General features: G+C 59.8%; 34 protein-coding genes and 1 pseudogene (1 of these 35 only partly in view). 15 read left to right on the top strand and 20 right to left on the bottom strand.

The annotated features are described in order from the left end of the window. Positions 1-132: 132 nt before the first annotated feature. Complete coding sequence (locus ACIPL2_RS26445; protein ID WP_401361322.1) at positions 133-1,809, bottom strand: MFS transporter; 1,677 nt, start codon at positions 1,807-1,809, stop codon at positions 133-135. 322 nt (positions 1,810-2,131) lie between these two features. Between ACIPL2_RS26445 and ACIPL2_RS26440 the strand changes: the two genes are divergently transcribed. The 7 genes from ACIPL2_RS26440 to ACIPL2_RS26410 all read left to right on the top strand — a co-directional run bounded on the left by ACIPL2_RS26440 (position 2,132) and on the right by ACIPL2_RS26410 (position 11,885). Continuing rightward, the gene (locus ACIPL2_RS26440) at positions 2,132-2,908 is read left to right on the top strand and encodes an ABC transporter substrate-binding protein (protein ID WP_401361320.1); all 777 of its coding nucleotides are present in this window, start codon (positions 2,132-2,134) and stop codon (positions 2,906-2,908) included. Between the two features lie 57 nt (positions 2,909-2,965). Then, complete coding sequence (locus ACIPL2_RS26435; RefSeq protein ID WP_401361318.1) at positions 2,966-3,655, top strand: ABC transporter permease; 690 nt, start codon at positions 2,966-2,968, stop codon at positions 3,653-3,655. A gap of 13 nt (positions 3,656-3,668) precedes the next feature. Then, the gene (locus ACIPL2_RS26430; RefSeq protein ID WP_401361316.1) at positions 3,669-4,367 is read left to right on the top strand and encodes an ABC transporter permease; all 699 of its coding nucleotides are present in this window, start codon (positions 3,669-3,671) and stop codon (positions 4,365-4,367) included. A gap of 8 nt (positions 4,368-4,375) precedes the next feature. Next, positions 4,376-5,488 (top strand): succinylglutamate desuccinylase/aspartoacylase family protein, encoded by a 1,113-nt coding sequence (locus ACIPL2_RS26425; RefSeq protein WP_401361314.1) that lies wholly within the window; start codon positions 4,376-4,378, stop codon positions 5,486-5,488. 18 nt (positions 5,489-5,506) lie between these two features. Beyond that, the gene (locus ACIPL2_RS26420; RefSeq protein ID WP_401361312.1) at positions 5,507-6,271 is read left to right on the top strand and encodes an ABC transporter ATP-binding protein; all 765 of its coding nucleotides are present in this window, start codon (positions 5,507-5,509) and stop codon (positions 6,269-6,271) included. 302 nt (positions 6,272-6,573) lie between these two features. After that, positions 6,574-7,482 (top strand): MurR/RpiR family transcriptional regulator, encoded by a 909-nt coding sequence (locus ACIPL2_RS26415; protein WP_401361310.1) that lies wholly within the window; start codon positions 6,574-6,576, stop codon positions 7,480-7,482. A gap of 290 nt (positions 7,483-7,772) precedes the next feature. Continuing rightward, a complete protein-coding gene (locus tag ACIPL2_RS26410; RefSeq protein ID WP_401361308.1) occupies positions 7,773-11,885 on the top strand; it encodes a molybdopterin-dependent oxidoreductase in 4,113 nt (1,370 codons plus the stop codon). Positions 11,886-12,161: 276 nt separating this feature from the next. On the opposite strand, the gene ACIPL2_RS26405 is transcribed toward ACIPL2_RS26410, so the two are convergent. Then, a complete protein-coding gene (locus tag ACIPL2_RS26405; RefSeq protein WP_059405425.1) occupies positions 12,162-12,398 on the bottom strand; it encodes a hypothetical protein in 237 nt (78 codons plus the stop codon). Positions 12,399-12,594: 196 nt separating this feature from the next. Here ACIPL2_RS26405 and ACIPL2_RS26400 point away from each other — a divergent pair, with 196 nt between their 5' ends. Then, positions 12,595-14,358 (top strand): L-lactate permease, encoded by a 1,764-nt coding sequence (locus ACIPL2_RS26400; protein WP_401361306.1) that lies wholly within the window; start codon positions 12,595-12,597, stop codon positions 14,356-14,358. A gap of 215 nt (positions 14,359-14,573) precedes the next feature. Then, positions 14,574-15,248: an NADPH-dependent F420 reductase gene (locus tag ACIPL2_RS26395; RefSeq protein WP_401361304.1), complete on the top strand. Its 675-nt coding sequence runs from the start codon at positions 14,574-14,576 to the stop codon at positions 15,246-15,248. On the opposite strand, the gene ACIPL2_RS26390 is transcribed toward ACIPL2_RS26395, so the two are convergent. The 4 genes from ACIPL2_RS26390 to ACIPL2_RS26375 form a co-directional block, all read right to left on the bottom strand. Further along, positions 15,226-16,851 (bottom strand): DHA2 family efflux MFS transporter permease subunit, encoded by a 1,626-nt coding sequence (locus ACIPL2_RS26390; RefSeq protein WP_401361302.1) that lies wholly within the window; start codon positions 16,849-16,851, stop codon positions 15,226-15,228. The genes ACIPL2_RS26395 and ACIPL2_RS26390 overlap by 23 nt on opposite strands. Beyond that, positions 16,848-17,945 (bottom strand): HlyD family secretion protein, encoded by a 1,098-nt coding sequence (locus tag ACIPL2_RS26385; RefSeq protein ID WP_401361300.1) that lies wholly within the window; start codon positions 17,943-17,945, stop codon positions 16,848-16,850. Before ACIPL2_RS26385 ends, ACIPL2_RS26390 begins: the two co-directional genes overlap by 4 nt. Before the next feature lie 97 nt (positions 17,946-18,042). Then, positions 18,043-18,456 carry a cupin domain-containing protein gene (locus ACIPL2_RS26380; RefSeq protein ID WP_059403083.1) on the bottom strand — a complete coding sequence of 138 codons (414 nt, stop codon included), beginning with the start codon at positions 18,454-18,456 and terminating at the stop codon, positions 18,043-18,045. Between the two features lie 42 nt (positions 18,457-18,498). Continuing rightward, positions 18,499-19,251, bottom strand: a complete 753-nt coding sequence (locus ACIPL2_RS26375) for an SDR family oxidoreductase (RefSeq protein WP_401361298.1) — start codon at positions 19,249-19,251, stop codon at positions 18,499-18,501. Positions 19,252-19,501: 250 nt separating this feature from the next. On the opposite strand from ACIPL2_RS26375, the gene ACIPL2_RS26370 reads away from it, so the two are divergent. The 3 genes from ACIPL2_RS26370 to ACIPL2_RS26360 all read left to right on the top strand — a co-directional run bounded on the left by ACIPL2_RS26370 (position 19,502) and on the right by ACIPL2_RS26360 (position 23,118). Next, positions 19,502-21,085 carry a winged helix-turn-helix domain-containing tetratricopeptide repeat protein gene (locus ACIPL2_RS26370; RefSeq protein WP_401361296.1) on the top strand — a complete coding sequence of 528 codons (1,584 nt, stop codon included), beginning with the start codon at positions 19,502-19,504 and terminating at the stop codon, positions 21,083-21,085. A 187-nt stretch (positions 21,086-21,272) separates the two neighbouring features. Next, positions 21,273-21,548 carry a hypothetical protein gene (locus ACIPL2_RS26365; protein ID WP_401361294.1) on the top strand — a complete coding sequence of 92 codons (276 nt, stop codon included), beginning with the start codon at positions 21,273-21,275 and terminating at the stop codon, positions 21,546-21,548. 403 nt (positions 21,549-21,951) lie between these two features. After that, entirely contained in the window at positions 21,952-23,118 is a 1,167-nt protein-coding gene (locus ACIPL2_RS26360; RefSeq protein WP_401361330.1) for an MFS transporter, read from the top strand. An 11-nt stretch (positions 23,119-23,129) separates the two neighbouring features. Here ACIPL2_RS26360 and ACIPL2_RS26355 read toward each other — a convergent pair. From ACIPL2_RS26355 to ACIPL2_RS26340, 4 genes and pseudogenes are all read right to left on the bottom strand, one after another. After that, a pseudogene (locus tag ACIPL2_RS26355) lies at positions 23,130-23,234 on the bottom strand (cation transporter); the annotation flags it as partial. A gap of 78 nt (positions 23,235-23,312) precedes the next feature. Beyond that, complete coding sequence (locus ACIPL2_RS26350) at positions 23,313-24,104, bottom strand: enoyl-CoA hydratase/isomerase family protein (RefSeq protein ID WP_401361292.1); 792 nt, start codon at positions 24,102-24,104, stop codon at positions 23,313-23,315. Positions 24,105-24,207: 103 nt separating this feature from the next. Continuing rightward, entirely contained in the window at positions 24,208-25,665 is a 1,458-nt protein-coding gene (locus tag ACIPL2_RS26345; protein ID WP_401361290.1) for a coniferyl aldehyde dehydrogenase, read from the bottom strand. Positions 25,666-25,773: 108 nt separating this feature from the next. Next, positions 25,774-28,149 (bottom strand): crotonase/enoyl-CoA hydratase family protein, encoded by a 2,376-nt coding sequence (locus ACIPL2_RS26340; protein WP_401361288.1) that lies wholly within the window; start codon positions 28,147-28,149, stop codon positions 25,774-25,776. 139 nt (positions 28,150-28,288) lie between these two features. Here ACIPL2_RS26340 and ACIPL2_RS26335 point away from each other — a divergent pair, with 139 nt between their 5' ends. Further along, a complete protein-coding gene (locus tag ACIPL2_RS26335) occupies positions 28,289-29,206 on the top strand; it encodes a LysR substrate-binding domain-containing protein (protein ID WP_401361286.1) in 918 nt (305 codons plus the stop codon). A gap of 43 nt (positions 29,207-29,249) precedes the next feature. Here the strand turns inward: ACIPL2_RS26335 and ACIPL2_RS26330 are convergent, their stop codons facing one another. Beyond that, entirely contained in the window at positions 29,250-30,209 is a 960-nt protein-coding gene (locus ACIPL2_RS26330; protein ID WP_401361284.1) for an AraC family transcriptional regulator, read from the bottom strand. A 177-nt stretch (positions 30,210-30,386) separates the two neighbouring features. Here ACIPL2_RS26330 and ACIPL2_RS26325 point away from each other — a divergent pair, with 177 nt between their 5' ends. Next, entirely contained in the window at positions 30,387-31,973 is a 1,587-nt protein-coding gene (locus ACIPL2_RS26325; protein WP_401361282.1) for a GMC family oxidoreductase, read from the top strand. A gap of 144 nt (positions 31,974-32,117) precedes the next feature. On the opposite strand, the gene ACIPL2_RS26320 is transcribed toward ACIPL2_RS26325, so the two are convergent. Together ACIPL2_RS26320 and ACIPL2_RS26315 are read right to left on the bottom strand one after the other, a co-directional pair. Next, the gene (locus tag ACIPL2_RS26320; protein WP_401361280.1) at positions 32,118-32,564 is read right to left on the bottom strand and encodes a hypothetical protein; all 447 of its coding nucleotides are present in this window, start codon (positions 32,562-32,564) and stop codon (positions 32,118-32,120) included. Between the two features lie 199 nt (positions 32,565-32,763). After that, on the bottom strand, positions 32,764-33,723 hold the full coding sequence (locus ACIPL2_RS26315; RefSeq protein WP_401361278.1) for a LysR family transcriptional regulator: 960 nt from the start codon (positions 33,721-33,723) through the stop codon (positions 32,764-32,766). Between the two features lie 153 nt (positions 33,724-33,876). On the opposite strand from ACIPL2_RS26315, the gene ACIPL2_RS26310 reads away from it, so the two are divergent. Continuing rightward, positions 33,877-35,913, top strand: a complete 2,037-nt coding sequence (locus tag ACIPL2_RS26310; protein WP_401361276.1) for an alkyl/aryl-sulfatase — start codon at positions 33,877-33,879, stop codon at positions 35,911-35,913. A gap of 290 nt (positions 35,914-36,203) precedes the next feature. Here ACIPL2_RS26310 and ACIPL2_RS26305 read toward each other — a convergent pair whose 3' ends face one another. The 7 genes from ACIPL2_RS26305 to ACIPL2_RS26275 all read right to left on the bottom strand — a co-directional run. Continuing rightward, entirely contained in the window at positions 36,204-37,520 is a 1,317-nt protein-coding gene (locus ACIPL2_RS26305) for an MFS transporter (RefSeq protein ID WP_401361274.1), read from the bottom strand. A 173-nt stretch (positions 37,521-37,693) separates the two neighbouring features. Continuing rightward, the gene (locus ACIPL2_RS26300) at positions 37,694-38,752 is read right to left on the bottom strand and encodes an Ldh family oxidoreductase (protein WP_401361272.1); all 1,059 of its coding nucleotides are present in this window, start codon (positions 38,750-38,752) and stop codon (positions 37,694-37,696) included. Positions 38,753-38,958: 206 nt separating this feature from the next. After that, positions 38,959-39,420, bottom strand: coding sequence for a MarR family winged helix-turn-helix transcriptional regulator (locus tag ACIPL2_RS26295; protein ID WP_401361270.1), 462 nt, complete (start codon positions 39,418-39,420; stop codon positions 38,959-38,961). Between the two features lie 169 nt (positions 39,421-39,589). Continuing rightward, positions 39,590-40,042, bottom strand: a complete 453-nt coding sequence (locus tag ACIPL2_RS26290) for an Ohr family peroxiredoxin (protein ID WP_401361268.1) — start codon at positions 40,040-40,042, stop codon at positions 39,590-39,592. 77 nt (positions 40,043-40,119) lie between these two features. Continuing rightward, complete coding sequence (locus ACIPL2_RS26285; RefSeq protein WP_401361266.1) at positions 40,120-40,572, bottom strand: Ohr family peroxiredoxin; 453 nt, start codon at positions 40,570-40,572, stop codon at positions 40,120-40,122. Positions 40,573-41,001: 429 nt separating this feature from the next. Further along, a complete protein-coding gene (locus tag ACIPL2_RS26280) occupies positions 41,002-42,204 on the bottom strand; it encodes an epoxide hydrolase family protein (RefSeq protein ID WP_401361264.1) in 1,203 nt (400 codons plus the stop codon). A 322-nt stretch (positions 42,205-42,526) separates the two neighbouring features. Then, a protein-coding gene (locus ACIPL2_RS26275) for an Ohr family peroxiredoxin (protein ID WP_401361262.1) crosses the window boundary here: on the bottom strand, positions 42,527-42,807 show its 3' portion. The gene runs 172 nt beyond the window's last position; the window shows 281 of its 453 coding nt (coding positions 173-453); its start codon lies beyond the right edge, outside the window; its stop codon occupies positions 42,527-42,529.

The raw sequence follows: 42,807 nt of genomic DNA, 5'->3' as shown, positions 1-42,807 counted from the left end.
CTTTTTCATGGCCTCGCCCTCGCTGTCGTTGGCTTCTATAAGAATGCCACCGTGGCGCACAGACGCCTCGGCTTGGGCGAGTCCATCCAATTACAAGGGTAGGCGTATTGCCCGAAGGACCGCGCCCAGGATTTACGTGTGATGAATCTCCCGATCCTTGGTTTCCGGCAGGAAGAACGTACCCAGAATGGCCGTCATCACCGCGATGACAATCGGGTACCACAAACCGTAATAGATATCCCCGGTGGCCGCGACCATGGCGAAGGCCACCGTCGGCAGGAAGCCGCCGAACCAGCCGTTGCCGATGTGGTACGGCAGCGACATCGAGGTGTAGCGGATGCGCGCCGGGAACAGTTCCACCAGCCACGCGGCGATCGGGCCGTAAACCATCGTCACGTAGATCACCAGGATGGTCAGGAACAGCAGCACCATTGGGTAATTGGTCTTGGCTGGGTCGGCCTTTTCAGGGTAGCCGGCTTCCTTGAGCCCGGCGCCGAGGGTGGCGGCGAAGGCGTCGTTGCGCGTCTTGAAGTCGGCGGCCGGCATGCCGGTGCCCTCGAAGCTCGGGATCACTTTGTCGCCGATGCGTACCTGCGCAACGGTGCCCGGTTCGGCCTTCACGTTTTTGTAGGGGATGGCTTTTTTCGCCAGCACGGTTTTCGCGAGGTCGCAGGAACTGGTGAATTTGGCCTTGCCCACCGGGTCGAACTGGAACGAGCACTGATCAGGATCGGCGATCACCGTGACCGGGTTCTTCTCCTGCGCGATGAACACGTCGGGGTTACCGTATTGGGTCAACGCATGGAAGATCGGGAAGTAGGTCACCGCCGCGAGGATGCAGCCGGCCATGATGATGCCCTTGCGGCCAATGCGGTCGGACAGGCTGCCGAAGATGACGAAGAACGGCGTGCCGATCAGCAGCGAACCGGCGATCAAAAGGTTGGCGGTCTGCGGGTCGATCTTCAGCGTTTGCAGCAGGAAAAACAGCGCATAGAACTGCCCGGTGTACCAGACCACGGCTTGGCCGGCGGTACCGCCGAGCAGGGCCATGATCACTATTTTCAGGTTGTCCCAGCGGGCGAAGGATTCAGTCAGCGGCGCCTTCGACGACTTGCCCTCAGCCTTCATTTTCAGGAACACCGGCGACTCGCTGAGTTGCAGGCGGATGTACACCGACACGATCAGCAGCAAGATCGACAGCAGGAACGGAATCCGCCAGCCCCACGCCTCGAAGGCCTCGGTGCCGAGGGCCGTACGGCAGGCGAGGATCACCAGCAGCGAGAGGAACAGGCCGAGGGTCGCGGTGGTCTGGATCCACGAGGTGAAGTAGCCGCGCTTGCCTTTCGGCGCATGCTCGGCCACGTAAGTCGCCGCGCCGCCGTACTCACCGCCCAGGGCCAGGCCTTGCAACAGCCGCAGGGTGATCAGGATGACGGGTGCCGCCACGCCGATGGTCGCGTAACCGGGCAGAAAGCCCACCACCGCCGTGGAAACACCCATGATCACGATGGTGATGAGGAAGGTGTGCTTGCGCCCGATCATGTCACCCAAGCGGCCGAACACAATGGCGCCGAAGGGCCTTACGGCAAAGCCCGCGGCGAACGCCAGCAGCGCGAAGATGAACGACGTTGTCTCGTTGACCCCGGCGAAGAAGTGCTTGGCAATGATCGCCGCGAGGGAGCCGTAAAGGTAGAAGTCGTACCACTCGAACACAGTGCCCAGGGACGAGGCGAAAATGACCTTGCGCTCCTCCTTGGTGATCCCGTGGTGGGGCGCGCTGCCCGTGGTTGTGCTGTCGATTGTGGCCATGAGTCTTCTCCGTCGTGCGCTTGTTATAGGCCGGAGTACCTCACTCGCTTTTGCCGCACCCAGGCCCTTGGGCTAATGTCACCGGATCGCGGATTGCGCGAAGAATGGGAACAGGCTGCCCGCCTCGCATCGCCGCAAGTTACCTAGAAGCATAATCACCTTCGCGCAGATATCCACTCGCCCCCCGCTAAACCCCGGACTGTCCCGTTGTCCGGGTTTTCTCACGCCTCGTTTTGATATCTTTTTTTTCACTGTGTTGATTTATGAAATAATACGTGTCATTTATAGCCACACAAAAACACGCCCCCAGGGAGTCAACAATATGAACAAGACAGAACTTCTAGGTGCTCTGGCACTGTGCGCCGCCAGTTGGCTGGCCCACGCTGACGAAGACAGCCTGCGTATCGGTATCGAAGCGGCCTACCCGCCCTTCTCCTTCAAGACGCCGGAGGGCAACGTCAGTGGTTTCGACTACGACATCGGCAACGCCCTGTGCGAAGAGATGAAGGTCAAGTGCGAGTGGGTCATCCAGGAATTCGACGGCATGATCCCCTCGCTGAAAGTGCGCAAGATCGATGCGGTGTTGTCGTCAATGTCGATCACCGAAGACCGGATGAAGTCGGTCGACTTCAGCAAAAAGTACTACCACACCCCCGGCAAGTTCGCGATGAAGGCCGGCAACGTGATCAACGACCCGACGGTTGATCTCAAGGGCAAGAAAGTCGGCGTGCAACGCTCCTCGACTTACGACCGTTTCGCCACCGAACAGCTTGAGAAAGCCGGGGTCATGGTGGTGCGTTACGGCTCACAGAATGAGGCCTTTCTCGATCTGGCCTCGGGTCGCCTGGACGCCACGCTCGCCGACATCGTCAACACCGATGAAAGCTTTATCAAAACTCCGGCAGGCCAGGGTTTCGCCCTGGTCGGGCCGGACATCAACGACCCGAAATACTTCGGCCGGGGCGCCGGGATCGCCGTGCGCAAAGGCGACAGCGTGAACGTTGCGCGCTTGAGCGCCGCGATTGATGCGATCCGCGCCAATGGCAAGTACCAGCAAGTGATGGGCAAGTATTTCGCCTTCGATATCTACGGCGAATAAACGCCTGCCTGCCCCCCTGGCGCCGCCCGTTGCGGCGCTCGTTTGAGGAACTTCATCATGCTTCACGGCTACGGATCGAGCATTCTCGATGGCGCCTGGCTGACCATTAATCTCGCCTTGACCTCCATGGCCATGGCGATTGCCCTCGGCCTGATCGGCGCGGCCTTTCGCTTGTCGCCGCTCAAATGGCTGGCCATGCTCGGCGAAGGCTACACCACGCTGATTCGCGGTATTCCCGACCTGGTGTTGATCCTGCTGATTTTTTACGGCGGCCAGGATCTGGTGAACCGCATGGCCCTGGCACTCGGTTACACCCGCTACATCGACATCAATCCTTTCATCGCTGGCGTCTGCACCATGGGCTTCATTTTTGGCGCCTACCTCTCGGAGACTTTTCGCGGCGCGTTTATGGCGATCCCCAAAGGTCAGGCCGAGGCCGGCGCGGCGTATGGCATGAGTGGCACGCAAGTGTTCTGGCGGATTCTGGTGCCGCAGATGATTCGCTTCGCCATTCCCGGGTTCACCAACAACTGGCTGGTGCTGACTAAATCCACCGCGCTGATTTCGGTGATCGGCTTGCAGGACATGATGTTCAAGGCCAAGAACGCAGCGGATGCGACCCATGAGCCGTTCACGTTTTTCCTCGCCGTGGCGGCGCTGTATCTGATGCTGACCAGCCTGTCGTTGCTGGTGCTGCGCTATCTGGAAAAACACTACTCGGTCGGCATCAAAGCCGCCGAACTGTGATTGGGAGCCACCCATGATTCTCGACTACAACCTGATCTGGGAAAACCTGCCGCTGTACTTCAATGGCGCCGTGTTGACCCTCAAAGTCCTGCTGATTTCCCTGGCGTTTGGCCTGGTGCTGGCGATCCCCTTGGCGCTGATGCGCGTGTCCCGCTCAGCGTTGATCAACTTCCCGGCGTGGCTCTACACCTACGTGATTCGCGGCACGCCGATGCTGGTGCAATTGTTCCTGATCTATTACGGCCTGGCGCAGTTCGCGGCGGTGCGGGAAAGCGCGCTCTGGCCGTACCTCTCCAGCGCCACCTTTTGCGCCTGCCTGGCCTTTGCGATCAACACCAGTGCCTACAGCGCAGAGCTGCTGGCCGGCAGTTTGAAAGCCACCGCCCATGGCGAAATCGAAGCGGCCAGGGCGATGGGCATGTCGCGCTTCACGTTGTACCGGCGGATTCTGCTGCCCTCGGCGTTGCGTCGGGCATTGCCGCAGTACAGCAACGAAGTGCTGATGATGCTGCAAACCACCAGTTTGGCGTCGATCGTCACGCTGGTGGACATCACCGGCGCCGCGCGTACGGTCAGTGCGCGGTTCTACCTGCCGTTCGAGGCGTTCATCACCGCCGGCCTCATCTACCTGGCCCTGACCTTCATCCTGGTGCGTCTGTTCAAGCTGGCCGAGCGCCGCTGGCTGGCGTACCTGGCACCGCGCAAGCACTAAGGAATTTTATGAAGCACATTCAATACCTCTTGCCGTGGAGTGCCTCGGGCACTGAACGACACCTGTCGCTGTTTCGTTTTGGCAGCGGGCCGCGCAAGGCCTACATCCAGGCCTCCTTGCACGCCGATGAACTGCCGGGCATGCGCGTCGCCGTCGAACTCAAGCGCCGTCTGCGCGAACTGGAAAAACAAGGTCGCCTGACCGGCGTAATCGAACTGGTACCGATGGCCAATCCGATCGGCATCGGGCAGATGTTCCAGGCTACCCATCAGGGTCGCTTCGAGTTCTCCAGCGGCAAGAATTTCAATCGCGATTTTCCGGAACTGGCCGATGCCCTGACACCGCTGCTGGAAGGACAATTGGGCAACGATGCCGAGGCCAACATTGCACTGATCCGCCACGCCATGCGCGATGTCCTCAAGGAGATGCCGGCACCGGCATCCGAGCTTGATGGCTTGCGTTGTTTGCTGATGCAACACGCCTGCGACGCCGATGTGGTGCTGGACCTGCACTGCGATTTCGAATCGATCATGCTGCTTTACGCCATGCCGCAAAACTGGCCGCGCTTGCGCTCACTGGCCGCCCGCCTGGACGCGGGTGTTGCCCTGCTGGCCGAGGCTGCGGGAGGCAGCGCTTTCGATGAAGCCTGCGCGATCCCGTGGTTGCAGCTCGCCGAGCGTTTCCCGCAGGCCAACATTCCGCTGGCCTGCGTGGCGACCACCATCGAACTGCGCGGCATGGCCGACACCGAACGCGGGCTCTGCGTCGACAGCGCAGAAGCGATCCTCGGCTATCTCGCAGAGCTTGGTTTGATCAGCGGTGACTGGCCTGCTGCGCCTGCGAATGGCTGTGAAGCAACGCCCTTCGCCGGTGCCCAGTACGCCTACGCACCGCACCCTGGCGTGGTGAGTTTTCTGCAACCGCTGGGCGCGAGGGTCAAGGTCGGCGACCCGCTGTTCGAAGTGATTGACCCGCTGACCGACCGCCACAGCGTGGTGTGCGCCAGCACCGACGGCATCCTGTATGCCCGCGAACGCCTGCGTTTTGCCCAGCCCGGTTTGTGGCTGGCCAAAGTCGCCGGCAGTACCCCGATTCGCCAAGGCCGCTTGCTCAGCGACTGATTCCAGAGAGTTGAAACCATGTACAAACTTGAAATCCAGGACCTGCACAAACGCTACGGCAGCCACGAAGTGCTCAAGGGCGTGTCCCTTGAGGCGAAGGCCGGTGACGTGATCAGCATCATCGGCTCCAGCGGCTCGGGCAAAAGCACCTTCCTGCGCTGCATCAACCTTTTGGAACAGCCCAACGCGGGCAACATCGTGCTCAATGGCGAGCCACTGAAACTGGTGAGCAACAAGCTCGGCGGGCTCAAGGCTGCCGAACCCAGGCAGCTTCAACGCATGCGTTCGCGGCTGTCGATGGTGTTTCAACATTTCAATTTGTGGTCGCACATGAGCGCCCTGGAAAACGTCATGGAAGCGCCGGTGCATGTGCTGGGCATGAACAAGAAAGAGGCCCGGGAAAAGGCTGAGCATTACTTGAACAAAGTCGGTGTGGCGCATCGCAAGGATGCGTTTCCAGCCCATATGTCCGGTGGCGAACAGCAGCGTGTGGCGATTGCTCGCGCGCTGGCGATGGAACCGGAGGTGATGCTGTTCGATGAACCGACCTCGGCCCTCGACCCGGAACTGGTCGGTGAAGTGCTCAAAGTCATGCAGGACCTGGCGCTCGAAGGCCGCACCATGGTGGTCGTGACCCACGAAATGGGCTTTGCCCGCGAGGTTTCGAACCAACTGGTGTTTCTGCACAAGGGACGGGTGGAAGAGCGTGGCGATCCGCGCGAGGTGCTGGTCAACCCGCAGTCCGAGCGCCTCCAGCAGTTTCTGGCCGGAAGCCTGAAATAACCCAACCCGCCGCGACACAGACTTTGTAGCAGCTGTCGAGCCTGCGAGGCTGCGTTCGGCTGCGAAGCAGTCGTAAATCCTGAGCACGCGGTTTTCCTGATAGACCGCGCTGCCTGATTTCACGACTGCTGCGCAGCCGAACGCAGCCTCGCAAGCTCGACAGCTGCTACAGAGCCGAACGCAGCCTCGCAGGCTCGACAGCTGCTACAGAGTTAGTGTTATGGCGGAATTTGCTTAACCGAGGGGCGGCTTCGGATACACTCCCGCCAGCGTTTTTAACCTCAGGAATAGTTGAGCCGGATATGCCGACCCCCTCGAAAAACACCACGGTCTATGCCGCACCGGTGATGCGCAAACTGGCGGAGATCGTCACCGAATTGCCGCCGTCGCTGCGCAAGGTGGCGGACTTTATCCTGCGTCATCCACTGCGGGCCGCGACGCTGACCATTGAAGAAATGGCCCACGAAACGTCGACCTCGCCTGCCGCCGTCAACCGCCTGGCCAAGGCCCTGAACCTGGGTGGCTACACCGGCATGAAGTCCGAACTGGTCGCGACCTTGCAGCAAATGGTGTCGCCGGTCGACAAACTGCGCAACGAACTGGCGCATCGTCCCGGCGGTGCGTTTGGCCTGCATGAGCAAATCCAGAGCGCCACCAGCAACCTCGCTACCGCGGCGACCAACAACCACGAAGACACCTTCGAAGCCTTCGTCACGCGCCTGACCACCGCGCGTAAAATCTACATCCTCGGCTTTGGCAACAGCGTCTACTTCGCCGGCCTCGCCGCGTCGACGCTGATGCCCTTCTGTGCCGATGCCACCGCCATCAGCATGGAGGGCGGCAACGAAAACGCCGCGTACCGGCTGGCTGCGATCACCGACCAGGACGTGTTGCTGGCGATCTCCCTGCCGCGTTATTCCCTCGACACCCTGCAACTCGCCCGCTTCGCCAACGAGCGCGGCGCCTCGGTGCTGGCCATCACCGATTCACCCGCCTCACCGCTCACCAGCATCGCCGAACACACGCTGTTCGCGCCCGCCGATCATCCGGTGATGACCAGCTCCAACATCGCCGTGCTCGCCTTGATCGAAGGGTTGGTCGCCGGCGTGATGGCGCGCAACAAAGAAGCGGTGAAGCTGGCGACTGAACTGACCGAAAGCGTGATGGCGTATCTGCACATACCGACCAGCAGTAAATCGTCGAAAAAGTGAGGTCGCGCTCATTGAGCACGCTCGCCTTCGACTGGTGCACAGGACTGTCGATCGCTATATAAAAGTGCAAGAAACCGTGTCCACCCGGACCTCTTTCTTTCCTGCAACCCCCGATACAGACGGGCCAGAAGCTTTCTGGCCCGCTGTTTGCATTCACCTGATACGCAGTCAACGCTGATTGCACTTATACGACAAAGGCGCCGTGTAACCCCCGTTTCCAACGGAGGGTCACATGGCGCCTTTTTTGTTTCTGGACCGGTCAGGTGCTGGCAGAGATTCGAGGGGCGAGGATGGCAAACCAAACCGTGCGTAGCGTATGTCCCTTTTGTGGTGTGGGCTGCGGCATCGTCATGCAGGTTGAAAACAACCGGGTGGTCAAGGTCACCGGTGACAAGACCCATCCGGCCAACTTCGGTCGACTCTGCACCAAAGGCACGACCTGCGGGCAATCCATCGCCGAGTCCGGCCGGATGGAAACCGCCTACCTGCGCCCGGAGCGTAATCGAGACCCGTCGCGTATCGCCATCGACCACGCGATCAGTGAAACCGCCAGAAGACTGCGCGAGATCCTCGACGCCCACGGCCCCGATGCCCTGTCGTTCTACGTGTCCGGGCAGATGTCGCTGGAAGCCCAGTACCTGGTCAACAAGCTGGCCAAAGGCTTTGTCCGTACCCACAACATCGAATCCAATTCGCGTCTGTGCATGGCCAGCGCGGGCAGCGGTTATAAGCTCTCGCTGGGTTCCGATGGGCCGCCCGGTTCTTATCAGGACTTCGATCACGCGGAGCTGTTCTTCGTCATCGGCGCGAACATGGCCGACTGTCACCCGATTCTGTTCCTGCGCATGATGGATCGGGTCAAGGCCGGGGCGAAGCTGATCGTGGTCGATCCACGGCGTAGCGCCACGGCGGACAAAGCCAACCTGTTTATGCCGATCAAACCCGGCACTGACCTGGCCCTGCTCAATGGCTTGCTGCACCTGCTGGTAAAAAACGGCCACACTGACCCGGACTTCATCGCCTCGTTCACCGAAGGCTGGGAAGCCATGCCTGAGTTCCTTGAGGATTACGCACCGGAGAACGTCGCCGCCATCACCGGCATTCCCGAGGCGGACATTCGCCAGGCGGCTGAATGGATCGGCGAGGCCGCCGAGTGGATGAGTTGCTGGACCATGGGCCTGAATCAAAGCACCCACGGCACCTGGAACACCAATGCCCTGTGCAACCTGCACCTGGCCACCGGCGCTATTTGCCGGCCGGGCAGCGGGCCGTTTTCCCTGACCGGGCAACCGAATGCCATGGGCGGACGCGAAATGGGCTACATGGGCCCGGGTCTGCCGGGGCAGCGCTCGGTGCTGGTCGAAGCCGATCGGCTGTTCATCGAAGACCTGTGGGACATTCCGCACGATAGCCTGCCTCGCGACGTCGGTGGTGGCACCGTGGCGATGTTCGAGCAAATGTGCGCCGGCCAGATAAAAGCCTGCTGGATCATCTGCACCAACCCGGTCGCGAGCGTCCCCAACCGTCAGAAAGTCATTGAAGGCTTGCAGACCGCTGAGCTGGTCATTACCCAGGACGCGTTCCTCGACACCGAGACCAACCGCTACGCCGACATCCTCCTGCCGGGTGCACTCTGGGCCGAGGCTGAAGGGGTGATGATCAATTCCGAGCGCAACCTGACGCTGATGCAAAAAGCCGTGGAGCCACCCGGCGAGACGCTGCCCGACTGGCAGATCATCGCCAGGGTCGCGTGCGAAATGGGCTTTGAACAGGCGTTCACCTACGCCTCTTCTGCCGAGGTGTTTGAAGAGATCAAGCGCGCCTGGAACCCCAAGACTGGCTATGACATTCGCGGTGCAAGTTATGCGCGGCTGCGCGAAAAACCGCTGCAATGGCCTTGTGCGTCGGATGACGCCGAGCCTCGTAATCCGATTCGCTACCTGAACAATGGCGTGAGCCAGACGCTCAAAATCGACGCCGATGGCAGCCAACCGGCGATCGTGTTTGCAACCGAGCGCGGCAAGGGCATATTCCTCGCCCGTCCGCACATGCCGCCAGCGGAAATGCCGGACGAGGCATTCCCCTTCGTCCTCAACACCGGTCGTTTGCAGCACCAATGGCACACCCTGACCAAGACCGGCAAGGTCGCGACCCTGAACAAACTCAATCCGGGGCCGTTCGTTGAGATCCATCCGGAAGACGCCGCCAGCTTCGGCATCAAAGACAAGGATCATGTCGAGGTGCGCTCGCTGCGTGGCCGCGCCGTGTTGCCGGCCGTGGTGACCGACCGGGTGCGCCAGGGCAATTGTTTTGCGCCCTTTCACTGGAACGATGTGTTTGGCGAAAACCTGGCGATCAATGCCGTCACCAACGATGCCGTCGACCCGATTTCGCTGCAGCCTGAATTCAAATTCTGCGCGGTCGCGTTGCAACGGGTTGATTTGATCGAGCATGCCTTTCTCGATGTGCCTGCGCCCGCCGCCATCGACCTCCTCCCTCCTTCGCCTTCTAAAGAGGAACTTCCCATGTCGTGCATCGAGGCATTCGCCGATCTCGCCGGCATTCGCAATCTGCCGCCGCCGCATTTGAACGAGAATGAGCGCACCTACCTCGCCGGTTTTCTCAGTGGCTTGCAATCCACGGCAGGTCGCCAGGCTGGCGGCGTGCCTGCCCTGCCGCCGAATGCGCCCATGACCGAGGGCACCCGGCTATGGCTTGACGGTGTGTTGGGCGGGTTGTTCAGCCGGGTCGAATCAGCTACTCCACGACTCGACACCAGCGCTGACTCGTCGCCCCTGCCGACTGCACCCGCAGTGACATTGTTGTGGGCTTCGCAAACAGGGAATGCCGAAGCGTTGGCCGAGCGTTTTGCCTCGCGTTTGCGCGACAGCGGCATAGCCGTAGAATTGAGCGCGATGTCAGACTTCCCAGCGAGCAAACTGGCCAGCACCCGCCACCTGGCCGTGATCAGCAGCACCTTCGGTGACGGCGACCCACCGGACAATGGCGAAGGCTTTTGGAACACCTTGAGCACTGCCGAGACACGTCTGGAGTCGCTGCGCTTTGCGGTGCTGGCGCTGGGCGATCCCAACTACGACCAGTTCTGCCAGCACGGTAAAAAACTCGATCAGCGTCTACAGGAGTTGGGCGCCACCCGGCTGCTGGAACGCGTCGACTGCGACACCGAATTCGAGGAACGCGCGGACACTTGGCTGGCCCAATTCCAGCAAACGCTGACTCCCGCGCAGCCGGTAACGGTCGAGCCCACCCCGAGTGTTGCCCCTGGCCCTATTGCGACACCCGGCAAGACCAACCCGTTTGCTTCACGGCTGCTGGTCAACCGTCACCTGAACAAGCAAAGCGCCAACAAAGAAACCCGCCAGTTTTCCTTGGCGCTGGCGGACTCCGGACTGAGTTACGAGGCCGGCGATGCCTTGGGCGTCTGGCCGCGCAATTGCCCGGAGCTGGTGGGTGAATTGCTCAATCTGACCGGGTTGGGTGCCGACACGACCGTGAACATCGACACGCTCGGTGAAGTCCCACTGCACCAGGCACTGACCGAGCACTTTGAAATCGCCCGGCCGAACAGCGACACCCTGGCGTTCATCGCCGAACGCAGCCGCAACCCGGCATTGAAACACCTGCTGGGCAGCGAGCGCAAGGCCGAATTGAAAGACTGGCTGTGGGGCCGGCAACTGGCGGACGTGCTGCAGGCGTTTCCCGTCGACTGTTCCGCCAGTGAACTGCTGGGCACCCTCAAGCGCCTGCAACCGAGGCTCTATTCCATCGCCTCCAGCCCCAAGGCGCATCCTGAGGAAGTCCATCTCACCGTTGCCGCCGTGCGCTATGGCAAACGCAAGGGCGTGTCCTCGACCTTCCTCGCCGATCGCGTCGAAAACGCTGAAGTCCCGGTCTTCGTCCAGCCATCCAAGCACTTCCGCGCGCCCGCCGATGGCAACCTGCCGATGATCATGATCGGCCCTGGCACGGGCGTGGCGCCGTTTCGGGCGTTTCTGCAAGAACGACGGGCGCGCGGCGACAAGGGCCAGAACTGGCTGTTCTTCGGCGAGCAGCACGCCGCGACCGACTTCTACTACCGCGAGGAACTGCAAGGCCTGCAGCGCGACGGCCTGCTGACCCAACTCAGCCTGGCTTTTTCCCGCGATCAGGCAGAGAAGATTTACGTGCAGGACCGAATCCGCGAACAAGGTGCCGAACTGTGGCGCTGGCTACAGGAAGGCGCGCAGTTGTACATCTGTGGCGATGCCAGCCGCATGGCCAAGGATGTCGACCTGGCCCTGCGCCAGGTCGCGCAAAGCCAGGGTGGGCTGAGCCCGGAACACGCCGCTGATTACTGGCGCCAGTTGAGCGAGCAGAAACGCTATTTGCGTGATGTCTACTGACGGCCCGGGGTCTGGCGGCGCGCCCTTGTAGCAGCTGCCGAAGGCTGCGTTCGGCTGCGCAGCAGTCGTGAAGTCAGACTACGCGGAGTATCAGGAAAATCGCATGCGCAGGGTTTACGACTGCTGCGCAGCCGAACGCAGCCTTCGGCAGCTGCTACAGGGATCGTGGTGGGTGCAGTCTGCTCCGAACAGTCAACCCGGTTGCCAGGCATTTGCCCCGGACTTGGGCCGGATCGAGCATTGACGCCTCAGGGCACCGATACCATCAGCCACGTCTCACAGGGTTCGCTGGCTATTGCCGATACCCTTGGCGATATCGATGCCCCAATCCAGCGCCGCTTCCATGTCCAGCAGGTGCGGCTTGGGATCGTGATTCTCAGAGATGACGGAACCGTCCGGCCAGTAAACACCGATGAACATTTTCAGCGAGCCGTCCCTCAATATCTCGGCCTTGACTTCAATCTTGCATCCGTTCGACAGCGTTTCCTTGTGGTCCAAATGGCGCTCAGTCATTGCTGCATTCCTCCCGTCGTTGATACCCGAGTAGACGCAAACCCCTGGATGCAATGTTAGCTCAGTGAAGCCTTCCAACCGCCTTCATTCACCGAAGATGAGCCCTGCCCTGACAGCGGCGTAATGCCACCTATACTACAAGCCACCTACCCCCCACGGGGCCTGCACTCCCAACAATAAGAAGCAGAGGTGGAACATGGTCTGGCAGCAAATCTACGATCCGTTCGGTAACCCGGTGCTTTCCACCATCATGGCGGCAGTGCCGGTCGTGGTGATGCTGGCCTCATTGGCGTTTTTCCACATCAAGGCGCATCTGGCGGCATTGCTCGCCCTGGCCTCGGCCCTGCTGATCGCCATCTTCGCCTTCGGCATGCCGGCGAACATGGCGGGCTCGGCGGCGCTCTACGGCGCGGCCAACGGGCTGCTGCCGATTGGCTGGATCGTGCTCAACATCATCTTCCTGCATCGCCTGACCACCGAAAACGGTTCGTTCAAGGTGCTGCAGGATTCCCTGGCGCGCATTACCGACGACCGACGTCTGCAATTGCTGCTGATTGCGTTCTGCTTCGGTGCCTTCTTCGAAGGCGCGGCCGGTTTCGGCACGCCGGTGGCGGTGACCGGGGCGATTCTGATCGGGTTGGGCTTTTCGCCGCTGGCCGCGTCGGGCCTGGCGTTGATCGCCAACACCGCGCCCGTGGCGTTCGGCGCTTTGGGCACGCCCATCATTACCCTGGCCAAGGTGACCGGTCTGGATGAAATGGAGCTGTCGATGATGGTCGGTCGGCAATTGCCGTTCTTCTCGGTGATCGTGCCGTTCTGGCTGATCTGGGCCTTCGCCGGCTGGCGCAAGATGCTGGAAATCTGGCCGGCGATCCTGGTCGCCGGGGTCAGTTTTGCGGTGCCGCAGTTCCTCGTGTCCAACTACCACGGCCCGATGCTGGTGGACGTGATCGCCGCGCTGATTTCGATGGCCTGCCTGACGGGCTTCCTCAAGGTCTGGAAGCCGGCCACCGTGCACACCTCCGCCGCGCTGTCCGGGCGGGTCGACAACTCCAAAATCGACGCCGAGCATGATGAAAAACCCGTCGCCAGTGCCGCCTTTGCCTCCGATGCCAAGCCTGCGGTGATGCGTGCGTGGATGCCGTGGATCATCCTCACCGTCTTCGTTTTCGCATGGGGTACCCAGGGTTTCAAAAACATGTTCGACACCCGCCCGGCGATCGATCCGGCGACCCAATCGGCCAAGCTCGACCCACAAGGCAAGCCGATGCGCGAAGCGAACCCGATCTTCGCCCCGGTCGTGACCTTCACCACGATTCACCAGCAGATCGAAAAAGTCCCGCCGGTGGTGCCAGCGCCAAAAACCGAGGAAGCGGTCTACAAGTTCACCTGGTTCACCAGCACCGGCAGCGGCATCCTGCTCTCGGCGATTCTGGGCGGGTTGCTGATGGGTTATTCCATTCCGCAACTGATCCATCAATACCTGCGAACGCTGTGGGTGGTGCGCTATTCACTGATCACCATCACCGCGATGCTCGCCCTCGGTTTCCTCACCCGGTATTCGGGACTGGACGCCACCATGGGCCTGGCCTTCGCCGCGACGGGGATTTTCTACCCCATGTTCGGCACCCTCCTCGGCTGGCTCGGCGTTGCCCTGACCGGCTCGGACACGGCCTCCAACGTGCTGTTCGGTGGCTTGCAGCGGGTTACCGCCGAGCAACTGGGGATCAGTCCGGTGCTGATGGCCGCCGCCAACAGTTCCGGCGGGGTGATGGGCAAGATGGTCGACGCCCAGTCGATCGTGGTGGCGTCCACCGCTACGCGCTGGTATGGGCATGAAGGGGAAATCCTGCGCTACGTGTTCTTCCACTCGATCATCCTGGCGATTCTGGTCGGTGGGCTGGTGACGTTGCAGGCCTATGTGGCGCCATTCAGTCACATGGTGGTTGGCGGGCATTGATCGATTGGTGTGCCCCATGTCCGGGTTCAGCACCCGGGCATGGTGGAATGCTGTTCACTCTGTAAACCACCGCCCCCTGTAGGAGCGAGCTTGCTCGCGAAGGTCGTTAACGATGACGCGTTTCAGCAGGATAAACACTGCGCATTCATGACCTTCGCGAGCAAGCTCGCTCCTACAGGGGGCGGGCCCTGTTTTCCAACTCGGGAGCGCAGCGCATGTCCAGAATTCTCGTCCTGATGTTCGCCGGCCTGGTCCTGTGCACCAGCCAGGTTATGGCGGACGGCCTTAAAATCGGCGTGATCGGCGCCGGTAATGTCGGCGGTACGCTTGGCACGCTATGGGCAAAGGCCGGGCACTCGGTGATGTTTTCGTCACGCCACCCCGAGGAACTGACGGACCTGGTCAAGGCTGCCGGTCCCAATGCTCAGGCGGGCTCGGTCAACGAGGCCGCGGCCTGGGGCGATGTGATCGTGTTGAGTGTGCCCTACGGCGCAATGCCGGTGCTGTCCGAACAGCTCAAGGGCAAGCTGGACGGCAAAGTGCTGTTCAGCACCAGCAACCCCTTCAGCGGCCGCGACGGAGACGTCGGGCGCAAGGCAGTGGAGCTGGGCGTCGCCTTGGCAGACCAGCAGTATCTGCCCGGTGTGCACCTGGTGCGGGCGTTCAACGCCATAGGCTACGCCTCAATGAAAAGCGAATCGGGCAAAGGCAAGGCGATTCCTACCTTCGCCGACGACGCCCAGGCCCGCGACCTCGGTGCCCGTCTGGTGCGCGACGCCGGGTTTGTACCGGTGCTGCTCCCGTTGGCGCGAGCCAATGAAGGTTTGCCGGGCGGCCCTCTCAGCGGCGTGACGAGCGAGGCCGAGCTCAAGAAAAAGTCGGGGCTTTAGTGAGGACTTTCATTCGTTCCTCGTTCCCGTGGGCGATGAGGATCGCCGCACGTGCTTTCGCGCGTCGCGCCAAGCCAATCTTGATCCCGACCAATAGCGGTGCGGCGAATACAAACAACAGGGCAACCGCAAAAAACGCAGTATCGAACGCAATCACCGTGGCCTGCCCTGACACCGCCTTGCTCAGCAGGCTCGTCGCGGCCCGGCTAGCGGCCACAGCGTCCATGCCCTTCCCCGCCAGCATCGCCGTGGTGGTCGTCAGCCGTTCGATCAGCGCGCTGCCTCCCGGGGTGACGTTGGCGCCGAGGACTGCACTATTGATGACGATGTGATGGTCGATCAGTGTCTGGAGCCCAGCGACGCCGATCAAGCCACCTAACTGGCGTCCCGTATTGAACAGGCCGATGCCGCAGGCAAGATTGCGACTGTTGAGGTGGGTGAAGGCGATCAGCGTGATCGACAGAAACAGAAAACCAAGACCCAAACCACGCAGCAGGATGCCCGCCATCATGTCGTCGGCGCCGCTTTCGCTGGTGGAACCGGACAACATCCACATCGCCCCCATGATCAGCAGGATGCCAAAAGGCACAGTGGCCACCGGCGGAACGTGACGGACTTTGAACAGAAAAGCGGCAATGAGCAGCGAGCCGATAAAAAAGCCGCCACTGGGCAACAGGAGCAGCCCGGCATCGGTCGGCGTGAACGCGAGTACCGACAAGGCGAATGCCGGTATCAAGTACGCGCTGCCAAACAAAGCGGCACCGGCGACGAAACTGACGCAAAAGGCAAAGGTGAAATCGCTTGATTTGAACACCGTGAAATCGAACAGGCCCTGACCTTTCACCCACACCTGCTGACCGATAAATGCCAGCAGCGCGGCGGCGCCGATCATCGTCAGCGACAGGATGACAGGCTCCTCGAACCAGTCCCAGCGGCTGCCTTGGCTGAGCACATAGGTGAAACAGAACAGGGTCGAAGCAATCAGTGCGAAACCCAGCCAATCAAAAGAACGTTGTCGCACCCTGACGGCCATGGGGTGGTCGACGATGAGCAAGAGCCCGATCGCCGCCAAGGCCAGCGGCACCACACTGAGGAAAATCCAGGTCCAGGATTGGCTGTCGATCAACCATCCTTGCAGGGCTGGGGCGAGCGTCCCCGGCGCGACCACCGAACCCATGGCAAACAGGGCTTGCAGGATCGGCTGAAGCGCGCGCGGATAGGCGCGGAAAATCATCGCCTGGCCCGAGACCAGCAGCGCGCCGCCCGCGAAGCCTTGAAGGATGCGAAGCGCGATCAGCAACTCCAGCCGGGCGGTGATGGCGGCCATACAGCACGCCAGGCCCATGACCAAGGTGGCGCCGATGATCACATTGCGGGCAGAAAAGCGCTGCATCAGCCAGGGAGCCGTCATGAACCCGATCAGCTTGAGCGCGATATAGCCGACATCCAGCCACGCGAACTCGTCAGGCGTGGCATAGGTGTCACCGATGATGTCGCTCCGTCCGAGTGCCAAAACGGTACTGGCGATCGCTTCCGTCAGCGTAGCCAGCACGATGCCCAGCATGAGCAGGATGTCGTTGGTGGCGCGGGCTGTCGTGCTCATGTGCCGTCCCCGTGCGTCACCTCCACCCGCGCGGACAAGCCTGGCACGATGCGCCCCGGCAGTGGATTGTCAGCCATCAGGATCTTCACCGGGACGCGCTGCACGACGCGTACAAAGTTGCCGGTGGCGTTGTCGGGCGGTAACAAGCTGAACGCCGAGCCACTGCCCGGTGCAAAGCTGTCGACCACGCCATCCAGTGCGGCGTCGGGGTAGCCATCGACCGTGATGCGCACGCGCTGACCGGGGCGAAGGTGTTCGAGCTGAGTTTCCTTGAAGTTCGCCACCACCCACACAGCGTTGACCGGCACGATATCGAGCAGGGCAACACCCGGCGTCACGTAACGCCCGAGACGAATCTGGCGGTTACCGATGACGCCCTCCACCGGTGCGCGCACCACGGTGTGGTCGAGGTCGATCTGGGCCAGATCCCGCGCGGCCTCTGCCTGGGACACGGCGGCAACGGCCGCCTCTCTTTCAGCCATAAACACGGCGATGTGTTGCTGCTGCGCCTCGACCGTTGCCGAGGCGGCCGATACCGACGCCACCGCTCTGGATTGCGCGGTGCCGGTCTCATCGACCAGGGCCTGGCTCACCGCATTGCTGACGATCAGTTTGCGGCTGCGGTCATGGGTCTTGGTCGCCAGAGTCATGTCGGCCGTGGCCGAGCGTCTTTGCGCTTCGGCCTGTCGAATCAACGCACGCTGCAGCTGGATCTGCGCATCGACATGGATCAGGCGCGCCTGAGCAGCGCTGACATTGGCCATGGCTTGCGCCAGTTTGGCGCGATAGTCGCGATCATCGATACGGAACAGTACGTCACCCGCGTGCACGCTCTGGTTGTCCTCGACCTCCAGCGCCGTGACATAGCCGGCGACCTTGGCGGCGAGCGAGGTCACATCACCGCGGACATAGGCGTTGTCGGTCGAGGTCACACCGCTCGACAGCGCAATGGCTGCCCAAGCCGCGACCACCATCACGGCACCGACGCACAGCAACAGCCCGACAGTCTTGCGTTTGCTTCGCCCCTGCACGACGCCAGGCGCCCCGGAATTTGCGCTGGCGGCCATGGCGGCCTTGTCCTGGAGCGAGTTCATTGTTTCATGTCCTGTTCAGTGCCGATAACAACAGAGGCCACTGGGCGACAGAGGTCTGCCGCCCAGCTGTCGCCCGTTCATGAGCGCGTTGATCGGCTTACTTTTTGATGGGGGTGACGAGCACCGTTTCGTCGGTGTCGAGGACGAACACCGCCAACAGGCGTGCCGGTTGGGTGTCGCTGGCGTTGGCGCTGACCAAGTGCACGGAACCCGGCTCCTCTACAAAGTTTTCGCCGACGTTGTAGATCTTTTCCGGCTCGCCTTTGACTTTGATACGAAACGAGCCTTCCAGGACCGTTGCATAGATAAAGGCGGTTTTCGGATGGGTGTGGGACGGCGACGCGGCGCCCGGCCCATACTCGACGAGCACGCCCCGCATGCTCTTGCCTGGGATGTTGGGAATGGGGCGGTCGAATACGACCGTCACCTTGCCGGCGGGCGGTTCAGCGGCCGATGCGGCGCTGATCGAGAGCGCTGCAAAGACCGCGGCGAGCAGGATTCGAGTAACCATGGGATTGCTCCTTGATGTGTAGGGAGTTGAGGGCGCGATCTATTACCGGGCCTTCGACTGAGCGAGCCAGTCTTCGAAGTGGATCGCGCCCACGCGCGCGTTCTTGCCGGCGGTCAGCGATTGATCGTCAAGCACGGCGCCGAAGTAGCGCGCGTTCACGTCCGGCACGACCTTGCGGTTGTCCTGGGTGATCCGCAGAAAGCGCCTGGCCAGTTCGTCGAGCGGGAGGGCTTCCGGGCCGCCGACTTCAACCGTGCCATTGACCGGTGCTGCCAGCACGACATCGGCCAGCGCCGCCACCACGTCGTCGGACGCTATCGGCTGGATCAGCGCCGGCGAAACACGAAACTCTTCGCCGACCGCGAATGACTGGACGATGCCGTCGACAAACTCGAAGAACTGCGTGGCCCGCAGGAGCGTGTAGGGAATGCCGGAGGCCTTGATCAGGTTTTCCTGCGCGATCTTGGCCCGGAAATACCCGCTGTCGGGCAGCCGTTCGCTGCCGACAATCGACAGCGCAACGTGATGGCCAACGCCAGCAGCCGCTTCGGCAGCCAGCAGGTTGCGGCTGGAGGTTTCGAAGAAATCGAGCACAGCCTGGTCTTCCCACGACGGCGCGTTCGCCACGTCGACCACCACGTCTGTGCCATCCATCGCCTCGGCCAGGCCTTCGCGGGTGATGCTGTTCACGCCCGTGCTGGGGCTGGCGGCGAGCACGTCATGGCCGCGCGCACGAAGGGTATTCACAAGTTTCGATCCAATAAGGCCGGAGCCTCCAATGACGACGATTTTCATGGCTTTCCTCCACTTGTCGACGGCAACGATTGCGTCGGTGTCGGTAGAGAGTGCCTGCGCGCAGGAGGCAAGTCCTTGCGCCGGGCTTGGGTTTAGCTTGGATTTACGTCCAAGGACGGTGTTGTTCGTCCAGCCGCCCTTGGCGCGGACGGTGCAGCGGGTTTCGAGCTGCCGTATGATCTGCGTCAGGTTCTAATCGCCAACCGCCTGGGACACGGAGTTGAGGGCGCTTCGACAGGAGATGCTTGCGTTGCAGTTCGCGTTTGAAGACTTCTTGCTCGATCAGGATCGCCGGGAGCTGACCTTGCGCGGGTACGTCGTGGCCGTCGGCCCGCAGGTCTTCGATTTGTTGCTGCTGTTCGTCAGCAATCCCGATCGCGTCGTCAGCAAGGACGACTTGCTCCAGGCGGTATGGAGCGGCCGGATCGTCTCGGAATCGACGATTACCAGTCACATCAATGCGGTGCGCAAGGCCATCGGCGATAGCGGCGAGGAACAGCGCCTGGTACGCACCATCGCCCGCAAAGGTTACCGCTTCGTCGGGCAAGTCACCGTCGACACTGGCGGGCAAACGCCACCCCCTGACATCGACGAACCCGTGGCTTCCAGACAAACGCCCGCCTCTACGCTGACGCTCCCGGAGAAACCCTCGATTAGCGTATTGCCCTTCCACAACCTGAGTGGCGATCCGGAACAGGACTATTTCGCCGACGGCGTCGTAGAAGACATCATCGCCGCCCTGTCGCGGATCCGCTGGCTGTTCGTCATCGCGCGCAATTCGAGCTTTACCTTCAAGGGCCGGGGGATGGACGCCAAAGGCGTCGGTCTGGAGCTGGGGGTTCGCTACGTGCTCGAAGGCAGTGTGCGCAAGTGCGGTAACAAGGTCCGCATCACCGGTCAGCTCATCGACGCGACAAGCGGGACGCATCTCTGGGCCGAGCGATTCGAAGGCCTGCTCGATGACATTTTCGAGCTGCAGGATCAAATCACCGAAAGCGTCGTCGGCGCCATCGCACCGCAACTCGAACGGGCAGAAATCGAGCGGGCCAAACGCAAACCCACGGAAAGCCTGGACGCCTACGACTACTACCTGCGCGCCATGGCAAAACTGCACACCGGCACACGGGAAGCCATCGAAGACGCGTTGCCGATGTTCTACAAGGCCATCGATCTCGATCCGGAATTTGCCTCGGCTTATGGCATGGCCGCCTGGTGCCATTTCTGGCGCAAGCTCAATGGCTGGATGACCGACCGGGCTGCCGAGACAGCCGAGGGCACACGGCTGGCGCGTCTGGCGGTAACGCTGGGCCGCGATGATGCCGTCGCGTTGACGCGCGGTGGGCATGCGCTCAGTCATTTAACCGGAGATGTCGACGGTGGCATTGCATTGCTCGACCGGGCACGGCTGCTCAACCCCAACCTCGCACCCGCCTGGTTTCTGGGCGGTATTCTGCGCGCGCTGCACGGTGAAACAGACGCCGCCATCGAAAACCTGAACCATGCCGTTCGCTTGAGTCCGCTGGATCCGGAAATGTTCAGGATGCAGGTCGGGATGGCGCTCGCGCATTTCCTCGCCGGGCACTTCGATACCGCTGCAGGCTGGGCGGAAAAGGCGCTGGGCAACCTGCCCAGCCTGCTGGCCGCGGCGGCTCTGGTGGCGGCCAGTCATGCGCTCAGCGGGCGCATGGATAAGGCCAGGTGGGCGATGCAGCGCTTGCAGGCACTGGACCCTTCCTTGCGCCTCTGCAACCTCAAAGACTGGATGCCGATCCAGCGGCCCGAGGATTTCGCCCGGTTCGCCGATGGATTGCGCCTGGCCGGGTTGCCGGAGTAATCACGCGATCAGGATCGACGCCTGACAAAATATGGATTCCAGCCTGTCGCGACAGGCAGCCATCGACCAAAAGCTACCAGTGGATGGAGCGATGGAAAATGAGAGCTAAGCTTCCTTCTACTGTCGGGCATTTTGAGCAGACCGGGATTTGCACCGCGCCCTTCACAACAGCCTCTGAGGGAAGCCAATGAAACACTTCGCCATGCTCATCGCGATCTCTTTGCTGACCACTGCCTGCCAGAGCACCAACGATAACGGCATCACCCGGCTCGATAATTGTGTCTGCTATAAATCGTCCGAAGGCCAATCCTTGCAATCCTCGCAAATCGCATGGAAGGACCCCGAAACGCTGCAGAAACAATTCTCACATTGCGTGTGCCGAGCCTTGGTTGACCTGAAGAAGGCCAAAGATCCCAGTCAATATTTCGAGCCTGGAACCCAAATAAGAACGGAACTGAAATAAATCAGGTGCTGTGGCCTGACAGAGTCAGGCGACGTACTCAGTGCGTTTTCACCCAGCCGCGGTCGTTCGCCAAGGTCTGCTTTCGACCAATTCTGTAGACCTCTTCAGCACTTTTCGACCTGGAATCTCAGCCTGAAAGGCTCTTGTGTTCCCGCCTGATGTCGCTCAACTGTTTTGTTTTTGGAGTCGGTTCGGATAGGGTGAAACCGTCGTTACATTTTATGAGCATCTATGAGCGCAACTGGCCGAGGTAGCGGCGATGCGGTTGCGGGGGGCAAGGTGATTTTAGATGCCTATGCCAAACAGGTATTCGAGGCTCATGATGAAAATCACTGACAAGTCCGGTGGCATTTCGGTTACTGCGCCAATCAAGAAGGCATCAACCGGCAACGTTTGGCGCACCATGCCTGGCGGTATCTGGGCGCTGGGCTTCGTCTCGATGCTGATGGACATCTCCTCAGAAATGATCCATGCGTTGTTGCCGCTCTATATGGTCACCGTACTGGGGACCTCGGTTTTGGCGGTGGGTTTTATAGAAGGCATAGCCGAGGCTACGGCCTCCATCACCAAGGTATTCTCCGGCGCCCTCAGTGACCGATTGGGCAAGCGCAAACTGCTCGCAGCGTTGGGCTATGGGTTGGGTGCACTGTCCAAACCGATCTTTCCTTTGGCAGGTTCGCTGGACTGGCTGATCGGGGCTCGCTTTATCGACCGCATTGGCAAAGGCATTCGCGGCGCCCCGCGCGACGCGTTGGTGGCCGACATTACGCCACCCGCGATACGGGGGGCAGCTTTTGGCCTGCGGCAAACTCTGGATACCGTTGGTGCCTTCCTGGGACCGTTGCTGGCGATCGGATTGATGTGGCTAACCGCGAACCACTTCCAGACTGTGTTCTGGGTGGCCGTCATCCCGGCCTTCCTTGCCGTCGCGGTGCTGCTGGTGTTCGTTCATGAACCCAAACAAGTGGAAGGGACGCACCGGGTGCGTGCACCTTTGAGCCGGCGGGAATTAGCCCGACTGGGCGCTGGCTACTGGTGGGTGGTGGGTGTCGCGGCGGTGTTCACCCTGGCGCGTTTCAGCGAAGCCTTTCTGATTCTGCGCGGTCAGGCCGTCGGGCTGGCGCCGATGTGGGCGCCAGCGGTACTTGTCCTGATGGGGGTGGCCTACTCACTGTCGGCCTATCCCGCCGGGGCTTTGTCCGATCGTGTCAGCCGCGTGGCAGTGCTCGGCGCAGGTCTGATTTTGCTGGTTGCTGCCGACCTGACGCTGGCGTTTGCACCGGGCATCGGTGGCCTGGCTGTCGGCGTCGTTCTATGGGGGCTGCACATGGGGTTTACCCAAGGAATATTCGCCGCCTTGATCGCCGACTGCGCGCCGGCTGAACTGCGCGGGACGGCATTTGGCATGTTCAATCTGTTGACCGGGTTGGCCTTGCTGCTGGCCAGTGTGATCGCTGGGGCGATGTGGGATGCGGTAGGCTACCAAGCCACCTTCTTGGTGGGAGGGAGCTTTGCTGTTCTGACGTTACTGGGATTGTGGGTGATCAAGGCGAGAGTTCAGATTCGATAACAAGAGTAAAAGAGGCGCATCACAGATTCAGCGCCAATTCCCAGGGAGACCATTCCGAGAATCAGCGCCGATGCGAACCCACCCAAGTCTCCAACCTTTCCAGTACCGAAACTGTGGCTGATTGGCAGCTGTATGACTTGGATTGACCCAAGCTGACAATGACGACCGGCTGAATCCACAGCCTGAAGTGCTGTTCAATTGCCCCTGAATACCGGCTTGCGCTTTTCGAAAAAGGCACGCGCACCTTCAGCCTGATCGTTACTCGCCGCGCAGTGCAGGAAAGCCTGGCGCTCTTCACGCAGTCCTTCGTGCAGCGTCCTCTCGTCGGCGCCTACGATACAGCGCAGTACACCGTCCACGGCCAGCGGCGCCTTCTCAGCCAGTTCCTGCGCCAGCGCCATCGCTGCTGTCTTGAGTTCGGCGACTGGATGAATGGAACGCACCAGCCCCATGCGCAAGGCCTCGTGACCGTCAATCCTGCGGGCACGCAACACCATATCGAGCGCGTTGTCACGACCAATGCAGCGAGTCAGACGCACCGAACCGCCCCAGGCCGGCACGGTTCCCAGATCCATCTCGGGCAGACCTATCTGAGTGCCAGTATCGGCGGCGAGACGGAAATGGCAGGCCAGGGGCAATTCGAGCCCGCCGCCCAGGCAGTAGCCGAACATAGTGGCAACCGACGGCTTGCCCAGGGATTCGATGCGTGCCAGAACGCGCAGGCGCTGGTCAAGCACGGAGTCCCAACCACCGCGCGCTGGCACCTCGCGCATCGCCTCCTTGAGGTCCATGCCAACGGAGAAACTGGTCTCACCTTCACCCGTAAAAAGCAGGGCTCGTACACTTGAATCGGTAGCGGCCTCTTCAACCGCCGCTTCCAGAGCATCGATGTAGGCGAAGCTCATTCGGTTGATCGGTGCGTCATTGATGCTGATGGACATCACGGCGCCGTTGCGCGTGATCAACAAGGGTTTTTCGTTGGACATGATGAGTGATTCCTTTTTGTGAGAGGCACGCATGTACTGTTGTACGGCGATCGCAACGTCATCGGCCGTCAAAAAAACAGTCAGGTACACAGGGCTTACCGCTTCAGCCTTTCAACTTGATGATCAGCTCGATCAGCTTATTGGGCTTCAGCGGTCCCTTGTCGTAAGGCGGCAGCATCATCTTGGTGGCAGCGAAGAAGCCCTGACGATAGACAGGACGCATTTTGGAAAAGGTCTGAAAGCCTTCGTAACCATGGTAGTGGCCCATGCCACTGGCGCCGACGCCGCCGAAGGGCATGTCGTGCTGAGCCACGTGCAGCAGCGCGGTGTTGATGCATACGCCGCCCGACATGATGTGGCTCACGTAGTAGTCCTGCAGGGCGCGGTCCCTGGTGAAGGGATACAGCGCCAGTGGCCTGTCGTGCTGGTTGATGTAACCCGCCACCTCTTCGCGCGTGGTATAGGTCTTGACCGGCAGCAGCGGACCGAAGATCTCGCGCTGCATGATGAGCATGTCGTCGCTGACGTTGAATACCAGGGTCAGCGGGAATTTGCGCAGGGTCTTGTCCGGCGTCTGTTGGGGGAAAAGATTGACCACGCGCGCGCCCTTGGCCACAGCGTCATCCAGCGTGGCCTGCATGCGGTCATAGGCACGCTGGTCGATCATGGACGTGTAATCGGCGTGATTGATGTCGGGGTAACGCTCGGCGATTACACGCAGGGCTTCGCGTTCAAAGTCCGCCTCAGAGCCGCCGGGAATGAACACATAGTCGACGTTGGTGCAGATCTGGCCCGCATTGAAGGCCTTGCTCCACATGATGCGATCGACCGCCAGGGTCATCGGGAAATCCGGCGCGACTACGGCGGGTGATTTACCGCCCAGCTCCAGTGTCACCGGGGTCAGGTTGCGCGCAGCGTTCGCCATCACGGCACGGCCGGTCTGCCCCGAACCCGTGAAGAACAGATGGTCGAAGCGGATCGAGGAAAAAGCCGGGCCTACCGAACCATTGGCGCCGCTGTCTTCGAAGAACTGAAGCTGTTGCGGCGGGAAGTAGTTCGGTGTGATGGACATCAGCAGGCGCGTCAGATTGTTCGAGTTTTCCGACATCTTGACCATGGCCCGGTTGCCGGCGGCGAAGATGGCGGTGAGGGGTCCGAACGACAGCATCAGCGGAAAGTTCCAGGGGACGATCACGCCAACCACGCCCAGCGGCTGCGGAATGACACGGTTGCTGGAGGTGGGATAGACCATCAGATCGATGTGGCGCTTCTGCGGCTTCATCCATTTCTTCAGGTGCTTGATGGTGGATTTGATATCTCCCAGCACGACAAAAAACTCGGCGAACAGCGTCTCGAAGGTAGAGCGGTTGCCGTAATCCTTGTTCACCGCTGCGACCAGTGCTTCGCGGTTTTCTTTCAGCATCCGCGCCAACCGTTTCAGGTCTTCCACGCGCTGGGCATGGCTGCGCTCGGGGTTGGCACGGTAAGCGGCGCGCTGCTGCTCGAAGCAGGATTGCATGGCGGCAGGAATGACGGGCTGAGCCAAATGTAGGGCACTCATGCTGAGGTCCTTGTGTAGTGATTGAAAAACGGCAAACGGGTTTGTCCACGCTGGTCGCGCAGCCGCTACCCTTTTATTGCAAAGGATTCAATGCAGCAGGTGTGGCACTCACAGGTCCTTGAAGTTTGGCGCCCGTTTTTCCAGGAAGGCCGCAGCCCCTTCTTTGAAGTCTGCTGCACCGGTCAACCGGGCGACTTCACTTAGCAGTGTTGCGAGGGCCGCCTCAGGGCCTTTTTCACGGGCCAGGCGCACCGACGCAAGCGCAGCGTTGATGCCGGACGGTGAGTTCTGCGCAATCAGCCGTGCACATTCGAAGGCGCGCGTCATCAGCTGGCTCTGCGGTACGACTTCTTGCACCAGCCCCATTCGGCAAGCGGACTGAGCATCGAACTCCTCCGCCGTCAGGATGTAGCGAAGCGCATTACCAAGACCGATTTTCGCCGGTAAGAACACGGTGGCACCACCAAACGGGAACAACCCGACGGCCACCTCGCGTTGAATGAACGTGGCATCCTGCGCGGCGATAACGATATCCGCCGCTGCCGCAAGCTCCACCCCAAGGTTCATGCACTTGCCATGAACAGCGAGTATCAGGGGTTTGCTCCGACGGCGAACGGCAGGGTCAATTTCGAGCATATCCACCAGCGATGGATCGCCGATACGCAACTCTCCCCGCGCGGCGAGAGGCGCCGTACTGACGATGTCCATGCCCGAAGTGAAGACCAGGCCATTGGCATGCAACACCGCACAACGCAGGCTTGGATCGTCTTCATAGATCGCCATGGCCTTGGCCAGGCCGATGAACATGTCGCGGTCGAAGGCGTTCATCTTGCGCGGACGGTCCAGGCAGATCGACAGCACATTACCGTGGCGGGTGATGACGACCCGATCCTCAAGGCGGTCGCCGGACGCGGCATGCGTTTCGCGTTTTTCGCGCTCACGCAGTACCAGGATCCGCCGCAGGATTTTCCCTGCAGGTGTTTTTGGAATGGAGTCGATGAACTCGATGTCGCGCAGTTTCTTGTAGGGGGTTACACGCTGTGCGACGAAGTCGATCAGTTCGGCTTCGGTCACAGGTGAGCGCAGCACAACGAAGGCCTTGGGAACCTCACCGGATTCAGTGTCAGGACTGGGCACGACGCCGGCATCGGCCACCGCCGGGTGCATCAACAACACACTTTCGAGTTCGACCGGGCTGATCTGGAAGCCTTTGAACTTGATGAACTCTTTGGCGCGGTCGATGATTCGCAGATTGCCGTGCTCATCGATCCGGCCTACATCTCCGGTTCGCAGCCAGCCCTGCGCATCGATCGCTTCGGCGGTTGCCGTCGGATTGTTGAAGTAGCCGAGCATCACATTGGGACCGCGAATCAGCAGCTCGCCATCCCCACCTGGCACCACGTCCTGGTTGCCGCCGATTTCCACGACCCGCACCTCAATGCCATGCATCACCCGCCCGACCGAACCTTCGGCCTCTTTCGGCATGCCTGGCTCGGAAACAGCTCCGGTGGTGGTGGATTCGGTAAGGCCCCAGCCGTTGAGCACCGGCACTTTCAGCCGATCGGCGGCGCTCCTCAGCAAGTCGGCACTGATGGGTGAGGCACCGGAGATCACCAGTCGCAGACTCGACAGGTCGAAGTGATCGACCAAAGGATGTTTGGCAAACTGCAACACAACGGGAGCAACGACCGGAGCGACCGTGATTTTGTAGTCCTGAATCACGCGCAATGTCACTTCCAGGTCGAGAGCGGGCAGCACAATCAAGCGCGCGCCCTGAGAAAGGGCCGAACCGATGAAGCTGGTTTGTCCATAGATATGGAAGAACGGCAGCGCCGCCAGGATGGTGTCGGACTTGCAGAAAACCTGCGCGGCGGTCACCTGCTCGGTCGCCGCAACGTAGTTGCGATCGCTGAGCATCACCGCCTTGGGGAAACCGCTGGTGCCACTGGAAAACATCAGGGCCAACAGGTCTTTTTGCAGATCACGGCAGCGCTCTTCGGCCAGAGGCTTGCCCTCCAGCAACGAGGAAAACGGCGTGAGGCCCGCGGACTCCCCCAGCACGAAAATTTCTTTCAACTGCAACGTGATCAAGGTGTCGCGCAGTCTTTCGAAGACTTGCGGGGTAACGATCACACGCGAGGCCCCCACCAGCTTGAGGAGTTCTCGCACGTCTTCTGGTGAGGACATGGGATTGAGTGTGGAATACACGCCGCCGGCGAAGGCTATACCGTACAGCGCTACCGGGAACCAGATGCTGTTCGGCGCAATGATGGCGGTAACCTCTCCCGGTTCCAGACCGCGCTCTATCAGGTTGGCGGCAAGCACACGCACATGCCGGGACAGTTCGGCGTAGGTCAGTTGTTCGCCGCTCAGCCCGTCGATCAGCGCCGGGTTGTCTGCGTAGCTCTGGATTCGCTCCAGAAATAGCGCGGCGAAGGAACCGACGGGTACTTCCAGAGGCCTTTGCGACAGAAATGAATTCATGTATTTACCCCGCTCGTGGTATTGGTCATCGCGTGTTCCGAGGCACGTTGGTGCGCCTTACGGGTCATCGACTCGTGAACAACAGTACGAGCGGGGTCGTGAGCTCGACAAACGACATTGGTTTTACTTGGATGACAAAATGTCACGTGAAAAGAAGATCCTCATTCCTGCGGAGAGCGTGCGACAACTACCCGCGCTCAATGCTTTTGAAGCGGCTGCGCGGCTGGGCTCCTTTCAAGAGGCCGCGACGTTCCTGCACCTGACACCTTCGGCAATCAGTCACCAGGTTCGAAGGTTGGAAGGCGTGTTGGGTGTGGCGCTTTTTGTTCGACGCAATCGGCAAATCGAACTGACTGAAAGCGGTCGCAAGCTGCAGTTTCATGTCAGCCGGGGGCTGGCCGAGATCTCTATCGGGCTTCAGGCGGTCAAACAAGCCAGTGACACCAGCCCTTTACGCATCAGTGTGGCGCCCAGTTTCGCGGCGACTTATCTGAGTGCGGGCATGGCGCAGTTCGAGCTTGAGAACCCGGATATCACCGTGCATATGGAGTTTTCATCCAGACTGGCCGATCTGGAAGCCCGCGAGCTGGACATCGCCATTCGCCACACCACGCAAACCCGTTTCGACGTCTTTTCCGAAAAACTGGCGGATGTCTCCGGTGCGCCTGTCTGTGCACCGCAAATAGCGGCAAGACTTGTTGCCGGGGAACGTATCGAGAGTATCCCGCGCATTACGCTAGCCCAGGCGCCTGGCGTCTGGACACTTTGGAACCAGGCCGCCGGACGCCTGGATATCCCGCCACAGCGTGAGCTGCTTTTTGAAAATTTGAGTGATGGTTTACAAGCGGCAATTGACGGCCACGGATTGATGATGGCTCCGCTGGGGCTTATCGAAAAGCACCTGAAGACTGGCCAATTGGTTCTGCCTTTCAATGAGAAGCTGGAGCGAGTGTCGGCTTACCGCTTGCTGTGTCTCAATGGCAATGAGATGTCTCCCAAAGTCTTGCGGCTGCGGCGCTGGTTAAAGGCTGTGATTCGCAATCGCGGCGACGGTTGAGATTTCTCCAGCCATCAGGCCCCGCACGAAGATCGATAACGTTTCATTCGAACAACTGACGGCGCCGGGCTCCCGGAGACATGGAAAACCAGCGCTGGCAAGCGCGATTGAACACGCTCTGTTCGCTATAGCCGAGCAGACCGGCAACCTGGGACATCGGCATGTGCCGCTCCGCCAGATAGTGGTCGGCACGGTCACGCCGCAGGCTCTCGACTATTTCATCGAAGCTTCTCCCCTGCTCGGCCAGCCTTCGCTGCAACATACGCACGTGCATGCCCAGTTGCTCGGCAATCAGTGGCAAACGGCAACGCTGGATCGGCATCATGCGCAAGACCAGGCGCTCGACCTGACTGACGACATCCGACGTCGCTTGCAAGTCGAACTGCTGGAAATACTGTTCCAGTGCGCGATGCAGGTAGGGGGCTTGCTGTTCAATCCGCTGATTGAGTTGTTCGTCACGAAGTACCAGGGCGTTGCAGGATTGGCCGGTGCACACCGCGGTTTTGAAATAGCGCCGGTACCGTGCCTGAGCCACTGAGTGATTGGCGGAAAACAGAACGGCCTGGGCAACGAAGTTGTCGCCATACAGCAGCTTCATACCGTTATGCGCCACCCCCATTGCCAGCTCCACCATTTGCCGTCGCGGCGTCGGTCCGGTCAGGCGGATGTCAATCAACAGGCGCGGCGCGTGGTTCTCGCTGAGGTCCAGATCAAGCTGAATGCCCGGGCTGTGGTAGCCGATAAAACGGATGATTTGCGCCAACGCCTCCCCCGCCGTTGCGCACGTTCGAGCGATGACCGCAATCGGCCCCAAGACATGCAAGTCCTGGTACTCGGCCATGCGCAGGCCAAAATCAGGGCAATCCAGCTCGCGTGCAGCAAACTCCAGCAGCCCGACCAGCGAACGCAACGGTACCCGTGCTTCCTCGTCCATTAGCACGTCCGGATGGATGCGAAAGCGCTCGAGCATGAGGTCGGGTTGCCCGCCAAGCTGGCTTGCCACCTCACGGAATCCGGTAAACGAGCTTGTTCTGATCAATGTCGTCATGTCGTCAAAGATCAAATAATTGGCATGAGAGGTCAATAATTTTCTACCGCCTTCAGCCAACAATCGGTCCCAGGTAACTCTGTTGCTTCCTGGTGAAGCAGCCCCTGTTCGCTCGCTCGGGATCATTGTGTGATGGAATTCGACTACGTAATCATTGGTGCCGGTTCCGCCGGCTGTGTGCTGGCCAACCGCTTGAGTGCAAATCCCGATGTCACGGTATGTTTGCTGGAGGCCGGTCCGGAAGACCGCTCGCCATTGATCCATGCCCCGGTGGGCGTCGCGGCGATACTGCCGAGCCGACACGTCAATTGGGCATTTCACACCGTACCGCAGCCCGGCTTGAACGGACGTCGCGGCTACCAGCCACGCGGCAAGGTATTGGGCGGAAGCAGTTCGATCAACGGCATGGTGTATATCCGTGGCCACCAAAGTGACTTCGACGATTGGCAGGCGCTGGGCAATCCCGGCTGGTCATTCGCCGAAGTACTGCCGTACTTTCGCAAGAGTGAAATGAACCACCGCGGCGCATGCGACTACCACGGGGCGCAAGGCGAACTCTATGTCGGCAGGAACCCGATGCATCCCGTCACGCAAGCTTTCATCGAGGCCGGGCAGAAGGCCGGCCACCGGCATAATCCCGACTTCAATGGCGTCGACCAGGAAGGCGTTGGCCAGTTCGATGTGACGATCCGCAACGGTCGGCGCTGGAGCACGGCCACCGCGTTTCTCAAACCGGTTCGGCACCTGCGCAAGAACCTCACGGTGCTGACTTCCGCCGCGGCCGAACGCATTGTGCTCGAAGGCAAAAAAGCCGTCGGTGTCGAGCTGCGCCTCAAGGGCAATCGCCAGACCCTAAAAGCACGCCGGGAAGTCCTGCTCAGTGCCGGTTGTTTTGGCAGTCCACAATTGCTGATGCTCTCGGGGATCGGCCCGCAGGAGGAACTCAAGCCCCAAGGCATCGCGGTGCAGCACGAACTGCCCGGTGTCGGGCAAAACCTGCAGGATCATCCGGATGTCGTGCTCAGCTACAGGAGTCCGGATACGTCATTGATGGGTGTTTCACTGCGCGGCAGTGTGAAGATGGGCAAGGCCTTGATCGACTATGCCCGTCATCGGCGCGGCCCTTTTGTGAGCAACTTCGCCGAAGGTGGCGGCTTCCTGAAAACCGATGCCAAACTGGCACGCCCGGATATCCAGCTGCATTCGGTGATCGCGATGATCGACGACCACAACCGCAAGCTGCACTGGGGCCACGGCTTCAGTTGCCACGTCTGCGTGTTACGGCCCAAGAGTTTCGGCAGCGTCGGCTTGCTATCGAACGACCCGAACGCCCCGCCGCGCATCGACCCGAACATTCTCGGGCATGACGACGATGTCGAGACCTTGCTCACGGGCTACCGCATGGCCCGCAACATCATTCACCAGGCACCGATGGCGCGTTATGGCTTGAAGGATATGTTCAGCGAGGGCGTGTACGGTGATGAACAGCTGATCGAACTGTTGCGCCAGCGTACCGACACCATTTATCACCCGGTCGGTACCTGCAAGATGGGCAACGACGAGCACGCGGTGGTGGACAGCCAATTGCGCGTGCATGGCATTGAGGGGCTGCGGGTGGTGGATGCCTCCATCATGCCGACGCTGGTGGGCGGCAACACCAATGCCGCTTCAATCATGATCGCCGAACGCGCGGCGGACTGGGTGTCCGCGAGTGAGTGATCCTGACGGTCATTTCGCGCAATGGCTTGTGGCTCTTGTCGCGCGCATACCCTATCCAGCCCTTACCACTGACAGGATGGTGAGTATAGACGCGTACTATTACGTGCCGGCCGCAAAGGCGCGTCCTGTATGCGTTACATCATTTCAGCGCTTGGCCTGAGCGACATCCCCGCAAAAGATATCGACGCTGCCATCTTCGGGTGAAGTCCGTACGACGATGGAATATTTTCCGGAAAGCAACTCTGACGTTGCGATAGGCGCATTACGGTAAAAACTCCAACCGTTGGACCCGGCTTCGCTTTTTGTATTGACCTTATCGTTCATTGCATAGGCGACTGGCCCGGGTTGCTGGCAACTGCCTTTATTGATGAAGGTGAAAATGCGCGGGGGCAGGATGGTTCCGTTGGGAACACCGGTGATATAGAAGTCAAAATTGGTTTGATTGCCTTCGGCGGTCAATATGGCATTGCCAGTCTGACCCACATTGGCGTGCGTGGCTGCCAGAGGCAAATTCATTGAGTGATTCGAACCGGTACTGCAACCGAACAGACTTGCCATGACTAGCGCGAACGGGACGATACGAGTGTTCATAAACAACCTCCAAAAGTGGAAGAAGTGCATGGGGGAACATTGGGTATAGCTTAAAAATAAATGGGCTGTTCTCAATCAATCCGCGTCGAGAAACTTTGCACCGGTCATTCAGCGCTCAGGCAAAAAATGTAAGAAACGCAGACAGCGTCCGCCGTTCTCAAGCGGCAGCTCTGAGAGGGGGCATGCGCACGCTCTGGCTTTACGTTTCCATGATCTTGATCAGGAGACTTTCACGCTGGCGAACGTCGGCTTCCACGGCCCTCACTTCTTTCATGTACACCTCTACCGCAGGCGGTAGCGAACGCTCCTTGAGATAAATGAAGCCATAGTGGGTACGTAGTGCGAGGTCTTGAACCGGTAACGGCACGATTTCACCCGCCGTGTATTCGCGCTCGAATGTCGACAGATTCCCCAGGGCCAAGGCATTGCTGTTCTCGACGAATTTGACGATTTGCATGGGCACATCAATCTCGATGGCCGGGACGAAGTCTCCGGTCAGCGCATCGTAGGCACCTGCACAACCGAGGGTTGCCGGAAGCAAGTGGGTCGCCAAGCGCAAGGGAATGCGCGAAGCCACCCACGGGTAATCGAGTGTTTGCGCCAGTGTCAGCGAGCAGTTCTGCGCCAACAGCGGATGATCGGGACGACAAAAAAGCCGGCCCTCGTGCTCCCCCAACAATTCGCAGGTGAGTTCTTCCCGGCCTTGCAACGTGCTTATTTCGGCGATGCCCAGATCCACCACGCCGGTTGTGACCTGATGAGCCACCTCGCGCCACCCGGCCACATGGGCCGTCACCCTGATTTGTGGATGCCGTGCATGCATCCGCGCGATGCTGGCATAGCCGCTGATGATGCTTGGGTAAGGACCTAGAGCGACTTTAAGTGCACCGATATCCCCACCCGCCAGCAAGGCAATGTCACGCCGCAGATCCTGTTCCGCCACCAACAGGCGCTGACTTTTTTCCCGAAGCAAATGACCAAACGCAGTCAATACAACGCCATCGGTACGTCGATCGAACAGCGTGACTCCGAGTTCTCGCTCAAGCAGCTGGATGCTTTTACTCAGCGCCGGCTGAGAAACACCTAGCACCTTTGCCGCCCGGCCGAAGTGTGCGTGTTCGATCAATGCCAAAAATTGGCGTAAACGGTTTGGCGTCATCTCATAACCTTTATGTTATCGAAAGCCTTTGAAAAGGAATTTTTCGGAATTAATTCAATATGCTATTCATGGTTCGACGGGTCAAGCTGACATCGCAGAACACTTGCGTTGCCTTGACGTCCTCGAACATTCATCTGGCGCAGGAACCCTTTCATGCACAACAAGACCCTTCATCTGGCATTGGCGATCACACTAGGGGGCGCTATCAGCCCTTGCGTTTTCGCTGCCGATGCAAACGGCGCAACTTCCGATCCGTCTCCATCGCAAAACGTGCACTTCGACAGCAAGGGCAAGGCGCCTTCGTCCTACACGGTCGACATGCAGAACACGGTGCGCAAGTCACTTCCCTTTGCAGACAAGCGCGACCTTGAAGAAGCGAAAAAAGGCTTCATCGCCGCACCGCCCTACAAGAAGATCATGGCCGACGCCGGGAACGTCGCGTGGAATATGGGGAGTTACAACTTCCTCAATGAAGGCAAGGATTACGACAGCATCAATCCGTCGCTGCAGCGTCAGGCGGTACTCAACACGGCCTATGGCCTCTATGAAGTCGTTCCGGAAAAGATTTACCAGGTGCGCGGGTTTGACCTGGCCAACATCACGTTCATCAAGGGCGACACGGGCTGGATTGTCTTCGACACGCTGCTGTCGAAGGAGACCGCCAGGGCCGCCCTGGACTTCATCAACGAAAAACTGGGCAAGCGCCCGGTCGTAGCGGTGGTGATCTCCCACTCCCATGCCGATCACTTTGGCGGAATCCGCGGCGTGGTCGACGAGGCCGATGTGCGCAGCGGCAAGATCCCGCTGATTGCGCCGCAAGGCTTCATGGAGCATGCCGTGGCTGAAAACGTCTACGCCGGCAACGCCATGAACCGGCGCGCGTTCTTGCAATATGGCTTGCTGTTGCCGCACAGCCCGTACGGCCATGTCGACATGGCCATTGGTAAAAATGCTTCGATTGGCAACATGGGGCTGATCGAGCCCAACCGTTACATCGCCAAGGACTTCGAAACCCTGACCATCGACGGTATCGAAATGGAGTTCCAGAGCACGCCCGGCACTGAAGCGCCTGCGGAGATGAATACCTGGTTCCCACAGTTCAAGGCGTTCTGGGCCGCCGAAAACATCACCGGCACCATCCATAACATCTACACCCTGCGCGGTGCCCTGGTCCGTGATCCACTGGTCTGGTCGAAGAACATCAACAACGCCCTGTATCGCTATGGTCAAACAGCAGACGTCATGTTCGCCTCCCACAACTGGCCACGTTGGGGCAATGAACGGATTCAGGATGTGATGCGCGCGCAACGCGATGCCTATGCCAACCTGAATAACGCGGTACTGCACGCCGCCAACCAGGGCGTCACCATCAACGAGATTCAAAACGTTTACAAGTTGCCCGAAAGCCTGAAAAACAATTGGGCGACCCATAGCTACCACGGCTCGGAAGAACACAACAGTCGCGCCGTGATCAACCGCTACCTGGGTTACTGGGATGCCAATCCGGCGACGCTGATGCCACTGTCGCCGAAAGATTCGGCGCCGCTGTATGTGGACATGATGGGGGGCGCCGACAAGATCATGGCCAAGGGTCAGTCCTTGTTCGATCAGGGCAAGTACCGCGAAGCCTATGAAATCCTCAACAAGCTGGTGTATGCCGAACCGCAGAACACCAAGGCCAAGGATTTGCTGGCGGATGTCTATGAGCAAGTGGGTTATCAGAAAGAAAGTGCCGGTGTGCGCAATAGTTTCCTCTCGGCCGCGTATGAACTGCGCCATGGCATGCCCAAAGGTGTGCCGCCAAAAACCGGCGGGGCGGACATGATCCGCGGCATGAGCACCGAGTTATGGCTGGAGTACCTGGGCATTGCCCTTGATGGCAGCAAGGTCGCGGATCAGCACTTCATCTTCAACCTCAAGACGCCCGATAACGGCGAGCAATTCGTGGTGGAGTTGAGCAACTCGACATTGACCAGTATCAAGGGGCAGCAAGCCAGCAATGCCGACCTTACCCTCACCCTTGACCGTGCTGATCTGGAGGGCGTGATGGCCCGCAAGACCGGATTTGATCAACTCGTTGCAACCGGCAAGGCCACTTTCGAAGGCAACCGCAAACCGTTCGAAGTGTTAATGGCGGCCATCACCCCGTTCACTCCAACCTTTGAACTCCTTCCGGGTACCAGTCAGTAAGCTGATATGAGCAGCGCTTCATGAGGGTGAAGCGCTTTGGCGCTAGACCGTGGCTATGGCCAAACAAGGGTTGGCCCTACGCCTGTACCACAGTGGATGCACAAACGACCGCGTACGTAGGGATCGGGCATCCGGCGCCGACCCTGCCCGGTGAAGTGCAGATATTACGCACGGAACCAACGCACGATCGATTCTTCCAGGCCTAGGCGCCGTTTGCACCTGACAGTCGCTGCAGTGCAACAGTACGTTGAACCACAGCGACCGTCAGGAATCCCCCGATACGCGACGCTTTATTCGGTCACACCGACGATGTGCTCAGGTGCAGGCTCGGCGCTGCTGATCGGCGCGTTGAGCAGCAGGTAGTACGCCAGCGCCGAACACAGCGCCACCACCGCACTGATCATGAACGCGGTGTTGAACGAACCCGAGTACTCGATGCTGAAACCGGTGACGATCGGCGCGACGGAACCGGCGATGTAGCCGCCGAAGTTCTGGATCGAGCCGAATGAGGCCACTCGGCGACTGTCGACGATGGTGTTGACGATCATCCACGCCGTGGCGCTGGCCAGGTTGATGCTGAACAGCGCCAGGCACAGCAGGATGATGCAACCGGTCAGGCTGGTGACGTACGACAGCGGCAAGGTGAACAGCGCCGCCATCACCAGGCCAGTGATCACGCCGAATTTGCGGCTGGCCAAAACACTCATGCCGCGACGGACCAACCGATCGCAGAAACGCCCGGCGACGATGGTGCCGACCGCGCCGAAGCCATAGGCCAGCGACACCAGCCACGCGGTTTTGTACAGGTTCATGCCGTGCTCGCGCTCGAAGTAACCGGGCAACCAGGTCAGGTGCAGCCACAGCATGTAGATCACGCCCATGAAACCCAGGACCGCGCCCCAGGTGCTGCGATGCTTGAACAGGTCGAGCCAGCCGGCGAAGTACGACACCTTCGGCGCTTGCGAATTGGCTGCTTGCAGCTGGGCTTTTTTCTCGGTGGGCAACGGCTTGCCTTCAGCCGCGAGTTCGGCCAGGTACTGCGCCTTGCTCTTGTAGAAGGTCAACCAGCACAAGGCCAGGACGATGCCGATCGCGCCCGTGATGATGAACATGCCGCGCCAGCCGAAGTTGACCATGAACAGCGTCAGCAACGGCGGTGCCAGGCATGGGCCGAGGCAAGTCGACGACCAGACGATCCCGGTGGGCGTGCCGCGCTCGTTGGCGTCGAACCATTCGGACAGGGCTTTGGCCGCCGACGGGAACATCGGTGCCTCGCCAATCCCCAGCAGCACGCGCATGCCCATGAAGCCGGCAAAGCTGTTGACCATGCCGCACGTGGCTTGAGCCACCGACCAGGCCAGTAACGAAGCGCCCAGGGCGATTTTGCTGCCCAGGCGGTCGATGATCAGGCCCATCGGCAACTGCGCAAAAGCGTAGGCGATGGAGAACGCCGACAACAAAATGCCCATCTGCGAGGGGCTGATCATCATGTCTTTCTGGATCGAGGTATTGGCAATCGACAGCGCACTCCGGTCCAGGTAGTTGACGATGCCGATCAATAGCAGGAAGACAACGGTGATGCTTTGATACTTCTTCAGTTTGTTCATCTGATGGCCTTTATTATTGTTATTGCAGCAGTTTCATTGACAAAAAAATCAGGGCTGACGCGCAGCCTCTGTAGGAGCGAGCTTGCTCGCGAAGGTCGTGAACGATGACGCGTAAAACCGGATGCCCTGAGGCGCCTTCGGGTTTTTCGCGAGCAGGCTCGCTCCTACAGGTATTAGTGAGACAGTGCTGGCAGCTGCAATTGCCCGGCGCTCTGGTTGAGCTCATCGACCACCTTCTGCGACAGGCTCACCCCTTCGCGCAGGGCTTGCTCGCGCAGTTTCAGGCCGGCCTGGCCAGGCAAGCGCACCGGACGCTCGGGGTCTACCGGACGGCTGCCCAGAATCAGTTTGCTCAAGAACGAACTTTCGTCAGTGAAGGCTTCGAGCCCGCCGAAGAAGCGCGGGTCAATCACCACGGCCGTGGCCGAGGCGCCCCACTGATCCGGAGCGTCTTTGCGCCCATGACCAGCCAACCCCGAGGTCAGCGCCTCGACCAGAATCGCCAGGGCAAAGCCTTTGTGGCCGAAAGCCTGGCCGCCCAGGGGCAGGATGCTGCCTGGCGGCGTGGTGAAGAAGTCGCTCGGGTCGTCGCTCAAGTGACCCTCGTTGCTCACCAACACCGGGTGCGGCAGTGTGCTGCCGGCATCGCGGCACTGGCCGATCAGGCCCAAGGTCACGGTGGACATGCTCACATCCAGCAGGATCGGCTCGCCCCGGGTCGGGATCCCGGCGGCAATCGGGTTGGGCGTGTAGATCGGGTCGATCCCGCCATGAGCGCACACCAGCCCTACCGACGGGTCCGAGGAATACACCATCGCCACCAGGCCGCGATCAGTGAAGGGTTTAAGGTAAGCGGCCAGGCAACCGATGTGCGAGGCACGGCGCACCACGGCGATACCAATCCCCTGCGCCGTGGCACCCTTGGCCGCGCAATCCAGTGCGCGGCTGACACAATAAGGGCCGAGCACATAGTGGCCATCGAACAGGCTCGAAATGCCGCTGTCCGAGACCTGTTCGAGCAAGTCGGCACTGGCCTTGACCTGCCCGCTCAGCATGCCACCGAGATAGCGACTCACCAGGTTGAGGCCGTGGGTGCGATGGCCCAGCAGTTCACCTTCGAGCAGCACTCGGGTCACCACTTGGGCGACCTCGGCGTCGGCCCCGGCTTTTTCGAACAGTTGCTCGACGAACGTGGTGAGCGTTTGGACGTTGTAACGCTTGGCTTCAGACATGCTTGCGGGAACCTCTCGGGGCAGTACGGCGACTTCTTGTTATGGCTTCGCCCTGAAGGGCGAATTTGCGATAACTGTATTGAGCTGGACAGAAGATTCCCAATGAGATGATCCGATCAATTGATAACCGGGCGTTATCAAATTGATTTATCGAGCGGTGGTAATCAATCAGTCACAAGCTGATGAATATTTTTGCTCGATACGACTTAGCCCCTGTCTTTCGTCGTGCGGATGAGGTTGCTGCGTAATTTCACAATGGCCTTCTGCATTTGCACGAAGTCGTCAGGATCAAGGCCGGTTTGCGGGAAGCCATCTTCCGACAGGCCCTCTCGCAATTTGCGTCCTTCTTTCGTCAGACTGATCCGCACCTGACGCTCGTCCTGGGGGTCACGCTGGCGCAACACATAGCCCATGCCTTCCAGCTTTTTCAGAATCGGTGTGAGGGTATTGGATTCGAGGAATAGCTTTTCGCCGAGGCTGCCGACGGTCTGTTTGTCTTCTTCCCACAGCGCCACCAAGGTGATGTATTGCGTATAGGTGAGGCCGAGCCGTTCAAGCATCGGCTTGTAAGCCTTGCCGAAGGCGAGGTTCGAGGAATAGACCGCAAAACACAGGAAGTCGGACAGCTTCAGGTCCAGTGCGGAGGTTTTTTTTTCAGTGGATTTCATGAGCATTCTCTTTGGCCAAAGGCGGAGGGACCGCATGCGCAAACTATACATCGCATGCGATGGTGTCGGAAGTGCTCACACGGTTTGCAATGCTTACCCAAGGCCATCCAATCTGTGTACATCGACAACCGGCTCGCCAGGGATGAACCCTGGCGAGCTGACGGTGCGTTTACGCGGTGAGGACGTTGATCGCGACGTCAATGTTGCCGCGTGTAGCTTTGGAGTACGGGCAGATTTGATCGGCGTTGTGCGCCAGTTCCGTCGCGACACCGTGATCCAGCCCCGGCACTCGCAAGGTCAGTCGGGCCTGGAGGAAGTAGGCTGGCCCGGTCTGGCCCAGATCCACCTCGATGTCGACGGCCGTGTCGGTCGGCAGTGTCAACTTCATCTGTTGGGCAGCCAGCCCCACCGCTGCGATGTAGCAGGCCGACCACGCACCGGCGAACAATTGCTCGGCTTTCGGGTGCGGCTGAACACCGATAAGTTCGTGTTCCGGCTTGGCGCTGCCGGGTGATGAAAGCGTGATGTCGAGGCTGCCGTTATGGCCGCGCGACGTCTTGCCCGCACTGTTGTGGGTGGTGTGGGTTTTGCCGGTGACCAGTACTTTTTCGATCTTGCTCATGATGATTCCCTCAGGTTTACAGGTTTATGATTCGTACGCGCTTGTATCGCTTGCGATGATGTAGATGCGTCCCGGCATCACGCCGTAATCACGTTCAGGGCAACATCGATATTGCCGCGTGTCGCCTTGGAGTACGGGCAGATGGAGTCGGCGATGTGCGCCAGTTCGGTCGCCACATCGTGCGCCAGCCCCGGCACGCGCAGGGTCAGACGGGCCTGAAGGAAATAGGCCGGACCAGTCTGGCCCAGGTCCACTTCGATGTCGACGGCTAGGTCCGCCGGCAGCACGATGTTGCGTTCCTGGGCCACCAGCCCGACCGCAGCGGTGTAGCAGGCCGACCATGCACCGGCAAACAGCTGCTCGGCTTTCGGATGGGGCTGAGTCGCGGCGAAAACGTGGGCCGGCTGAGCGGAACCTGGCGAGGACAGCACGATATCGAGGTTGCCGTTATGACCGCGCAAGGTCGTGTCGGCACCGCTGAGGGTGGTGTGGGTTTTGCCGGTGGCCAGTACTTTTTCGATCTTGCTCATGGGTGTTTCCTCAGAAGTTAATTGCTGCATACGATTTGATCGCATGCGTCATTTATGCGATTAAAAAAGGCAACGTTTATCAATGGCCCGCTGCTGTGATCCAGTTGTTGCCGTTGTGGCCATGGAAAGCGTGATCGGTAGAGAAGAACATGGTGTAGCGGCTTCCGGTGTTCATGGCTGAATCTCCAAACGGCAATTCGTGGGTTTCTTGTCGCTTTCGATTTGGTCGTATGCGATGGATAAATATTCGATCAAAGCCTCGACGATGTCAAAGATTATTTTGCACGTAGACGACGAACGGTAGATGCGACCTCACAATCTGGTGGCGCGATTCGGATCCCTTCACACATGGCGATCAACAATCCGAACCGAGCCACCCTGCCCTTCATACAACCAGGATCAGGACTTCGTTGCCTGGGGCCTTGTCGCTTACCTCAGAGATTTGAACCCGGCCCGCACTTCCTGTGAGAACAGCGCCGGCTGCTCCCACGCCGCAAAGTGCCCCCCTTTGGGTAACTTGTTGTAATGCACGAGTTTGGGATAAGCCTGCTCCGACCAGCTTTTCGGCGCCGCATACAGTTCATCCGGAAATACGCTCACCGCGACCGGAATGTTGACGCCCTTGACGGCGAAGAACGTTGACCTGTTCTCCCAATAGAGCCGCCCGGAAGACACCGCAGTATTGGTCAGCCAGAACAGGGTGATGTTGTCGAGGACGTCATCGGGGGTGAGCCCTTCCGCGTGGCCGTCAATGGAGCGCGCAATCATCTCGTAGCTTTTAGGATCGTGATCAAGCATGAAGGCCGCCAAACCCACGGGTGAGTCAGCAAGACCTGTCAGCGACTGGGGCCTGTCGCCCATCATGATGGCGTAGCCGATGTGCTTGTAGGTGTTGGCGAGTTGATCAGCCGCCAGCTTCTCCTCATCGGAAAGGCCGCTCGGTACGGGCTCGCCGCGAAACAGCGCCGCGTCAAGCTCAGGCGGGATGACGCCCGGCATGTTCGAATGAATACCGATCAAACCGGTCGGCGCCTTCACCGCCATCAGATCGACAACGATAGCGCCCCAGTCACCCCCTTGTGCGCCATACCGGCTATACCCGAGACGCTTCATCAGCTCGATGTAGGCATCGGCGATACGCACCGGACTCCAACCGGGCTCGGTCGGTTTCTCGGAGAAGCCGTAACCCGGCATCGACGGAATCACCAGGCTGAACGCATCGGCGGCACTGCCACCGTGCGCCGTGGGATCGGTGAGCGGTCCGATGACTTTCATCAATTCAATGATCGACCCAGGCCATCCGTGCGCCATCAGCAGTGGCAAGGCATTCTCGTGTTTTGAGCGGACATGAATGAAATGGATATCCAGGCCATCAATATGGGTGATGAAGTTTGGAACTGCGTTTATTCTGGATTCAATCACTCGCCAGTCGTAGTTTGTCGCCCAGTGGTGGGCCAGTTTCTGGATCGTTGCCAGTTGCACACCTTGGGAGGAGTCACTGGCCAGTTCCTTGTCCGGCCATCTTGTTGCTTGAACACGTCTGCGTAATTCTGAAAGATCTGAATCTTTGGCACTGAAATGGAACGGGCGTATTTCATTGGAAACACTGTTTGTGTTTGTTGTTTTAGTCATTGCATCAATCCTGTTTGAGAAACCGAGTAACCCTAACGGCGCAACAGCACAGGTCACGGCGGCAGCGCCGCAAAATGCGCGTCTGGTCACGGAAAGTTGTTGTATATGTTTTGGCATACAGGGGCTCCTGAGGCGCGAAGTTACGCGTAGAGCGCCTCGTTAAAAGGTGCCAACGACAAGGGGTCATGTTTAATTGGATTAAATAAGGCGTATTACAGCAGGCAGGCATAGCAGAAGCTAAACTTCTATCCACTATAACCAGGAACGGAAATGTTTAATTAGAGCTTAATTACTTGGTTTGGTAATTAAGCAACTCGTCCAGTCATGACGTCTGGACATTAAAGTAAACGTCGATGTTGCCGCGCGTTGCCTTCGAGTACGGGCACATCTGATCCGCTGCATGTGCGATAGCCGAAGCCACCTCATGAGAAAGACCTGGCAAATGCACATTGAACCCCGCCTGAAGCAGGTAACCGCTGTCGCTTTGACCCAGGTCGATCTCGATGTCGACGGATACATCGGCTGGAATCGTCACCTTCAACGCTTTGGCCGCAAGGCCAAGGGCTGCGATGTAGCAAGCTGACCACGCCCCGGCAAACAACT

The sequence above is a fragment of the Pseudomonas sp. NPDC086251 genome, assembly GCF_044746405.1.
Taxonomy (GTDB): Bacteria; Pseudomonadota; Gammaproteobacteria; order Pseudomonadales; family Pseudomonadaceae; genus Aquipseudomonas.
This window is presented reverse-complemented; position numbering and strand designations above follow the sequence as displayed.

Coding starts and splice junctions, on each gene's coding strand:
- ACIPL2_RS26415 (WP_401361310.1), top strand. CDS start 6,574: ATGCCGACCCCCTCGAAAAACACCACGGTCTATGCCGCACCGGTGATG.
- ACIPL2_RS26305 (WP_401361274.1), bottom strand. CDS start 37,520: ATGAACAAACTGAAGAAGTATCAAAGCATCACCGTTGTCTTCCTGCTA.
- ACIPL2_RS26345 (WP_401361290.1), bottom strand. CDS start 25,665: ATGAGTGCCCTACATTTGGCTCAGCCCGTCATTCCTGCCGCCATGCAA.
- ACIPL2_RS26310 (WP_401361276.1), top strand. CDS start 33,877: ATGCACAACAAGACCCTTCATCTGGCATTGGCGATCACACTAGGGGGC.
- ACIPL2_RS26405 (WP_059405425.1), bottom strand. CDS start 12,398: ATGACTGAGCGCCATTTGGACCACAAGGAAACGCTGTCGAACGGATGC.
- ACIPL2_RS26410 (WP_401361308.1), top strand. CDS start 7,773: ATGGCAAACCAAACCGTGCGTAGCGTATGTCCCTTTTGTGGTGTGGGC.
- ACIPL2_RS26340 (WP_401361288.1), bottom strand. CDS start 28,149: ATGAATTCATTTCTGTCGCAAAGGCCTCTGGAAGTACCCGTCGGTTCC.
- ACIPL2_RS26425 (WP_401361314.1), top strand. CDS start 4,376: ATGAAGCACATTCAATACCTCTTGCCGTGGAGTGCCTCGGGCACTGAA.
- ACIPL2_RS26395 (WP_401361304.1), top strand. CDS start 14,574: ATGTCCAGAATTCTCGTCCTGATGTTCGCCGGCCTGGTCCTGTGCACC.
- ACIPL2_RS26430 (WP_401361316.1), top strand. CDS start 3,669: ATGATTCTCGACTACAACCTGATCTGGGAAAACCTGCCGCTGTACTTC.
- ACIPL2_RS26400 (WP_401361306.1), top strand. CDS start 12,595: ATGGTCTGGCAGCAAATCTACGATCCGTTCGGTAACCCGGTGCTTTCC.
- ACIPL2_RS26390 (WP_401361302.1), bottom strand. CDS start 16,851: ATGAGCACGACAGCCCGCGCCACCAACGACATCCTGCTCATGCTGGGC.
- ACIPL2_RS26280 (WP_401361264.1), bottom strand. CDS start 42,204: ATGACTAAAACAACAAACACAAACAGTGTTTCCAATGAAATACGCCCG.
- ACIPL2_RS26285 (WP_401361266.1), bottom strand. CDS start 40,572: ATGAGCAAGATCGAAAAAGTACTGGCCACCGGCAAAACCCACACCACC.
- ACIPL2_RS26350 (WP_401361292.1), bottom strand. CDS start 24,104: ATGTCCAACGAAAAACCCTTGTTGATCACGCGCAACGGCGCCGTGATG.
- ACIPL2_RS26440 (WP_401361320.1), top strand. CDS start 2,132: ATGAACAAGACAGAACTTCTAGGTGCTCTGGCACTGTGCGCCGCCAGT.
- ACIPL2_RS26335 (WP_401361286.1), top strand. CDS start 28,289: ATGTCACGTGAAAAGAAGATCCTCATTCCTGCGGAGAGCGTGCGACAA.
- ACIPL2_RS26380 (WP_059403083.1), bottom strand. CDS start 18,456: ATGGTTACTCGAATCCTGCTCGCCGCGGTCTTTGCAGCGCTCTCGATC.
- ACIPL2_RS26320 (WP_401361280.1), bottom strand. CDS start 32,564: ATGAACACTCGTATCGTCCCGTTCGCGCTAGTCATGGCAAGTCTGTTC.
- ACIPL2_RS26365 (WP_401361294.1), top strand. CDS start 21,273: ATGAAACACTTCGCCATGCTCATCGCGATCTCTTTGCTGACCACTGCC.
- ACIPL2_RS26420 (WP_401361312.1), top strand. CDS start 5,507: ATGTACAAACTTGAAATCCAGGACCTGCACAAACGCTACGGCAGCCAC.
- ACIPL2_RS26375 (WP_401361298.1), bottom strand. CDS start 19,251: ATGAAAATCGTCGTCATTGGAGGCTCCGGCCTTATTGGATCGAAACTT.
- ACIPL2_RS26290 (WP_401361268.1), bottom strand. CDS start 40,042: ATGAGCAAGATCGAAAAAGTACTGGTCACCGGCAAAACCCACACCACC.
- ACIPL2_RS26295 (WP_401361270.1), bottom strand. CDS start 39,420: ATGAAATCCACTGAAAAAAAAACCTCCGCACTGGACCTGAAGCTGTCC.
- ACIPL2_RS26315 (WP_401361278.1), bottom strand. CDS start 33,723: ATGACGCCAAACCGTTTACGCCAATTTTTGGCATTGATCGAACACGCA.
- ACIPL2_RS26300 (WP_401361272.1), bottom strand. CDS start 38,752: ATGTCTGAAGCCAAGCGTTACAACGTCCAAACGCTCACCACGTTCGTC.
- ACIPL2_RS26435 (WP_401361318.1), top strand. CDS start 2,966: ATGCTTCACGGCTACGGATCGAGCATTCTCGATGGCGCCTGGCTGACC.
- ACIPL2_RS26445 (WP_401361322.1), bottom strand. CDS start 1,809: ATGGCCACAATCGACAGCACAACCACGGGCAGCGCGCCCCACCACGGG.
- ACIPL2_RS26360 (WP_401361330.1), top strand. CDS start 21,952: ATGCCTGGCGGTATCTGGGCGCTGGGCTTCGTCTCGATGCTGATGGAC.
- ACIPL2_RS26325 (WP_401361282.1), top strand. CDS start 30,387: ATGGAATTCGACTACGTAATCATTGGTGCCGGTTCCGCCGGCTGTGTG.
- ACIPL2_RS26385 (WP_401361300.1), bottom strand. CDS start 17,945: ATGAACTCGCTCCAGGACAAGGCCGCCATGGCCGCCAGCGCAAATTCC.